General features: G+C 41.0%; 55 protein-coding genes, 4 pseudogenes and 2 riboswitches (1 of these 61 running past the window's edge). Of the genes and pseudogenes, 42 read left to right on the top strand and 17 right to left on the bottom strand.

What is annotated here, in order from left to right:
• From BO48_RS08655 to BO48_RS08640, 4 genes are all read left to right on the top strand, one after another.
• Window positions 1-1,713, top strand: the 3' portion of a protein-coding gene (locus BO48_RS08655) for an efflux RND transporter permease subunit (protein ID WP_496367043.1). It extends 1,524 nt beyond the left edge of the window; 1,713 of the gene's 3,237 nt are visible here — the last part of the coding sequence; the start codon falls outside the window, past its left edge; it ends in the stop codon at window positions 1,711-1,713.
• Between the two features lie 210 nt (window positions 1,714-1,923).
• Window positions 1,924-2,658, top strand: a complete 735-nt coding sequence (locus BO48_RS08650; protein WP_496367042.1) for an MBL fold metallo-hydrolase — start codon at window positions 1,924-1,926, stop codon at window positions 2,656-2,658.
• 123 nt (window positions 2,659-2,781) lie between these two features.
• The gene (locus BO48_RS08645; RefSeq protein ID WP_496367041.1) at window positions 2,782-3,921 is read left to right on the top strand and encodes a trans-sulfuration enzyme family protein; all 1,140 of its coding nucleotides are present in this window, start codon (window positions 2,782-2,784) and stop codon (window positions 3,919-3,921) included.
• 44 nt (window positions 3,922-3,965) lie between these two features.
• On the top strand, window positions 3,966-5,045 hold the full coding sequence (locus tag BO48_RS08640; protein ID WP_496367040.1) for an aldo/keto reductase: 1,080 nt from the start codon (window positions 3,966-3,968) through the stop codon (window positions 5,043-5,045).
• A 68-nt stretch (window positions 5,046-5,113) separates the two neighbouring features.
• Here BO48_RS08640 and BO48_RS08635 read toward each other — a convergent pair whose 3' ends face one another.
• Together BO48_RS08635 and BO48_RS08630 are read right to left on the bottom strand one after the other, a co-directional pair.
• On the bottom strand, window positions 5,114-5,707 hold the full coding sequence (locus tag BO48_RS08635) for a class I SAM-dependent methyltransferase (protein ID WP_496367039.1): 594 nt from the start codon (window positions 5,705-5,707) through the stop codon (window positions 5,114-5,116).
• Between the two features lie 63 nt (window positions 5,708-5,770).
• Window positions 5,771-6,682 (bottom strand): cation diffusion facilitator family transporter, encoded by a 912-nt coding sequence (locus BO48_RS08630; protein WP_496367038.1) that lies wholly within the window; start codon window positions 6,680-6,682, stop codon window positions 5,771-5,773.
• A 233-nt stretch (window positions 6,683-6,915) separates the two neighbouring features.
• Between BO48_RS08630 and BO48_RS08625 the strand changes: the two genes are divergently transcribed.
• From BO48_RS08625 to BO48_RS08610, 4 genes are all read left to right on the top strand, one after another.
• Entirely contained in the window at window positions 6,916-7,611 is a 696-nt protein-coding gene (locus BO48_RS08625; RefSeq protein WP_496367037.1) for a cyclase family protein, read from the top strand.
• Window positions 7,612-7,763: 152 nt separating this feature from the next.
• Window positions 7,764-8,774, top strand: coding sequence for a TAXI family TRAP transporter solute-binding subunit (locus tag BO48_RS08620; RefSeq protein ID WP_496367036.1), 1,011 nt, complete (start codon window positions 7,764-7,766; stop codon window positions 8,772-8,774).
• On the top strand, window positions 8,764-9,243 hold the full coding sequence (locus BO48_RS08615) for a DUF1850 domain-containing protein (protein WP_496367035.1): 480 nt from the start codon (window positions 8,764-8,766) through the stop codon (window positions 9,241-9,243). Before BO48_RS08620 ends, BO48_RS08615 begins: the two co-directional genes overlap by 11 nt.
• Entirely contained in the window at window positions 9,240-11,225 is a 1,986-nt protein-coding gene (locus tag BO48_RS08610; protein WP_496367034.1) for a TRAP transporter permease, read from the top strand. The genes BO48_RS08615 and BO48_RS08610 overlap by 4 nt, the downstream gene beginning before the upstream one ends.
• Before the next feature lie 154 nt (window positions 11,226-11,379).
• Here the strand turns inward: BO48_RS08610 and BO48_RS08605 are convergent, their stop codons facing one another.
• The 3 genes from BO48_RS08605 to BO48_RS08595 form a co-directional block, all read right to left on the bottom strand.
• The gene (locus tag BO48_RS08605; protein ID WP_496367032.1) at window positions 11,380-13,443 is read right to left on the bottom strand and encodes a TRAP transporter permease; all 2,064 of its coding nucleotides are present in this window, start codon (window positions 13,441-13,443) and stop codon (window positions 11,380-11,382) included.
• Window positions 13,436-13,960: a DUF1850 domain-containing protein gene (locus tag BO48_RS08600; RefSeq protein ID WP_496367031.1), complete on the bottom strand. Its 525-nt coding sequence runs from the start codon at window positions 13,958-13,960 to the stop codon at window positions 13,436-13,438. The genes BO48_RS08605 and BO48_RS08600 overlap by 8 nt, the downstream gene beginning before the upstream one ends.
• A gap of 117 nt (window positions 13,961-14,077) precedes the next feature.
• Window positions 14,078-15,121, bottom strand: coding sequence for a TAXI family TRAP transporter solute-binding subunit (locus BO48_RS08595; protein ID WP_496367030.1), 1,044 nt, complete (start codon window positions 15,119-15,121; stop codon window positions 14,078-14,080).
• A gap of 534 nt (window positions 15,122-15,655) precedes the next feature.
• Here BO48_RS08595 and BO48_RS08590 point away from each other — a divergent pair.
• The 4 genes from BO48_RS08590 to BO48_RS08575 all read left to right on the top strand — a co-directional run bounded on the left by BO48_RS08590 (window position 15,656) and on the right by BO48_RS08575 (window position 19,384).
• Window positions 15,656-15,874 carry an SUMF1/EgtB/PvdO family nonheme iron enzyme gene (locus BO48_RS08590; RefSeq protein WP_496367133.1) on the top strand — a complete coding sequence of 73 codons (219 nt, stop codon included), beginning with the start codon at window positions 15,656-15,658 and terminating at the stop codon, window positions 15,872-15,874.
• A 125-nt stretch (window positions 15,875-15,999) separates the two neighbouring features.
• Window positions 16,000-16,335 (top strand): hypothetical protein, encoded by a 336-nt coding sequence (locus tag BO48_RS08585; protein ID WP_496367028.1) that lies wholly within the window; start codon window positions 16,000-16,002, stop codon window positions 16,333-16,335.
• 299 nt (window positions 16,336-16,634) lie between these two features.
• Window positions 16,635-18,245: a BCCT family transporter gene (locus BO48_RS08580; protein WP_496367027.1), complete on the top strand. Its 1,611-nt coding sequence runs from the start codon at window positions 16,635-16,637 to the stop codon at window positions 18,243-18,245.
• Window positions 18,246-18,628: 383 nt separating this feature from the next.
• On the top strand, window positions 18,629-19,384 hold the full coding sequence (locus BO48_RS08575) for an aggregation-promoting factor C-terminal-like domain-containing protein (RefSeq protein ID WP_496367026.1): 756 nt from the start codon (window positions 18,629-18,631) through the stop codon (window positions 19,382-19,384).
• 60 nt (window positions 19,385-19,444) lie between these two features.
• On the opposite strand, the pseudogene BO48_RS08570 reads toward BO48_RS08575, so the two are convergent.
• Together BO48_RS08570 and BO48_RS08565 are read right to left on the bottom strand one after the other, a co-directional pair.
• Window positions 19,445-19,913, bottom strand: a pseudogene (locus BO48_RS08570) (NAD(P)-dependent oxidoreductase).
• A 56-nt stretch (window positions 19,914-19,969) separates the two neighbouring features.
• Window positions 19,970-20,512: a recombinase family protein gene (locus tag BO48_RS08565; protein WP_496367025.1), complete on the bottom strand. Its 543-nt coding sequence runs from the start codon at window positions 20,510-20,512 to the stop codon at window positions 19,970-19,972.
• Between the two features lie 129 nt (window positions 20,513-20,641).
• Here BO48_RS08565 and BO48_RS08560 point away from each other — a divergent pair, with 129 nt between their 5' ends.
• The 3 genes from BO48_RS08560 to BO48_RS08550 all read left to right on the top strand — a co-directional run bounded on the left by BO48_RS08560 (window position 20,642) and on the right by BO48_RS08550 (window position 23,300).
• Window positions 20,642-22,093 (top strand): SulP family inorganic anion transporter, encoded by a 1,452-nt coding sequence (locus BO48_RS08560; RefSeq protein ID WP_496367024.1) that lies wholly within the window; start codon window positions 20,642-20,644, stop codon window positions 22,091-22,093.
• Window positions 22,094-22,109: 16 nt separating this feature from the next.
• On the top strand, window positions 22,110-22,523 hold the full coding sequence (locus BO48_RS08555; protein WP_496367023.1) for a universal stress protein: 414 nt from the start codon (window positions 22,110-22,112) through the stop codon (window positions 22,521-22,523).
• Window positions 22,524-22,592: 69 nt separating this feature from the next.
• Window positions 22,593-23,300 (top strand): DsbA family oxidoreductase, encoded by a 708-nt coding sequence (locus BO48_RS08550; RefSeq protein ID WP_496367022.1) that lies wholly within the window; start codon window positions 22,593-22,595, stop codon window positions 23,298-23,300.
• A 58-nt stretch (window positions 23,301-23,358) separates the two neighbouring features.
• Here BO48_RS08550 and BO48_RS08545 read toward each other — a convergent pair whose 3' ends face one another.
• On the bottom strand, window positions 23,359-24,753 hold the full coding sequence (locus BO48_RS08545) for an MDR family MFS transporter (protein ID WP_496367021.1): 1,395 nt from the start codon (window positions 24,751-24,753) through the stop codon (window positions 23,359-23,361).
• 268 nt (window positions 24,754-25,021) lie between these two features.
• Between BO48_RS08545 and BO48_RS08540 the strand changes: the two genes are divergently transcribed.
• Window positions 25,022-25,978, top strand: coding sequence for a 2-hydroxyacid dehydrogenase (locus BO48_RS08540; RefSeq protein ID WP_496367020.1), 957 nt, complete (start codon window positions 25,022-25,024; stop codon window positions 25,976-25,978).
• Window positions 25,979-26,030: 52 nt separating this feature from the next.
• On the opposite strand, the gene BO48_RS08535 is transcribed toward BO48_RS08540, so the two are convergent.
• Window positions 26,031-26,795: a pirin family protein gene (locus BO48_RS08535; RefSeq protein ID WP_496367019.1), complete on the bottom strand. Its 765-nt coding sequence runs from the start codon at window positions 26,793-26,795 to the stop codon at window positions 26,031-26,033.
• Between the two features lie 16 nt (window positions 26,796-26,811).
• Window positions 26,812-28,515: an ABC-ATPase domain-containing protein gene (locus BO48_RS08530; RefSeq protein ID WP_496367018.1), complete on the bottom strand. Its 1,704-nt coding sequence runs from the start codon at window positions 28,513-28,515 to the stop codon at window positions 26,812-26,814.
• A 312-nt stretch (window positions 28,516-28,827) separates the two neighbouring features.
• Between BO48_RS08530 and BO48_RS08525 the strand changes: the two genes are divergently transcribed.
• The 5 genes from BO48_RS08525 to BO48_RS08505 all read left to right on the top strand — a co-directional run bounded on the left by BO48_RS08525 (window position 28,828) and on the right by BO48_RS08505 (window position 33,242).
• Window positions 28,828-29,271 (top strand): LytTR family DNA-binding domain-containing protein, encoded by a 444-nt coding sequence (locus tag BO48_RS08525; RefSeq protein WP_496367017.1) that lies wholly within the window; start codon window positions 28,828-28,830, stop codon window positions 29,269-29,271.
• Window positions 29,271-29,657 (top strand): DUF3021 family protein, encoded by a 387-nt coding sequence (locus BO48_RS08520; protein ID WP_496367016.1) that lies wholly within the window; start codon window positions 29,271-29,273, stop codon window positions 29,655-29,657. Before BO48_RS08525 ends, BO48_RS08520 begins: the two co-directional genes overlap by 1 nt.
• 167 nt (window positions 29,658-29,824) lie before the next feature.
• Window positions 29,825-30,193: an ArsR/SmtB family transcription factor gene (locus BO48_RS08515; protein ID WP_496367015.1), complete on the top strand. Its 369-nt coding sequence runs from the start codon at window positions 29,825-29,827 to the stop codon at window positions 30,191-30,193.
• Entirely contained in the window at window positions 30,186-32,588 is a 2,403-nt protein-coding gene (locus tag BO48_RS08510) for a heavy metal translocating P-type ATPase (protein WP_496367014.1), read from the top strand. Before BO48_RS08515 ends, BO48_RS08510 begins: the two co-directional genes overlap by 8 nt.
• A gap of 285 nt (window positions 32,589-32,873) precedes the next feature.
• Window positions 32,874-33,242: a hypothetical protein gene (locus BO48_RS08505; protein WP_496367013.1), complete on the top strand. Its 369-nt coding sequence runs from the start codon at window positions 32,874-32,876 to the stop codon at window positions 33,240-33,242.
• 109 nt (window positions 33,243-33,351) lie between these two features.
• Here the strand turns inward: BO48_RS08505 and BO48_RS08500 are convergent, their stop codons facing one another.
• Window positions 33,352-34,191, bottom strand: a complete 840-nt coding sequence (locus BO48_RS08500; RefSeq protein ID WP_496367012.1) for a MurR/RpiR family transcriptional regulator — start codon at window positions 34,189-34,191, stop codon at window positions 33,352-33,354.
• Window positions 34,192-34,365: 174 nt separating this feature from the next.
• Here BO48_RS08500 and BO48_RS08495 point away from each other — a divergent pair, with 174 nt between their 5' ends.
• The 7 genes from BO48_RS08495 to nagB all read left to right on the top strand — a co-directional run bounded on the left by BO48_RS08495 (window position 34,366) and on the right by nagB (window position 40,821).
• Window positions 34,366-35,235, top strand: coding sequence for an N-acetylneuraminate lyase (locus BO48_RS08495; protein ID WP_496367011.1), 870 nt, complete (start codon window positions 34,366-34,368; stop codon window positions 35,233-35,235).
• A gap of 39 nt (window positions 35,236-35,274) precedes the next feature.
• A complete protein-coding gene (locus BO48_RS08490) occupies window positions 35,275-35,937 on the top strand; it encodes an N-acetylmannosamine-6-phosphate 2-epimerase (RefSeq protein ID WP_496367010.1) in 663 nt (220 codons plus the stop codon).
• Between the two features lie 17 nt (window positions 35,938-35,954).
• On the top strand, window positions 35,955-37,016 hold the full coding sequence (locus tag BO48_RS08485) for a DctP family TRAP transporter solute-binding subunit (RefSeq protein WP_496367009.1): 1,062 nt from the start codon (window positions 35,955-35,957) through the stop codon (window positions 37,014-37,016).
• An 18-nt stretch (window positions 37,017-37,034) separates the two neighbouring features.
• On the top strand, window positions 37,035-37,511 hold the full coding sequence (locus BO48_RS08480; protein ID WP_496367008.1) for a TRAP transporter small permease: 477 nt from the start codon (window positions 37,035-37,037) through the stop codon (window positions 37,509-37,511).
• Window positions 37,512-38,789, top strand: a complete 1,278-nt coding sequence (locus BO48_RS08475) for a TRAP transporter large permease (RefSeq protein ID WP_496367007.1) — start codon at window positions 37,512-37,514, stop codon at window positions 38,787-38,789. It abuts the gene before it with no gap.
• A gap of 28 nt (window positions 38,790-38,817) precedes the next feature.
• Complete coding sequence (locus tag BO48_RS08470; protein ID WP_496367006.1) at window positions 38,818-39,720, top strand: ROK family protein; 903 nt, start codon at window positions 38,818-38,820, stop codon at window positions 39,718-39,720.
• Between the two features lie 366 nt (window positions 39,721-40,086).
• Window positions 40,087-40,821: a glucosamine-6-phosphate deaminase gene (gene nagB / locus BO48_RS08465; protein ID WP_496367005.1), complete on the top strand. Its 735-nt coding sequence runs from the start codon at window positions 40,087-40,089 to the stop codon at window positions 40,819-40,821.
• Between the two features lie 208 nt (window positions 40,822-41,029).
• Here nagB and BO48_RS08460 read toward each other — a convergent pair whose 3' ends face one another.
• Window positions 41,030-41,650, bottom strand: coding sequence for an NAD(P)-dependent oxidoreductase (locus BO48_RS08460; RefSeq protein ID WP_496367004.1), 621 nt, complete (start codon window positions 41,648-41,650; stop codon window positions 41,030-41,032).
• 81 nt (window positions 41,651-41,731) lie between these two features.
• Entirely contained in the window at window positions 41,732-42,460 is a 729-nt protein-coding gene (locus BO48_RS08455; protein WP_496367003.1) for a hypothetical protein, read from the bottom strand.
• A 404-nt stretch (window positions 42,461-42,864) separates the two neighbouring features.
• Between BO48_RS08455 and BO48_RS08450 the strand changes: the two genes are divergently transcribed.
• Entirely contained in the window at window positions 42,865-43,683 is an 819-nt protein-coding gene (locus BO48_RS08450; RefSeq protein ID WP_496367002.1) for a FixH family protein, read from the top strand.
• Between the two features lie 203 nt (window positions 43,684-43,886).
• The gene (locus BO48_RS08445; protein ID WP_496367001.1) at window positions 43,887-44,936 is read left to right on the top strand and encodes a homocysteine S-methyltransferase family protein; all 1,050 of its coding nucleotides are present in this window, start codon (window positions 43,887-43,889) and stop codon (window positions 44,934-44,936) included.
• A 281-nt stretch (window positions 44,937-45,217) separates the two neighbouring features.
• Here the strand turns inward: BO48_RS08445 and BO48_RS08440 are convergent, their stop codons facing one another.
• Entirely contained in the window at window positions 45,218-45,361 is a 144-nt protein-coding gene (locus BO48_RS08440) for a hypothetical protein (protein WP_496367000.1), read from the bottom strand.
• Between the two features lies 1 nt (window position 45,362).
• Here BO48_RS08440 and BO48_RS08435 point away from each other — a divergent pair, with 1 nt between their 5' ends.
• The 5 genes and pseudogenes from BO48_RS08435 to BO48_RS08415 form a co-directional block, all read left to right on the top strand.
• A complete protein-coding gene (locus BO48_RS08435) occupies window positions 45,363-45,953 on the top strand; it encodes an FAD-dependent oxidoreductase (protein ID WP_496366999.1) in 591 nt (196 codons plus the stop codon).
• A gap of 129 nt (window positions 45,954-46,082) precedes the next feature.
• On the top strand, window positions 46,083-46,235 hold the full coding sequence (locus BO48_RS08430; protein WP_496366998.1) for a hypothetical protein: 153 nt from the start codon (window positions 46,083-46,085) through the stop codon (window positions 46,233-46,235).
• A gap of 231 nt (window positions 46,236-46,466) precedes the next feature.
• Window positions 46,467-47,072 (top strand): LysE/ArgO family amino acid transporter, encoded by a 606-nt coding sequence (locus BO48_RS08425; RefSeq protein ID WP_496366997.1) that lies wholly within the window; start codon window positions 46,467-46,469, stop codon window positions 47,070-47,072.
• Window positions 47,073-47,466: 394 nt separating this feature from the next.
• Window positions 47,467-48,144 carry a TVP38/TMEM64 family protein gene (locus tag BO48_RS08420; protein ID WP_496366996.1) on the top strand — a complete coding sequence of 226 codons (678 nt, stop codon included), beginning with the start codon at window positions 47,467-47,469 and terminating at the stop codon, window positions 48,142-48,144.
• 623 nt (window positions 48,145-48,767) lie between these two features.
• Window positions 48,768-48,926 (top strand): annotated as a pseudogene (locus BO48_RS08415) (IS30 family transposase); the annotation flags it as partial.
• A 57-nt stretch (window positions 48,927-48,983) separates the two neighbouring features.
• Here the strand turns inward: BO48_RS08415 and BO48_RS08410 are convergent.
• Both BO48_RS08410 and BO48_RS08405 read right to left on the bottom strand, forming a co-directional pair.
• Window positions 48,984-49,091 (bottom strand): annotated as a pseudogene (locus BO48_RS08410) (universal stress protein); the annotation flags it as partial.
• An 8-nt stretch (window positions 49,092-49,099) separates the two neighbouring features.
• Complete coding sequence (locus tag BO48_RS08405; protein ID WP_496366995.1) at window positions 49,100-49,672, bottom strand: TetR/AcrR family transcriptional regulator; 573 nt, start codon at window positions 49,670-49,672, stop codon at window positions 49,100-49,102.
• 161 nt (window positions 49,673-49,833) lie between these two features.
• On the opposite strand from BO48_RS08405, the gene BO48_RS08400 reads away from it, so the two are divergent.
• The 4 genes from BO48_RS08400 to BO48_RS08385 all read left to right on the top strand — a co-directional run bounded on the left by BO48_RS08400 (window position 49,834) and on the right by BO48_RS08385 (window position 54,545).
• Window positions 49,834-51,486, top strand: coding sequence for a YhgE/Pip domain-containing protein (locus tag BO48_RS08400; protein ID WP_496366994.1), 1,653 nt, complete (start codon window positions 49,834-49,836; stop codon window positions 51,484-51,486).
• 79 nt (window positions 51,487-51,565) lie between these two features.
• A complete protein-coding gene (locus BO48_RS08395; RefSeq protein ID WP_496366993.1) occupies window positions 51,566-51,904 on the top strand; it encodes a hypothetical protein in 339 nt (112 codons plus the stop codon).
• Window positions 51,905-51,923: 19 nt separating this feature from the next.
• Window positions 51,924-52,033: riboswitch (TPP riboswitch) on the bottom strand.
• Window positions 52,034-52,267: 234 nt separating this feature from the next.
• Window positions 52,268-52,370, top strand: a riboswitch (TPP riboswitch).
• Between the two features lie 105 nt (window positions 52,371-52,475).
• Window positions 52,476-53,225 (top strand): 3-oxoacyl-ACP reductase, encoded by a 750-nt coding sequence (locus BO48_RS08390; protein ID WP_092986403.1) that lies wholly within the window; start codon window positions 52,476-52,478, stop codon window positions 53,223-53,225.
• Between the two features lie 12 nt (window positions 53,226-53,237).
• Window positions 53,238-54,545: an NtaA/DmoA family FMN-dependent monooxygenase gene (locus BO48_RS08385; RefSeq protein ID WP_496366992.1), complete on the top strand. Its 1,308-nt coding sequence runs from the start codon at window positions 53,238-53,240 to the stop codon at window positions 54,543-54,545.
• Window positions 54,546-54,738: 193 nt separating this feature from the next.
• Here BO48_RS08385 and BO48_RS08380 read toward each other — a convergent pair whose 3' ends face one another.
• Window positions 54,739-54,975, bottom strand: a complete 237-nt coding sequence (locus tag BO48_RS08380; RefSeq protein WP_496367132.1) for an NAD(P)-dependent oxidoreductase — start codon at window positions 54,973-54,975, stop codon at window positions 54,739-54,741.
• 175 nt (window positions 54,976-55,150) lie between these two features.
• Between BO48_RS08380 and BO48_RS08375 the strand changes: the two genes are divergently transcribed.
• From BO48_RS08375 to BO48_RS08365, 3 genes and pseudogenes are all read left to right on the top strand, one after another.
• Window positions 55,151-56,956, top strand: a complete 1,806-nt coding sequence (locus BO48_RS08375) for a M3 family oligoendopeptidase (protein WP_496366991.1) — start codon at window positions 55,151-55,153, stop codon at window positions 56,954-56,956.
• 52 nt (window positions 56,957-57,008) lie between these two features.
• Window positions 57,009-57,146, top strand: a pseudogene (locus BO48_RS08370) (type I restriction enzyme endonuclease domain-containing protein); the annotation flags it as partial.
• 315 nt (window positions 57,147-57,461) lie between these two features.
• Window positions 57,462-57,671, top strand: a 210-nt coding sequence (locus BO48_RS08365; protein ID WP_496366990.1) for a helix-turn-helix domain-containing protein, incomplete at its 3' end; no start/stop codon positions are given.

Here is a 57,671-nt window from a genome sequence, read left to right as displayed (position 1 = left end):
ATCATCACTGCACTGTTAATGTTTGCCGGTATATTCGGCATATATGTACAAGGGCTGACATTGATGCCTGAAAGTGACGAAGGTGCATTCACAATTGAAATTGAAAAAGAAGAAGGCACAATTTATCAGGACACTTTAGAAACTGTTGAAAGTATCGAAGCAGAACTGGAAGATCATTCTGAAGTGGATATTTATTTAAGTAATATCGGGTCCACTCAACCCATGATGATGTCCGAAACAAATAACCAGGCTAACGTTACAGCAACTCTCGTCAGTCCGGATGAACGCAGTGTCACAACAAACGATTTCATCAGCAGTATTGAAGATGATATAGAAGCTCTTGATGAATCCGCGGATATTAATGTGATACCGATGTCCCAGTCAGGTATGAGTGCTGAACCGAATACGATGACCTTCAATATTTCTGATGACAATTCGGAGAGACTGAAAGAATCAGAGGCAATCATCATCGATGAATTAGAAGCAGACAGTGACATCGAAGATGTAACCTCCACACGTGAAGATATGGTCGAAGAGCTGCAGGTCGTTGTCGACAGAGAAGCTGCAAGAGAAAACGGTCTTCAGCCGGCACAGATCGGTTCTGCGCTTTACGAAGCGTCAAACGGCATCCAGGCGACAACGGTCGAAAGCGAAGAGGACTTCCTTTCCATCTCTGTCAAATACCCTTCTGAGTATCTGGACAGCATTGAAAACTTCGAAAGCATTGAAATTCCAAATGCTGAAGGTGAATATATCGCAATCAGCGAAGTCGCAGATCTCGAAGAAGCTGAGATGCTCCCGTTAATTACAAGAGACGACATGGAAGAGACCAGTGAAATTACTGTCACTTACAATTCAAACATGTCTTTAAATCAGGCAGGGGCACACGTTGAGGATATTATTTCCGGTGCGGACTATAGTGATGAAACTTCCTATACAATAGGCGGAGATCTGGAAATGCTGTCGGATGCACTGCCGCAGATGGTACTCGCTCTAATTTTAGGAATAGTATTCATATACCTTGTAATGGTGGCGCAGTTCGAATCATTTAAACATCCATTCATCGTCATTATTGCGATGCCGCTCAGTATCATAGGTGTCATGGCTGCATTACTTCTTACGAATAGTCCACTGAGCGTCGTTTCATTCGTGGGTATTATTATGCTGCTCGGTATCGTCGTCAATAACTCCATACTCATTGTGGATTATACCAATCAGCAAAAAGCAAAAGGCATTCCGACACTGGAAGCATTGGAAATCAGTGTACAGCACCGTTTCCGACCAATTCTCATTACTGCCCTCACTACGGCCCTCGGTATGCTGCCACTTGCCATGGGTATCGGGGAAGGCGGAGATATGATCGCACCGATGGGTACGGTAGTCATCGGCGGGCTTACAAGCAGTACCATCTTCACACTGTTCGTCATACCGATTTTCTACAGCTATATAGATAAAGAAACACGCAATATGCATAAAAAATATATGACACCTGAGGGTCAGGTCATTACGCAAAAAGAAATTGATGCGAACCAACGTGAAAAAGCACAGGAAATGACTCAATCGGATGATGATCAGAATTACGATTATCACCACCCTGATGAAGAAAAAGCACCTGAAATTGAAGAGTACGGCAATACCGAATCAAAAGAAGACTACATCAATGAAATGCAGAGATTGATAGACAAAATGAAAAATGACAAATCTGATCAATAAAATATATTATCCAAATTCAGCTCCTGAGAAATTATTTCTCAGGAGTTTTTTATGGATTCATTTTAATCCCCTTGCGATTAACGTAAGGGCAACAACTATACTAAAAATTAAACAGCAGAGATTTTGAAATTTAGATATACAGGTGAATTTTTTGCTTGGTCATGGGGCACAACGGGTATATATAATAAAACGGGACTGGGAGATGAGGCCATGAAAATTACTATTGTCGGGCTGTGGAACAGTTTCCCTAAAACTAATGAAGCCACTTCAGGTTACCTTTTGGAGAAGGACGGGGTTACAATACTCATTGACGCGGGAAGCGGCATTGCGGCACACGTACAGGATTACATCAACATTCATGATATCCATCACATTATACTGACGCACTATCACCATGACCATGCTGCAGATTTGGAAGCATTCATGCTGGCACGGAGACTCGCCGGAAGATTTAATCACCGTAACCAGCATCTGAACCTGTATGGTCCGGAAAGCGGTGGACCGGTCAGACTGATGAAACGGGCAAAGTACAGCAAGTTTCATATGATTAAAAAGAACAGTAAATTTGAGATCGGCCCGTTCAAATTTGATTTCCACCGCAATACGCATCCAGGAGAAACTTATGCAGTCAGGGCAGTGGATGATTCTGGTTCAACACTCGTATACACCTCGGACTCAAGTTACAATACCGGGCTGATCCGGTTTGCTTTTGGGGCCGATCTGCTGCTTGCCGACTGCAGTTTTTATGAAGGCTTTGATGCACGGTCAGAAGGTCATATGAATGCAGGGGAAGCAGGTTTACTTGCTGCGAAAGCCGATGCCGGGCTGACGATTTTAACAAACCTGCCTCACCGGGGTGCACTGGATGTATTACTCGATAGTGCAAAACACCATGGAAATGAAAATATACAACTCGCTGAAGCCGGAATGGTAATCAATATTTAGGGAAAACATAGTATTTCCGTTAAATAAAAAGGCCTTCTTCAGGCTTTTTTATTTTGAATTTAGTGATTAGTCTGTCAATAACCTATATAATGTTGATATATTATGAAAAAAAGAGGGATATATATGCGTTTTGAAACAAAAGCTGTCCATGCCGGACGCGAAATCGATCCGACGACAGGAGCTGTAACTACACCGATTCACCTTTCAACTACATATGAGCGCTCGGCTGATGGTTCTTATACAGATGGATTCATGTACAGCAGAGGAGATAATCCAAACCGTCGTTCGCTTGAAGAATGTCTGACCTCGCTTGAGAATGGCTGTGACTGTGTGACTTATGCCTCTGGTATGGCGGCAATATCATCGGTCATCGAGGCGCTGCCTGAGGAAAAACCTAAAAGAATCGTCATGGCGGACGATATGTACTTTGGTGTCCGCACTATGCTGATGGAGACGGATATCGGCAGAAGATACGATATCGTCACAGTGGACATGACAGACCTTGATATGGTGAAAAGCACTATTGAAAGTGCGCCGACAGGATTGGTCTGGATGGAGACACCTTCAAATCCTCAAATTAAAATCATTGATATTAAAGCTGTTGCCGACATGGCAAAGCAGGCCGGGGCATATTCAGTGATCGACAATACTGCTGCAACACCGGTGCTTCAGCAGCCGCTCTCACTCGGTGTCGATTTCTCACTGCATTCGGTGACAAAATATATCGGCGGCCACAGTGACCTTCTGCTCGGCGCTGTAATTGCCGGAGAAGATAATGACATGCTGAAAAATCTAAGAACTTGGCAGCATGCCAAAGGTGCTGTGCCGTCTTCCTTTGACAGCTGGCTTGCACTTCGCGGTGTCCAGTCACTGTCAGCCAGAGTGATGATGCAGTGCACCAGCGCCAAAATCATTGCTGACTTCCTGGAAGCTCACGAGAAGGTTGAAGCTGTTTATTATCCCGGTCTGAAAAGCCACGCCGGACATGAAATTGCAAAAAAACAGATGAACGATTTCGGCGGCCTGCTGTCCTTTAAAGTCAAAGGCAGCGAGAAGGATGCACTGAAAATCGCCAACACGGTCAAAATCATTACACAGGCAACGAGTCTCGGGGGCACACATACTTACATCGAACACCGCGCTTCCGTTGAAAAAGAACTGACGATGGCGCCGGATAATCTGCTGCGCCTGTCCATCGGCCTTGAAAGTTCTGAAGATTTAAAAGAAGACCTTGCACAGGCGCTCTCCACTATTCCGGTTTAATCATTTATTTCCCGGGGAATTTATAAGTAATGGAGGGATTTATGATGAACTACACATTACTTGGCAGCTCAGGATTGAACATTTCCAAATATGCGCTCGGAACCATTCCGTTCAGCAGCACTAAAGGATTTGAACCTGCAGCTGATATGGATCAGGACACGGCAGATCATATGGTGGATTATGCACTGGATAATGGCATCAACCATTTTGATACCGCGAATCTTTATGCAAAAGGCGATGCAGAAAAAGTGCTGGGCGGAGCAATCAGAAGCAAGCGCACAGAGATGACGATTGCGAGCAAAACAGGTTTCAGGATGTCTGATAATCCGAATGATGTCGGAGCGACCCGAATCAATATCGAAGCTTCCGTCGATGAATCATTACAGAGACTCGGGACGGACTACCTTGATTTATATTATGTGCATACATGGGACGGCCAAGTATCTGTTGAAGAAACCGTCCATGCAATGAACGATCTCATCAAGAGGGGTAAAATCCGCTACTGGGGTGTGTCGAATTACAGCGGGTGGCAGCTGGCAAAAACTCATACGTATGCTGTGGAGAATAATCTCGCACCGCCGGTTGCTCACCAGATTTATTACACCCCGGAATCACGTGAAGCAGAGTACGAACTGCTGCCGGCAGGGCAGGAGCTCGGCATCGGCAATACGATCTGGTCCCCGCTTGGTGAAGGGCTGCTTACAGGAAAAATTTCCAGAAACAAAAAAGCCGAACCCGGCACCCGCCAGGGTGAAGGCTGGCCGGAACCCTATATCAAAGATAAAGAAATGTTTTATGATCTCGTTGACATGCTGAAAGATATCGCATCGAAGCATAACGCCACCGTCACGCAGATCGTTCTTGCATGGGTACGGGACAGGCCGAACGTTGATTCAGTCATTATCGGTGCACGCAATAATGAACAATGGTATGAAGATGTCGCATCTTATAACCTTCAGCTCACCGATCAGGATATTGCACAGATCAATGACCTCACTGCCCCGGAGGCACTATACCCATTCTGGCACCGGGCGATGAATTCAAGGGAAAGAGCGTCCGATGCGGAAAAAGTGTATTTGGAATCTTATAATAAACTGATGGAATCAAAAGATCAGGAAATATAATAAAAAACCACTTCCATAATCTGAAAGAATGTTTGTGGAAGTGATTTTTTATTACATATTTACTTTTTTTAAATTTTACCCTGAATAACGGCACTTTTACCATTGTGCATCTTTCCTTCACGCCTTTCCGTGATGACTTCTCCCAATTTGATAATATCGACTGAAAAGTTTTCAAGATAACTTTCAATTTCATCAATACTGAAAAGCATGTCGATGCTTGGCGGTCCGCCGGTTTTGAATTCCAACTGCTGTTTTGAATACAGTTCAAAAACAATCATACCGCCAGACTTTACACTGTTGATCATATTGGAAAACATCGTTTCTTTGCCTTCTTTTGGCACATGCCCAAAAACACAGACAGCAGCATCGTAAAAATTGGACGGGAGGGCTTCTTTAACGGTAATATCCTGCAGATTGGCAGTCACATCAACGCCTTTTGAAGCAGCGAGCCGCTTCGTTTTTTCGATGCCTTCTTTGGAATAATCATAAGTGGTAATTTCATGCCCGAGATCTGCCAGATATACAGCATTTCTGCCTTCACCTTCAGCAAGCAGTGCAATATCCAGGTTTCCCTTTTCATTAAAAACAGAGCGGATCCATTCATTGGGCTCGATACCATAAATGTAATCTTCACTCTTAAATTTTTCATCCCAGTGATTCATTTAATAGTCGTCCTCCTTTAAGGCCGATGATAATAGACCTCAATGAAGCGGGTTTCTTTTCTGTTAAATTTCGCTCTTATTCTCAAGATTATACGGGTTGACGTGCACATTGACATCTCTTACTATATCGTGCTCTTTGATGAGTTTCTGTTTCACATCCCGTGCGATTCTGTGACCTTCTTCCACTGTGATGTTCGCATCTACCGAAATTTTAATATCCACGATGACATACGAACCGTGTGAACGGGCACTGAGGCTGTCTATCTTTACAACTTTTTCCACAGCTTTTACTGTCATCATCATGTCCCTTGTCTCATCTTCGTTCAACACGACTTCAAGTGTCATACTCACAGCTTCCCTGGCCAATTGAAAACCCATGTACATGATGATGATTGCAATGACGGCACCCGCAATTGGATCGAAGTAAATGAGGTAGGGGATATCAAAACGGGAACCTATTATAGTCAGACCGACACCGAACAGTGCAACCGCAGATGATATTGCATCCGTACGATGATGCCAGGCATCGGCGATCAATGCAGGACTGCTGATTTTCCTGCCGAGACGATACTTATACTGGAATAGCACTTCTTTGATGACAAGCGAGAAAATAATGATGTAAAGCACCATCATGGATGTCACTTCATTGGCCGTTTCAGTCCAGATTGAAGAGATTGAGTTATACATGATTTCAAAACCGACAACGACCAGCAGAATCGCCACTATTAGTGTAGCAACATTCTCAGATTTCCCGTGACCGTATGGATGCTCCCTGTCAGGCGGCTTTTGTGCAGCTCTGATACCGATAAAGACAGCCACCGAACTGATGACATCCGAGGCCGAATGAACAGCATCCGCAATAAGTGCACGGCTGTTTCCCATTATTCCGCCAATTCCTTTTATAATCGCCAGGATAATGTTGACGACTATGCCTATGATTGTGGCCCTTTGTGCCTGCCTGTATCTGTTAGTCATTTATATAACTTCCTTTACGGATAGTATTATCTATTCATATCCCAGTATACATTCTCTTCTGCCGAAATAAAATTTAATTTTTACTGTTGGAACGGCTTTCATTACATATGTTATCATATTGTAACATCACAATTTTCAGAAAATAAACTGACTCATCGCTGCTTTATCTTCAACAATCCACGTATACAGTCATCAGTGTTTTAATACTATTAAAAGAAACGAGGGAATCAATGATGACAGAAAAGTATGTTGACCTGGGCTATCCGATTTATGAGGGCAGTCCGGTTTTTCCGGGTCTCCCCGAAGTAAAAGTCGAATTGAGAGAAAATAAGGAAGAAGGCGACCATTGGAACGGCAGTGTACTGACAACATATTTACATGCCGGTACGCATGTAGATGCGCCTTTTCATCACTTCAGTGATGAAAGTGTCGGCATTGACAGTATACCTGCAGAAAATTTCGTATATGACAATCCTTTAATTATTGATGTGCCCGCTCAAAAAGAAAACGAACTGATCACAATAGAACAGTTGAAAGAATACGGTGAACACCTCCACGAAGCGGATATACTGATATTTAACACACATGCTTATAAGAAAAGAAACAGTGACTTTGAAAGTTATTCCAACGGCTTTTCTACAGTCAGCCCCGAAGCTGCTGAATATATCAGAGAGCACCTGCCAAAGGTGAAAGCCGTAGCCATCGATACACTGAGCATCGAAAATATCCCCATTGGAAAGACCAATAACTTCAGAACTCATAAAGCATTTTTGGACCCTGCAGGGCCGAATCAAACGATACTGATTTATGAAGATGTAAACCTCGAACCGGTCGTTAATAAAACAATCAAAAAAATTTACTGTACACCGCTAAGAATCGTCGGAAGAGACGCGAGCATATGTAACCCGGTTGCGATTATAGAAGAATAGCTTTTATCCATAAACCATATTTCGTAATAAAATTATGGAGTATGGTTTTTATTTCAAATATGATAATAGTTTGTCAATTCTGACAGATAGCGTTTTCATTTGGTGAAGGCTCTGCTATAATTTTACTTAATAAGATAAAGGGGGATAAATTTATGAAATTTAGCAAGTACTTAAGTGTCATTCTCGCTGCAAGTCTTTTCTTATCTGCCTGCGGGGATGATGGCGGAGATTCCGAAACGGCAGAGGAAGGCACTGAAGAAACAGACGGATCCACAGAAAACGGAGACAATGGTTCAGCAGAACTTGAAACTAACATTGTCACAATTGCGACAGGCGGTTCCTCAGGACCGTACAATATCATTGCCACTACTTTAGCGGACGGTTACAGTAATGAATTTGGAGTGAACTCCAGGACAGAGACAACAGGTGCGTCTGCTGAAAACCTGAATCTTATGAATCAGGAAAGTGTTGAAATGTCATTTGTTATGAGTGATGCGCTTGTTCAGGCTATCAATGGTGAAGAATCATTCGACGAGCCGATTGAGAATGTGCAGCAGGTTGCTGCACTTTACCCGAACTTCGTACAACTTATCACTTCTGAAAGCGCTGGAATTGACAGTGTGGAAGACCTTGCAGGAAAAAGAGTTGCGGTCGGTGACCAAAATTCAGGTGTAGAGATTGCGACAAGATCTGTACTTGATGCACATGATATGTCATATGACGACCTGGATGTCGATTATTTGGGTTACGCTGAGGCAGCTGAAGCCATCAGAGGCGGCCAGCTGGATGCCGCATTTCTGACAAGTGGTCTGCCAAACGCTTCTGTTATGGAACTGGAAAACTCTATTGATTTAAAAGTGGTTTCCATCGATCCTGAAGTAGTAGAAGGGATGGAGGAAGATTACTTCGAATCCATGGAGATTCCGGCAGATACTTATGGTAATGAAGAGGCTGTACCTACAGTAGCCATTATGAATGCTTTAGTAGTAAGGGAAGACATCAGTGAAGACGACGTCTATAACTTGACCAAATATTTATTCGAAAATCTGGACTCACTCGAGAATTCACATCAGGCAGCTGCTGATATCAGTATTGAAAACTCAGTGGAGAGCATGGTAATAGATGTACATCCAGGCGCACAACGATTCTACGATGAGCAGTAAAATAAGATGGATTTTATCCGGGAGCATTGTTATAGTGCTCCTCTTATTTTTAATTTGGCCGAAGTCTTCACTTGTTATTGAAGCTGAAGGCTATGAGCCTGTTTATTTGGAAGCTGAAACATTTGAATTGCACTGGATTCACTCGATTGAACATGAAGAATGGTATGAGGTATATGAAGTTCGTGATAATAATCTGCTTCTGACAGAAACCTATTTTAAAACTTTTGGTGCCGGCGTTCCTTCATACTCTGAAGAACCACCTGAAATCACAGATGACGGCTACGTTAAATTCACGGTTAACGACACCTATCCCAATCTTTATATGAATGTTTCAGAAAATGTAAAGACTAAAATCATTCAGAATGATCAAGAGCATTTACTTTATGAGATGTTTGATTCAAACATCTCCGTTAAAGTCAGTATCGAAAACCGGCCTTTATTTTTGCAATTAACAGGGGGGTTAATATGACAAAAGAACCAACAGTCGCACCGGATACACAAGAAGTCCTCGAGAAATATGATAAGGATTCAACTACCAGACAGTTTGACAGTAAAACTATTTTTTGGATTGTCACTCTTGTCGCTGTACTGTACTCATTATTCCATTTATATATGGTGTTCAATCCCATGCCGGCGCTTCAGCAGCGTTCAATTCACGTTGCAGTCGGTCTCACACTTGTTTACATGCTCTTTCCCATGTTTAAAAAGCAGAACCGGACAAAGTTGCCTATCCTGGACTGGATATTAGCTGCACTGAGTCTTTACACTGCAATCTATATTTTTACAGAGTATCAGGCAATTATGACAGAACGCGGCGGTATTCCTAATAATATGGATATTGCAATGGCCATACTGACTGTAGTGTTGATACTTGAAGCGGCGAGAAGAGTGACCGGTCTCATCCTGCCAATCCTTGCTCTTGTATTTTTAGCTTATCCTTTTATCAGTCATATGGAGTTCCTTCCAAATATGATGCTGACAAGACCCTACAGTACAGGGGACATATTCGGCCAATTATATTTGAGTACTGAAGGACTATATTCCACGGCGATTGCCGCTTCAGTAAACTTCATATTCCTGTTCATACTTTTTGGGGCTTTTCTTCAAAAGTCAGGAATGGGACAGTTTTTCAATGATCTCGCGATGGCACTTGCAGGCGCAAATAAAGGCGGCCCGGCAAAAGTTGCGGTTGTATCCAGCGGTTTTATGGGGAGTATCAATGGTGCGGCAGTGGCGAACGTTGTAAGTACCGGTGCGTTTACAATCCCTCTAATGAAAAAAGTTGGCTATAATAAAAATTTTGCAGGAGCAGTCGAGGCCAGCGCCTCGGTCGGCGGGCAGATTTTACCTCCGATTATGGGTGCCAGTGCTTTTATCATGGCCGAGACCACTGGAATTAACTATGGGGTTATCGCACTCGCAGCAGTCTTACCTGCAATATTGTATTACTTCGCAGTAATTCTGCAAGTCCATTATCGTGCTGGAAAGCGTGATCTGAAGGGGATACCTAAAGCTGATTTGCCAAGAGTCAAGGAAGTATTGCTTGAAAGGGGTCATTTGCTCATCCCTATCATCGGTCTGATTGTCATGTTATTCATGAATATGCCAATACCAAGAGCCGCGATCTTCACAATATTCCTTACAATAATTGTAGCAACGCTTCGAAAAACAACCCGTATGTCTTTCAGAGATATCTTTGATGCTATGGCAGACGGTGCACAGCAGGCATTATCCGTAATGATCGCTTGTGCTGTGGTTGGTGTTATCATAGGTGTCGTTTCACTTACAGGATTTGGTGCAGTACTGACATCTGCAATTGCAAGTATCGGTGCAGGCTCACTCTTCCTGACACTATTCTTTACGATGATCGCTTCAATGGTGCTAGGGATGGGCCTGCCTTCGATTCCTGCGTATATCATTACAGCCACTATGGCAGCACCTGCTTTGGCAGAATTTGGAGTGCCGGTACTGCTTGCGCATATGTTCGTCTTTTACTTTGGCATCTTTGCAAACGTCACACCTCCTGTTGCACTTGCAGCCTTTGCCGGCGCAGGGGTCTCAGGTGGCGATCCGATGAGAACCGGGTTCCAGGCATTGAAATTGTCCATAGCCGGTTTCCTTATCCCATTCATATTCATATATGAACCGGCACTTCTTATGGTCGATATTGAAGGGTTGGCAGCAAACGCACGTGAATATCCGCTCGCAAGCGTGTTCGATATCATCATAGTCGTAATAACCACTGTCATAGGATTGACGGCGTTATCTGCAGGACTTGAAGGGTTCTTTAAAACCCATCTGGGAGTAATCTCCAGGTTCGTCCTTATCGCTGCAGCGGTACTTTCCGTAGCACCGGAAACCTTTACAGATATCTCCGGAATTATAATTATAGCAGTCGTTTTGGGATTTAATTATTTCAAATGGAAAAATAAAGAACTGCCCGCAACATAATAAATTATAGCCAGCATACCTCATAGTGTATGCTGGCTTTAATTTTACATCGATTTTAAATGTCATCCGTCCCTGCCTAAGGAGACTGTTTCCTGTAAAAATTAATTGGCAATATAAAATGCATCCTCATATGAGGATGCATTTCTTTAATAGTTTAACCTGCACTCTGTGCTTCTTTATTTTTACCGGTGCCGCCCTTTATTACAAACTGTAAGATAATCAACAGTGCAAAGGCCGGGATACCGATAATATCTGACATCGTACCAGGGTACATTAGAAGCAGTCCTGTCAGGAACGCGATTATTCTGACATACCACGGGATCTTCCTATACCAGTAACCAACCATACTGGCCCCGATGGCGTTCATACCCATCAATGCAGTAATGACGATAAAAGTGACTTCCCAAACGTTTGTATCTATCATTAATATCTCCGGCTGAAGGACGAACATATAAGGAATAATAAATGCGGCTATCGCCAGTTTGACTGCGTTTCCGCCTGTCCGCATCGGCTCTCCTCCGGATATCCCCGTTGCCGCAAAAGCGGCAAGAGCAACTGGTGGCGTAATATCTGCCACTATACCAAAGTAAAAGACGAACATATGCGCCGCAAGTACAGGCACTGCAACGTCCAACTGATCATTGAGGGCAAGAATTGCCGGCAGTGCTATCGTCGAGGTAATGATATAGTTTGCTGTAGTTGGTGATCCCATACCTAAAATAATGGAAGCAATCATTGTAAATACCAGCGTGAGTATTAGTTGCATATCCACATTAAATGCAAGAGTTCCAGCAATATCAACGAGCATGTTACCGAATTTTAATCCCAGGCCGGTTCTTGTCACAACACCAACAATGATACCCGCACAAGCTGTAGCCGCTGCCACCCCCAACGCTGTCCTGGCTCCTGAGGTCAGAGCGACGATAAACTTACTCGGAGTGATTCTTGTATCTTTACGGAACAGACTGACAATAATAGTGATTGCTATACCATAAAGTGCAGTTCTTTCAATACTGAACCCCTGAAACAGAAGCCATACGATTGCTACAATTGGAAGTAATAAATGTATTTTCTTTAAAACTTCCAATTTATTCGGCAGTTGATCCGACGGAAGCCCAAGCAGACCAATTCGTTTTGCTTCGAAATGGGTGACTATCCATATTCCTGTGAAGTATAAAAGTGCAGGTATGGTCGCTGCTTTTGCGATATCCCAGTAACTTTCCCCTGCAAATTCAATCATCAGAAAAGCTGCCGCACCCATAATCGGCGGCATCAGCTGACCACCGGTGGAGGAGGCGGCTTCAACCGCCCCGGCAAAGTTTTTACGATAACCCAATTTTTTCATCATGGGTATGGTATAAGAACCTGTTGTTACCGTATTGGCCACTGAGCTCCCCGAAATCGTACCATTAAGGGCGCTCGAGAAGATTGCCACTTTTGCCGGCCCGCCGACACGTTTTCCGGCTATGGCCAAAGCAAGGTCATTAAAATACGTTCCCACTCCAGTTTGTACGAGGAAAGCCCCGAATAACAGAAACAGGAAAATATATGTTGAGGAAACTGCTAATGGTGTACCCAAAATACCTTCAGTTGTGAAGAACATAGAGTTGACCAGCTGGTTCAGACTAAGTCCCCGGTGGGCTAGTCCTCCAGGCATTTGTGGTCCAAAATATGCATAGACAAGAAAAGCGCCGGCCACGATTACAATCGGTAAACCTACGGCTCTTCTTGAAGCTTCCAGAACAAGTAAAATAGCCAAAGCACCTATGACCAACTGAGCTTCGGTGACACCGCCAAGCTGCTGGACTATCGTGTCATAATATACCGGCCAGTATCCGGCTACGATAATGGATAAAACTGCGAGTATATAGTCATACCAGGCAACCTTTCTTTTTGGACCGCCTCTTCTTGCAGGAAACAGCAGAAAGATCAGTACAAGCGCAAAGCCCAGGTGGACCGTACGCTGTACATAAGCCGTGTATTGCCCAAACATACCTGTGTAAATCTGGAATAATGAAAATGCTATAAGTATCAGGAAAACGATGGTGCCAACGATACCGGTAAGATTCCTGGTGTTTGATTCAGTATCATATTTTTCTATCAGTCTATCTTGTTCTTCCCGGGATAATTCTTCTCCTGCTGCCTGTTTCTCTTCTATTCTCTTATCTTGCTGTTCCTGTGCATTTTGCTCCTCACTCTGTTTTTTTGAATCACTCATGGACCCTCACCCCTTGTATCATTTGCCATAGAGACAATTTATCAATTTTTATGGTAAACCAGGCACCCGGTTCAAAATAATTATTAAACTCTGTAATGTATTCATGATCTGAACCCCATACAAGCCTGTGTTCTGACACTGCCTTACCATTTCTCAATTTAATTTCAGGAAAAATATTTTCCATATTCTTTATGTGATATTTACCGTCCTCATAAACGAATTCTTCATTCCCCTGTGCATTGGAAGGCATTCCGATTCCAAACTCCTCATAAACTATCTCATACTGTTGTATATCTTGATTTTCCAAAACAATATACTTTTCCACTACATCAGTTAAGTGAATAGAGTGGGTGAAAATAATCTGGAAAGTATCCCCATCTTCTAACGGTAAGTATGCTTCGATATCACTTGTATTTTCTTCATAAAATGTGAGCGATTGTTTAAAGGGAATAAATAAAATTATTAATACTGTAAAGAGAAGGATGACAGGTAATAATATCATTAAGAATTTTTTCATGTATCATCCATCCAAAATAAGATTTTCACTCTAAAAGCACTCTTAAAATAAGTATTGACCGGGGCCATCACATGAATCCGTGATTGACCGCCGGTCATATCATTCATTAATTATATTTTACTCTGCACTTACGCCCTGCTCATCGAAGTATTTTTGTGCACCCGGGTGCATATCTATACCGATACCGTCCAGAGCACTGTCGATTGTAATATCTTCAGCTCTCGCATGTGCCATTGAGTCTGTGTTTTCGTAAATAGCTGCTGTGACATCATATACAGCATCCTCGGACAAGCTGTCTGATACTGCAATCATTGCAAGTACTGCCACTGTCGTTACATCTTCTTCAATACCGTATGTGCCTGACTCTACAGTGTCTTCAGCATAGAATGGGTACTGTTCAACCAGTTCGTCAATCTTATCCTGTTCAATTGGAAGAATTTTCACATCAACTGTAGCTGTCAATTCTTCTACAGCACCAGTTGGCGTACCACCTGTGATAATCGCTGCATCAATGTTTCCATCTTGAATGCCACCTGTAGATTCACCGAAATCAAGATTTTGAGCTTCAATATCGTCCTCTACACTCAAACCGTGAATCTCAAGAATCTGTTCAGCATTATAGAATGTACCGGAACCCGGTGCACCAACTGAAACTGATTTACCTTCAAGGTCTTCAACAGATTCTATACCGGAATCAGCCGTCGTTACAATCTGAACTGTCTCAGGATAAAGTGATCCCAATGCCAACACATTTTCAACAGCTTCACCTTCAAATGCGCCGGTACCTTCTACAGCCTGAGCGACTGTGTCAGTTTGAACCATTGCAAGATCTGCTTCTCCTGCCTGCAAATCAACTATGTTATCTGCAGAGGCGTTTGACGAAAGTGCATCTGTTTGAATGCCCGTCTCATCAGTGATGTTTGAAGCCATTTCACCACCAAGCGGATAGTACGTACCACTTGTACCACCTGTCAGCAATGTCAGGAAGTCAGGCGTTTCTCCTTCGGCTTCAGCACCATCTCCGGAATCTTCGCCACCGGATTCTTCTGTACCTTCTGACTCTGCACCATCTTCACCTGAGTCATCGCCGTTACCACATGCTGCAAGCACCAACATAAACACTAACATTGTAGCCAGTAACCAAAACTTGTTTAATTTCATTTGACATCCCCCTTGTATATTTATTCTTACTATAAAACTTTATCTCTGTTTCAAAAAATTGTCAATACTCAGTAAATTGTTTCTTAATAATAATTATGCATCTTTCCCAATATTATTAAACACTCCAGAAAACGTAATAAATATCTCTCCTGGTATAAAGTAAAAACTCAGGCCAGTTATCAATCTACCTATTAAGTACACTAGAAATTCTATTAAATCAGTATATTCAATCCATAAACATTGTTGCTTTATTTGAGTATCGTTATTCTATATTATTATAACATTATTTTGTTAGCGCTTACAATTGAATTTTCAGAAAGAGAGGAGCGGTTCAAATAGAACCCCATCAACATAGGAATTGTTGCAGTGCGAGGAGAGAGTCCGTCACAGATCAAAAAAAGAAAAAGACAGTAGTAAAAGACATCACGTCTGCTCCTGCTGGAACAGTGACTAATAATCAGGTTTTCATACCCGGAGGCAGTTTTTTATGGGAACCAATGATAAAGACGGCCATCCTGAGGATGGAGAAAGACCATCAAAAAAATTAAAATCAATTCATTTTTTATGGATACCCAGACATTGACAAACAATGATTTTAAGAAGTTTGTTGATGACACGGGTTATATCACTGAAGCGGAACGGTACGGTTGGTCTTTTGTCTTTTATCAGTTTGTAAGTCGTCCAATTAAAAGTAAGGTCAAAAGAATGCTGCAACAGACACCTTGGTGGCTTGTCATCCAGGGAGCCTCATGAAAAAAATCCGAGGGTACAGATTCCAATATTCAAAGCAGGATGGATCACCTTGTAGTGCATATCTCATAGAAGGGTGCACGGAGCTATGCACGCTGGCTAGGTAAAAGGCTGCCGACGGAAACAGAATGGGATATGCCGCCAGAGGCGATCAGAGATTTACTATCACTTCTGAGGCCGAACTCGAACATGGATCTCATGACATCAAATTTGAATTTGAAAATACAGGTGAGAACCAGGGGACAGCAAAGTTATTCATCAATGATGAGACCACTGGTGAAACTGATATAAAAACATTACCTTTTAAAACTTCATTTGAAGGTTTGGACATGGGTCAGGATAAGCTTTATTCTGTGAGCCCTGAATATGAGGAAGAAGGAGATTTTACCTTTACCGGTGAAATTGAATTTGTAAGCTTTGAGTTTGAAGAAGCGAAATATATATTGTCTGACGAAGTAGAGTAGTAAAGTTAAAGACAGACCTTTTGGAATCATAATCCTTAGACGGTCTGTTTTTTTTGAAATAGTCCTGTACTATATATATTTTATAACGCCGTCCGATACTTCATAAACCCTTATAAATCAACGCATTTTTTGAGCAATAATTTAAAAATAACGCTGAGCATTACATATAGCCTGCTGATTATTAAAACCTGCGTTGCCCTTTAAGTTTGAATTTGTTATTATCAATAGGTTATTCATTTAGATAAAAGTAATAATATTGAATATAATTCAATGTTTATAAAATTTTAAGGAGCAGATTAATGAAGGATTCTTCAAATCCCAGCAAAAAATTATCGAATGTCTTTATATATTCTGTAATTATCGTCACCTCACTGGTAATTATCGGTGTGATAAATCCAGAACAGTTCGGAGCAGCTTCAGGCACCATATCAAATTGGGTGAGCAACTATTTCGGATGGTATTATATGATCATTACATCTGGCATGTTATTCTTTTGTATATTTCTTGTTTTCAGTCCGATTGGTAAATTAAAGTTAGGTAAACCGCATCACGAACCAGAGTTCAGTACACGTTCATGGCTGACTATGTTGTTCAGTGCAGGTATGGGTATCGGTATGGTATTTTACAGCACCTCCGAACCTATCGCACACTATTTCATGCCTGCAACAGCCGAACCCGAAACGGAAGAGGCAATGCTGGAAGCTGTCCGGGCCACTGTCTTCCACTGGGGAGCACATGCTTGGGGCATGTATGGTGCAGTCGCACTTGCTCTTGCCTATTTCCAATTTAGAAAAGGAGAGTCAGGTTTACTCTCTAAAACACTGCGCCCGATATTGGGTGACAGAGTTGACGGTCCTGTCGGTGTAGTCATTGATGTTCTGACAGTATTTGCAACAGTAGTCGGTGTCGCTGTTTCACTGGGTGTAGGTACGACTCAGATTAACGGTGGACTCAATTATTTATTTGGTGTACCCATCAACTTGACGATGCAGGGCGTCATCATTGGTGTCGTTACTGTACTTTTCCTTGCAAGTGCATGGAGTGGATTAAGCAAAGGCATCAAATATTTAAGTAACTTAAATATGATAATGGCAGCAATATTGCTTTTAGCTATTTTAATATTAGGCCCTACGATGCTGATATTGAATATGCTCCCTACAGCTGCCGGAGAATACATTAATACATTTGTCGCAAGAACATTGGATGCCGCACCTATGAATGATCAGAAAAATGATTGGTTGCAGACCTGGACAATCTATTACTGGGCATGGTGGTTAAGCTGGAGTCCATTTGTAGGTATTTTCATCGCGAGAGTTTCAAAAGGCCGGACTGTACGTGAATTTGTTATGGCACTTCTTTTAGTGCCGACTTCAATCGGTATCATCTGGTATACGGTATTTGGCGTCACAGGTATCGAAGTCGCCAGCAAAGTACCGGAAATACTTGATTTCGGACCGGAAACACAGCTCTTCGCGATATTCAATGAAATGCCGATAAGCATACCATTATCAATCATTGCAATAATATTAATATCTTCATTCTTTATCACATCAGCAGATTCTGCTACCTTCGTACTTGGTATGCAGACTTCTCACGGATCATTGCGACCAGCAGCAAAAATTAAAATTGTCTGGGGTATCGCATTGTCATCCATCGCATATGTACTGCTTCTTTCAGGAGGAGAAACAGGCCTTGAAGCCTTGCAGTCTGCAGCGATTATCGCAGCACTGCCATTCAGTTTTGTAATTATTATGATGATTTTATCATTCTATAAGGATGCGAACGAAGAACGAAAATATCTCGGACTTACGCTCACTCCGAACAAACACCGAATGAAAGAATACCTTTCAAAAGAAGAAGCAGAGTATCAAAAACAAATAGATGCAGGTATTGATGAAAAAGATTTATAGAAATCCGTCACTTCATTTATATGCTTGATGCTAATAAATAGATCTGAAAAGCTCCAAATACCAAGTTCCTATTTGGCATTTGGAGCTTTTTGATTTCCCAGACTGTCTTTACATCAAAATGACATGAGACTGTGATTCCACTGATTTGAACAACAAATTATGTCCTCTCCATGGCAGTATTCAGAAATAATACAGTGATATTTCAATGTTACATTCAAAACTATAATTGTAATTTCATTATTATTGGACTGTAACCTGCTGAGAAAAATTCTGTGTTACATTAGGTCTTGCCTTGAAATTTAAGGCTCATAGTGAAATTTAATCTTTAAGGATTAATGATGAATCACTAATTAAAACGTACCTTTTTTGGAGGAATTAAATTTATGAAGAAAACAATATTAACTACAACTCTCGCTCTTGGACTGGGTGTCGGCGGCTTGGCAATAACTGATGATGCAGAAGCTTCAGAGCAGAATATCGATAAACAAAACCTTGCTGAAATGGCTCAGGCTGAATCAGAAGAATTAAACAATGCGCCACTTCATGAAGGCGAGTACCACTATAACTTCGACCTGAATCAAGTAAATTATGATTTTCAGTCAGATGGTGTAAACTACACATGGGCTTATAATGGTTATAATAACCAGTCAGTTGAAAATACAGAAGCGCCAGTACAGACTTCTGAAGAAGCTGCACCACAAGTAACTGAAGAGTATGTTCAGGAAGAACAGCCAGTTTCACAGGAAAGTGCAGAACAAACACAACCTGCAGTTCAGGAAACTGAAGAAACTCAGGAAGCACAGCCGGTAGAGGAACAACCTGCAGCACCAGAGCAGAACGTTGAACAGCCGAAACAAAATACTCAACAGCAAGAATCAACAGCTAACGGTTCTACTAAAGAGCAGTTCCTTGCTTCCGGCGGCAGTGAAGCGATGTGGAACTCAATCGTAATGCCTGAATCCAGCGGTGACCCAAATGCAGTCAACCCACTTGGCTACCAAGGCCTTGGCCAGACTAAAGAGCATTGGGGTACAGGATCAGTTGCAACACAGACTGAAGGCATGATCGACTATGCAAATGAACGTTATGGTTCAGTTGAAGAAGCAATTGAATTCCGTGAAGCAAATAACTGGTGGTAAAATTTCACCCCCAATATTAAAACCTGCGATGTCTGGAAAATTTCAGACATCGCAGTTTTTTTATTTATACATATATTGAGTTGCAATTCCGACCGCAGTATTTTCATAATTGGAATTCCTCAGAGCTTTTATAATAAAATGCGCGACATCGGTGCGCACTATTGAGCTTGATTTGCCCGGCACACCCGTTTCGGCTTCCTTGTACTTTTCGGTGAATTCTTTATCAGACAGTCCCATCGGACGTGCGATTGTGTAATTTAAACCGGCTGCTTCAATATGGTGAACCGCTGCACGGTGATCTGCCAAAATGTTTTTCAGCAGCACCATAACCAATTTGCCGCTCATTCCGGTCAATTCTTTATGTACACCTGCTGAAAGCATCTCCCTGTATGACTTTTAAATTTTCATGTGCAACTTCAAGCTTTGCCGGCATGCGTACAAATGCCGTTACATCAAAACCGGCTTCAAGCCCTTGTTTCACCACACATTGGCCGACACCGCCTGTCGCTCCATAAATTATGGTTTTCATGATAAGCCATCTGTTCATTTTAATTGAATGAATTATAAAACTTTAAATAAAGATCATTACCTTTCCAAGTGTCTGTATAATGTCGCTCTGCTGATATTCGTCTCTTCTTTAATTTCATCAAGCGTATATTCTTTGGTCATATACATTTCAACCGCTCTTTTAATATTGTCATCACTTCTCTTCGGCCGGCCCATCTTCTTTCCATCTTTGATTGCCTTATTAAGACCGAGCTGCGTTCGGAATTTGACAACATCACTTTGGAAAGTGGAGATTTCATCCAATACCTGTTCAAAGGTATACTCCGACTCAGGAGAAATTGAGAGCACAGGATTAAGAACTTTTATATGTACCGACTTGCTGCTGCACACATCTATAATATCTGCGAGATGCTTTGTAGAATCGGCTAATATACATAAATCAGTGACAATCAGTTCATCATTTGCCTGCAAAATTTTATCAAGAAGTGTATCCAGCTGATTTCTTCGTTTATTTTCTGGATGATCTTCTATATAAATTTCTTTTGTATGTGTGTTTAACTTTTTCTTTTGGATTGAAACTGCATCATATAATTCAATTGGCCGGATATAACCATATTTCATTTGATTCCTCTCCTATCTTTACAATATTATAACATTATTTTTTCTGTTTAAGTTCTCAAAACTGGTAGACTTATGAAACTATTCTGTTATACTTGCTTTAGCTATTTTAAAAGATTAGGAAGTGTATTTATGGTTGAAAAATTTAAAAGAGAATGGTTGACAGCACCGGGCACTAATATTTTGGCAGGCATTGTTGTTGCTCTGGCATTAATACCGGAAGCCATCGCATTCTCAATCATTGCCGGGGTCGATCCGATGGTTGGATTATACGCCTCATTTCTTATTGCCGTCATAATATCCTTCGTCGGCGGACGACCTGCAATGATATCAGCTGCCACTGGAGCTATCGCACTGCTGGTTACCCCTCTGGTCAGCGAGTACGGTGTGGATTATCTGCTTGCAGCGACGATACTGATGGGTGTCATTCAAATTATATTAGGTATTCTCAAAGTCGGCAAACTGATGAAATTCATCCCTAATTCGGTGATGATCGGCTTCGTCAACGCTCTTGCGATCATGATTTTCATGTCGCAGTTGGAGCATATTTTCGGAATATCAATAGATACATATATTTATGTCATCATTACGTTATTTATCGTATATGTCGTACCAAGATTTTTCAAAAAAATACCGGCACCGTTGATCGCACTTGTCGTTTTGACAAGTATTTACCTTATTTTCGGTTCAAATGTCAGAACGGTGGGTGATTTGGGGGACATCGATCGTTCTCTGCCAAGCTTCTTCCTTCCGGATGTGCCGTTTACTATGGAAACATTGATGATCATCCTGCCATACTCAGTATCGATGGCGCTTGTCGGTCTTGTGGAGAGTCTGCTGACAGCAAGAATCGTCGATAATGCAACAGACACATACAGCAGTAAGAACAGGGAATCACGCGGCCAGGGCATCGCAAACTTCGTCACCGGTTTCTTCGGCGGCATGGGTGGCTGTGCAATGATCGGCCAGTCTGTCATCAACGTCAGGTCCGGTGCAACAACACGGTTATCCACTTTCACAGCGGGTGTTTTCCTGATGTTCCTGATCATCGTGCTAGGTGACTGGGTCGTACAGATTCCGATGCCGATATTAGCAGGTATCATGGTGATGGTATCCATCGGCACATTCGACTGGGGCTCTTTCAGATTCCTTCAAAAGGCACCGCGTACTGACGCATTTGTTATGCTGATTACAGTCATCATTGTTTTAATGACTGACAATCTGGCAATCGGTGTCATCGTCGGTGTCATCTTCAGCGCACTGTTCTTTGCGACCAAGATTTCAAAAGTGGACGTCCATTTGGAAGAAATGGCCAATACCATCACTTTACGTTTTGAAGGCCAAATATTCTTTGCTTCGATAGATACGACAATTGAGCAGATTGAATTTAAGAAGTATGATAAACCGGTACAGTTGGATTTTTCCAGGGCACATTTATGGGATGATTCCGCCGTGGATGCAGTGGATACGATTGTCAGAAAGTTTGAAGAGAAAGGTAATACCGTCTACGTTCATCAGCTGAACGCAGACAGCCGAAAAATCGTTAAAGAGTTGAGCCAGATAAACGAACAGCATTTAACTTAAGGAAAGGAGAACATATATGTATAAAACAATCCTGCTTGCGGCAGATGGTTCCGACAACAGTTTCCGTGCCGCAGAAGAAACTTTGAATTTCATCAATGAAGGGACGGAAGTCACCATACTCAATGTCATTGACGCAGAAGGTTCCAAAAATGATGTCCTTCACAGCAGTCCTTCAGAAAGTATCATCCATAAGCGGAAGGAAAAGCTCTCAAAGATCGTGGGTTTATATGAGAATAATAATGTTTCCCACAAGATTCTCTTCGAACACGGTACGCCAAATGAAACCGTAGTGGCCTGCGCAAATAATGGCATTTATCAGTTGGTCGTCCTCGGAAGCAGAGGACTGAACACCTTGCAGGAAATGGTCATGGGCAGTGTCAGCCATAAAGTTGCCAAAAGATCCAATATTCCTGTAGTCATAGTCAAATAATTAGAACAATGCTTACACACTCCCTATAATGGAATGAACTATGGTAATTCTTATAAGGAGAATCGTTTAATGAAAATTGAATTTGTCCATGATGTCATTTGCAGCTTCTGTTTCCCGATGTCATACCGCATGCGTAAAATTAGTGAGAAATATCCAAAGGTGGAAGTCACACACCGTTCTTTCGCACTCGGATGGGAAAAAGAACAGTTCGAGAATATGTTCGGATCTCACGAAGCAGTGAAACCTGAAGTGATGGGGCACTGGGAACAGGCCAATGAAAATGATGACTTGAAACGTTTCAATATTGACGGCATGAAGGCAGAGGACTTCTTATTCCCAACTTCTAAAAATGCACTGATTGCAGCGAAAGCAGCCGGAATTATGGCCGGTGAACAAGCTTACTGGGAAGTGTTTGACGCCCTTCAGCATGCACTGTTCACTGAAAATCAGGACATATCAGATGTCGCTGTGATTGAGTCAGTCATTGAAAATACATCACTTGATTTCACGGCGTGGAAAGGTCAATTTGAAAATAAAGAGACCGAGCAGGCAGTGTTAAGGGACCTGGATTTTGTCAGACAGAATGGCATCAACAGTGTACCGGCGCTGATTATAGAGGATAAATACCTGATCAGCGGTGCACAGCCCCAGTCAGTCATTGAAAATACGATCGAAGAAATCGCACAGAAAGAAAATATCCAGCTCACCGGCCTGCAGCAGATGGGCAGTGACGCTGATGCATGCCGGATGGTCGATGGCCGGTGGATATGTGACTGAACAAAAAATCAGCACGTCAGATTTGACGGACTGATTTTTTAATGGGTTTTTATTTTAATCAATCTCCGGGTTTTACTTCTTCTTTCAATCTGAAAGAAAGTATAAATCCGAGGAAGGATGCGACACCTGCAACGACAAAGGATATATTGACACCATGAATGGAACCTTCCATACCTTCCGATGGAATCGCGGCGGTGCTCATCACCGTTACAAGAATCGCAGTACCGATTGCCCCTGACACCTGGCGGAATGTGTTGTTTACAGCCGTACCATGCGGTATCAGATCATTCGGCAGCTGGTTGAGCGCCAGTGTCGTCATCGGCATCATGACCATGGATATGGACATCATACGCAGTGCATGCATGGTCGCCAAATAAGTGAAGCTGGTTTCTGTACTCAAGTCTGTGAATCCAAATGTGGTCACGGCAAGTATAAACATCCCAATTCTCGCAAGCCACTTACCACCGAACCTGTCGAACAGATATCCGGTAATCGGGCTTGAAAAGCCCATAATAATCGCACCCGGCAACAGAACGAGCCCGGATTCCAGGGCAGAAAAGCCGACCATATTCTGCATGTAGAGCGGAAGAATGACATTCGTACCGATCATCGCGGCAAAGACGACCATGCCGAGCGCAGTCGCCAGACTGAATGTATTATTCTGAAACACTCTGAACTCGAGCAGCGGTTCTTTTAATCTCAACTGTCTTGTTATAAAGGAGTAAAGTATTAATCCGCCGCCGATTACAGGCAGCAATACCTGCCAGCTGAGCCAGCCCATATCGCCGGCAACACTGAAGCCGTATAAAATACCCCCAAATCCGAGTGTAGAAAGAATGATGGACACAACATCCACTTTCGGATTTTTAAGTTCCGTAACATTTCTGAGCAGAAAATATGCTGCGATTATGTCTATGACAGCTATAGGGAGCACAACGATGAATACGCTGCGCCAAGGGAACTGGTCGACCAGAAATCCAGACAGGCTCGGTCCGATTGCCGGGGCAAATGCAATGATCAGACCGAACAGCCCCATCGCGGTCCCTCTTCTGTTAATAGGGAAAGACAGGAATAGAATGGTCTGCATCAGAGGCATCATGATACCCGCACCGGATGCCTGCAGTACACGGCCGGCCATAAGTATAGAAAAATTCGGTGCAATGGCACATAATAATGTACCAAGTGTAAATAATCCCATCGCAGTCAAAAACAGTCTGCGTGTCGTAAATTTATCAATTAAAAAAGCCGTAACAGGAATCATAATCCCGTTAACCAGCATGAATATCGACTGCAGCCACTGAGCAGTACTCCCGCTTAAATTAAGATCATTCATTATCGGCGGAAGGGCAGTGCCAAGAAGCGTCTGGTTCAAAATTGTGACGAAAGCACCTGACAGCAGAACGATTAAGAGCGGCAGGTTCTTTTTAAAATCGAATGAATCTGAGTTTGACATATTATCCAGCTTTCTTATTAATATTTATAAAATACATCAATGAAACATATTAACATAATAAATTAATATATTATACTAAACAGCACAAACCCAAAATATTCTTTCAATTAAACATAGTACACAATACGGATGGTCGAAATGAAAGTTAAACGTTATGATTTTATTGATATAATATCAATTATGAATCTTTAAATACTTTGTAATGTCATTTAAAAGTTTAAATGGTTTTATTTAGGCTAAATCAATTAAAAAGAAAGCAGGTTGAATTATGGCAAAGATCTATAGCGCGGTAAAACTGCCTGAATCGGCAGTGAAAATCATTAAAGATCAAAATATCGAATTGAATATGCACGATGAATTGACCACTCCGGCCCAGAAGCAGATTATTGAAAACGTTAAAGATGTGGACGGGCTGATTACAGGGGTCAATGTCCAGGCGCCGGCTGAAGTCATCCATGCGAACCCGGCCATGAAAGTGATCGCAAACGTAGGTGCCGGCTTCAACAATATCGATATTGAAGAAGCGAAGAAGCATAATATCGCGGTGACGAATACCCCGGTCCACAAGTCTGTCGCTTCAACGGCAGAACTTGCGATTACACTGATGCTCGCATTGTCACGCCGTGTGCTGCCGGGCCAGGAAATGGCTGAAAAAAATGAATTTGAAGGCTGGCAGGTCATGGGGTACTTGGGCGGCAACCAGGTCATCGATAAAACACTTGCCATCGTCGGATTCGGACAGATCGGCCAGTATATCGGCAAACTTGCCCAGGCGTTTGATATGAAAATTTTGTATGTAGACCATGAAGAGAAAGAGACAGATATCAATGCTGAAAAAGTATCTCTTGAAGAGGCTTTGAAAGAAGCAGACTATGTTATTACACAAGTGAACTACAATGAAACATCCCACCATCTGTTCGGCAAAAAACAGTTTGAACAGATGAAAGATAGTGCTTATTTCATCAATACTGCACGCGGCGGTGTGGTGGATGAAGAAGCGTTATACGAAGCTCTGGAAAATAAAGAGATACAGGCTGCAGCACTCGATGTGCATGAAAAAGAACCGCATATCAATGAAAAGCTCGCCAAACTTGATAACGTCATTTTGACACCGCATATCGGGAACGATACTTATGAAGCGAGAGATCAGATGGCAGAAACGGCGGCTGATCAGGCTGTCAAGGCTCTGACAGGCCAGACGCTTGACCATCAGGTGAATCAATAAATACGATAATATAATGAAAAGCATCCATTTCTCAATGGATGCTTTTTTGCTTCTATTTCTGATATCTTTCCATATTGTTACGTTTGTGACCGCTGAAATTCCCTTTGAGTGTCATCGGTGCGTTCAGATTGACGAGAAACAGCACGAGTGTCGAAGCTTCTTTCAGCTTGATAATCTTTAAGCTGTCGGGGCCGTCCGTAACAGCATCTCCTTTATGAAGCGTCTCTCCCTGTACTTCAATACTCCCGTCCATAACATAGAGCCACGGTGTCATACCTTCCCTGGCAGGTATTTTAAGTTCATCACCGGCACTGCCATGCACATCCATTACTGCGACATCGTTCCGAACAGTCATCGGCGGTGCCATTGATGCAGGCCCCGCAATCAGATTCCACTCGGAATCAAACTTGATTTCCCGGTCCCAAAACTGGACCCCGGGTGACACATCCGCTTTTTCTGGACGGATTAATATTTGCAGCATCTCATTACCTTCGTCCGGGGTCGATTCTTCATGATAAAATTCATGTCCTGCATTCATGACCATTAACTTATTCGGAGTTAGAAGCTCTTTATTGTCATCTGTATCACGATGGAGCATCTCTCCTTTGTAAAGATAGCTCAATATTTCATCATTGTGGTGCAGATGCATCTTAATGCAGTAGTCTTCTGCCAGGTTCACATGGTCGAACCGGCTGAGTGGACCGAAGGCGTAGTCTTCCCGGTCAAAATCCTGATAAATCAATCCCGGCCGTCGCGTACGCACTTGAAATCTGTCATCGCCGTAGCGGAAATACTGGTCATTTCTGAGTATATTCATAATATCCTCCTTAACATTATTTCACTTTCATACTGCGGTAACGGTTAAGTGCCCCGATGAATTCCTGCTTTCTGGGCAACGCCAAATTGCCCGGATGGCCGGAATATGGGGAGATGGCATCCAGTCCGTTCTTTTCGATATGATCGTATATCCGGTCAGCTGCCTGGGACAATGTCAGTCTGTCATCGAGGATCTGATTTCTGAAATACTCGATCATTACTGAAATGCAGTTGGTCTGGCTGTCATCGACCAGCTGTTCCAGACCGGAAATTTCAATCGGTTCTCTGCCATACAAAATCGTTGTCCTGCCTTTAGTTTTCAGTCTGGATTCCTTGCCGGATTTCGGGAAGCCGGCTTTTAACGGTACTCTGTCGGTAATTTCACCGAATACACGGTCTGATAGATCGTCTCTCCTGTATCCTTCCATACCCGTAATTTCCTTGGCTGCTTCCGTCACATCTTTCAATCCGTATTCATCCATCATCAGCACCCGGTCTGCGACATCGAAATAGTCGCCGGACCCGCCGACAATGAGTATCGTTGAAACATTTTTATCCTCATAGAGCGGTTTTACTTTGCTGGAAAACGGTGTAATCGGTTCTTTATCCTGAGCGATCAGTTTCTGCATACGTGCATCCCGGATCATGAAATTCGTTGCCGAAGTATCTTCATCAATCAACAGCAGCCCGGTATCCGCTTCGAGTGCCTCCATGACATTGGCCGCCTGTGAAGTACTGCCGCTCGCATTTTCTGTTGAAAAGGTATGGGTATCTTTCTTTGCCGGCAGATTATTGATGAATGTACTGATGTTGACCTTTTCAATATTACGGCCGTCTTCCGCACGTATTTTCGAAGCATTATTTCTCGTAATGACCAGTTCCCGGCCGTCTCCTGGAATATGGTTATAGACACCGCGTTCCAATGCCTGAAGGAGGGTCGACTTGCCGTGGTACCCTCCGCCGACAATGAGTGTAATACCCTCTGTGATACCCATGCCGGTAGCTTTCCGGCCGCTTGGAAGCGCAATTTCAACTTTTAGATTTTCCGGACTTAAAAACGGTACAGCATCCTTCAAAGGCTTGTCCGATACACCGCTGTGTCGGGGCAGTATGGCTTCATCAGCGACGAACGCGACAAGATTTCTATCATCCAGTTCTTTTCTGATATGAACCTGATCCATCATCAGCGCCACATGTTCCCGAAGTGATTCTCCGTCAATATTTTGATACTTCAGCGCATCTTCGGCGATTGAAGGCAGAAGCCCGGTAATGATGCGGGCTGCAGCTTTTCCAAGTATCTTCCTGCCCGCAGCCGGCAGACCGACTTCGAAGCGCACTTCCAGTTCCTGCCCGTTTATGACGACTGAGGTCCGCTCCAATATTTCCTGCCCGGGACGGTCGATCATAATTTTGATATTTTTACTATTTCTATCAGCTGCCTTTATTTGTTTTCTGATGCTTTCTTCAAATATTCGTGTCAAAAAATCTGATACTGCGATTTTTTTATTTTTCGAATCCAGCAGATCAGATGGGAAACCCGCTGTCTCCCGGTTCACAATCATCCGCATTTTGGATGGCGGGGCAAACGGATCGACCTGCACATGGTCGATTGCCAGCCTGAAGTCGTTGAACCTGTAAATACCTATCAGTTGTTTATAGGCACCGTACTTCTGGCCATCGAGATTGTTCAGCTTGGATTCAAGTTGCTTTGCATCTTTCATACATACGCTCCTTCTGATAAAAGTATCTTCACAATACATATACCAGTTTAACAGTGATGAAAAACACGGAAAATTGAAATACACCGGTTTATAACCACTCGTCTTTTACCGGTCAGGGAAGATTTTCGACCGCTTGCGGAAAAATCGCCCGCCAGCCCAGTTTACCGTTATATACTGGGGGCAACAAAACAAAGGAGATGCATGATATGGAGTCAATTATAAAGATACGCTCATCGCAGTCATCTTATTAAAACCCCTTGCAAAATCAACGGGATTATATGCAGAATAAGTTAACTGTTAAGGGGGATTTCCATGAAGACTGAACTGATTATAGACAAACAATTAAATGATGATGAAATCAAGATTCATACGAAGAACACGACAGTCGGCGCACGCATTCTATCATTCATAGATCACTTCACGACTGACAGGGAAAATCTGGCCATCCGTTCAGATGAAGAATTTTTGATGGTTCAGAAGTCCGATATCATCTGCGCCGAAGTGCAGGATAAAACGCTGACGCTCTATACGACAGAAGATGAAATTGTTACAACGAAAACTTTAAGCGCCCTTATGGAAGAAATAAAATCCGAAACATTTATGAAAGTATCCAAGTCCGGAATGCTGAACATCCAGATGATCAAACGTGTTGAACCGTCATTTTCAGGCAACCTGACTGCACGTATGATAAACGGTACTAAAGTGAATATTTCAAGACGTTACGTACCATCATTAAAAGAAAGGCTGGGGATTTGATGTTTACTAATTTACTCAGAAGTATCGCAATATCCATAGGTCTCGGGAGTTTCATCTACTTATTGAATGGTGTGACCGGCGCATTTACAACAGTTACTCCTGAAGAAATAATTTCTGTCTGGATCGCAGCAGCATTCATAGGTGTCGCATCGTCACTGTACTATACAACAATGGCAAGCGCTCTTGTTACTGTCGTCCAGTTTGGAACAGGCATCATCGCGTTTACCACCATCGCGGTTTTCAATGGATGGATAGCCCTCAATCCATCAAGTATCATTTTCTATGCCGGGGCAACATTTGTTATCATGCTCATCATCTTTCTCGTGTTCTATATCATTTCTGTTCTCGACAGCCGAAGAATCAATGAGAAATTAAATAAAAAATAAAATATTGAAATTTATGAGTCCTCAATTTCGAACAATCCAATTTCAGGGTTGTTCGTTTTTTATTATAAATAAGTATAGAACCCATTCATTCAAGCAGGGACTTGAATTAAAATGATATTGCTTTTATAATATATTCAAACGAACATTTGAATGAAGGATTGATTTTCATGAATAAACAGGATACTTGTGAAATCTTCTGCTATGACGAAGAGAAGATCAACAAAATACAGGGTGGTATGGAAAAGGTGGATATCAACGGGATCTCACAGCTTCTGAAGGCGATTGCCGATGAGACGAGGGCTAAGATTACATATGCCCTGTGCCAGGAAGAGGAGCTCTGTGTATGTGATATCGCCAATATAATAGATGCTTCAATTGCGAATACTTCACACCACCTGCGTACTCTTGATAAGCAGGGCATCGTCAAGTTCAGAAAAGAGGGCAAACTCGCTTTTTACTCGCTGGATGATGATCATATCAGACAGATTATGATGATCGCGTTGACCCATAGAGAAGAAGTGACAGCCAATGTCTGAACAGCTGTTAAAAGATTTTGAAGAAGAAACTAACACATACCGTGTTGAAGGCTTTTCATGTGCCAACTGTGCCGGAAAGTTTGAAAACAACGTCAAAAAATTACCTGATGTTCAGGATGCAAAGGTCAATTTCGGGGCGTCAAAAATATCTGTGCAGGGTGAAGCTTCGATTGAAGAACTGGAAAAGGCAGGTGCTTTTGAAAACCTTAAAGTACTGCCGGAGAAACCGAGAAGACGGGGACCGGAAATCATTAAAAGTAAGAATGTATATCACGTGAACGGCTTTTCATGCGCAAATTGTGCTGGAAAGTTTGAAAACAATGTTAAAAAAATCTCCAATGTTCATGATGCCAAAGTCAATTTCGGCGCGTCGAAAATTTCAGTGTATGGTGAAGCGAACATTGAAGAGCTCGAGCAGGCAGGCGCTTTTGAAAACCTGGAAGTGGTCCCTGAAACACCGGTGCGCACATCTGTCACTGAATATGAACCGAAAGAAGATAAGGTTCCATTTTACAAAAAACATAGTACATTAATTTATTCCGCGGTGTTTATGACCCTAGGTTTTCTTTCCATGGCAGTCAACGGCAATGACAACATAGTAACGGCTGTCCTGTTCATTACATCCATGATTGTCGGCGGCACTTCACTGATGAAAACCGGCTTTCAAAACCTCGTCCGTCTCGAATTTGATATGCGCACACTGATGACCATTGCCGTCATCGGCGGTGTACTTATTGGTGAATGGGCAGAGGTCGCGGTAGTCGTGATTCTCTTTGCCCTCAGTGAATCACTTGAACGCTTCTCCATGGACCGTGCAAGAGAATCCATCACTTCATTGATGGATATTGCTCCCAACGAAGCATTGATCAGACGACATAATGAGGAAATGTCTGTGCATGTGAACGACATCGACATAGGTGATATCATGCTCGTCAAACCCGGCCAGAAGATTGCGATGGATGGTGTGATTGTAGATGGCTCCTCATCCATCAACCAGGCTGCAATTACCGGAGAGTCGGTACCGGTTGAAAAGCACAAAGAAGATGAAGTTTTTGCCGGCACGCTTAATGAAGAGGGTTTTCTTGAAATAAAGATCACCAAACTTGTTGAAGATACGACGATCGCGAAAATCATCCATCTTGTTGAGGAAGCACAGGGTGAACGGGCGCCTGCACAGGCATTCGTCGATAAATTCGCGAAGTACTACACACCGGCCATCATGGCATTGGCAGCACTTGTCGTTGTCGTACCGCCGCTGTTCTTCGGGGCTGCATGGGGGCCTTGGATCTATCAGGGACTTGCTGTACTCGTTGTCGGCTGTCCGTGTGCACTTGTCATCTCGACACCGATATCGATTGTATCCGCAATCGGTAACGCCGCAAAGAAAGGGGTACTCGTCAAAGGCGGTATCTACCTTGAAGAAATCGGGGCTATCGATGCAATCGCATTTGATAAGACCGGCACACTGACTAAAGGTGTACCTGTGGTGACTGATTTTGAAATGATTAACAGGCAGACCGATGAAAACAGAATGCTGTCCATCATTACAGCACTTGAATACCGTTCCCAGCACCCGTTGGCATCTGCAATTATGAATAAGGCAAACGGTGAAAACATGTCTTATTCGGATGTGACTGTAGAAGATTTTTCTTCGATAATGGGCCGGGGAATCAGCGGTAAAATAGATGGCACTTACTATTATGTCGGCAACGCCAGACTGTTTTCAGAGTTATCCGGAATGCGCTTCTCTGATGAAATTAAAAATACTATCTCTTTACTCCAGGAGCAGGGTAAAACTGTCATGCTGGCAGGAACAAAAAACAGCATTGAAACAATCATTGCTGTTGCAGATGAAGTCCGTGAAACGAGCCGGGACACTCTGCGCAGGCTGCATGATGCAGGTATTAAAGAAACTGTCATGCTGACAGGAGACAACCAGAGCACCGCGAATGCGATTGGGGAACAGGTCGGAGTCACAAATGTAAAATCTGAACTTCTGCCTCAGGATAAGCTTGAAGTCATCAAACAGTTAAAATCAAAACACAAACGGGTAGCCATGGTCGGTGACGGTGTCAATGACGCCCCCGCGCTCGCCGCATCAACAGTCGGTATTGCAATGGGCAGCGCCGGTACGGACGCTGCACTTGAAACAGCAGATGTCGCACTGATGGGAGATGATCTGAATAAACTTCCATTCACAATCAGACTGAGCCGCAAAACATTGAACATCATTAAAGCGAACATCGCTTTCGCAATCGGTATCAAAGTCCTTGCATTGCTTCTCGTTATACCAGGGTGGCTGACACTTTGGATTGCGATACTTTCAGATATGGGCGCGACAGTGCTCGTGGCATTGAACAGTATGAGATTGATGCGCGTTAAAGAAGATGAATGATTTTATTTTTTTAAAGCTTGAGTTTGAGCTATCCGGTTTTCTCCGGGTAGTTCAATTTTCTTTGATTTGAAAAAATTGTTCACAATTCGTCAATTGCATCCCAAGCCACTAAATGATAAATTACAAAACGTAGGGATTACGATTTTTGCTTGAGTTTTAATTGCCGAAACCCAGATTTAACAGCCCCTCAAAATGATTACATATAAAATACCACCATCAACATAAGCATGAAACTTGGAGTACATGCCTCACGATATATTCAGAAACCACATAGGAGAGACAAAAATGTTAGCTTTATTATTATTTATCATTACAGCTGCAGCACTCTATTTTTTAATAATGGGCGCTGTAAGTTCAATCAGACAGGAAGATCCATTTTTCCCATTTCTGTATAGTACGATACTCTTCATCGCAGCAATCGGCATCCCTATCTTTTTTACTTTTTATGACTTTTCATTTCTAAATACAAACTTGGAAAGTGTCACGTTTCAACTTACAATAATCTGGTTGATCAGCAGCATCGTTCCTCTGGTGTTTTTAATCAGGAATGCCGCATTGAAGAGACCACTTACTAAATCCATTCTGGTTTCAAGCGTATCCTTCTCGATGTTTTTCATTGTACTGACATTATATTTATCAATTTTGCTGCTTTAATTATCACTTGTCGCATCTCTTCGGGATGCGGCTTTTTTGTTATCAATAAACGATTTCCAATCGTTCTATGGCAGTAGTGCCATCTTTTGCATAAACTCCACATTAATGCTTAATATAATTTATATGATATCGTCTGCGCAATCTGTTCTTTTGTCTGTTTGGCTTTTTCATAATTCTTCATCGTTATTCCTGTACATAGAAGGTCAATCACAAACAACTGAGACACTTTGGATACCAGTGAGCCGCTATCCAATGGATTTTCTTTTGCTGATGTCAATAAAACTATATCTGCATCACTTGTTAAAGGAGACTCCGTATAATTCGTAATTGCGATGACTGTAGCCCCATTATTTTTCCCTATTTTGACGGCCTCTATGACATCTTTGGTGCTTCCTGTAAGACTGATTGCAATGATGACTGTATCGCTCGTCACCGAATTGGAACGGATGACCTGGTTGTGAGAATCAGTGATGGTTTCAATGTTCATCCCAATTCTCATCAGTCTGTTCTGCATATCCAGACCTGCTATTCCTGATGAAGACACACCAAAAACGACCACTGTTTTGGCTTCGTATATACTGTCTATTGCCTCTTGCAATCTCTTATCGTCGACTAATTCATACGTATCATCCACTGCCCGCATCATATTTTTCCTCACCTTATCCATATATGTGTCATCATGGCCGTTTTTTTCATGAGTGGAAAGCTCCTGTGCCAGAAAAAGCTTGAATTCCTGATATCCTTTGTAACCGAGTTTCCGGCAAAAGCGCAGCACTGTGGCCTCACCGACATGACAGGCAATAGCTATTTCAGTCAGTGACTGATAAACGATCTGTTCAAAATTTTCAGTAATGTAATGGTAAAGTTTCAGTTCAGATTTTGTGAATTTATTTTTGTACTGTTCCATCAACATAGTTAAATTTAAATTTTTATCATTAAAATGATTCATCTTTTATCACCTCGACTATTTATTTTCATCTTACCGTTTATTTTTCAATTATCCATTTTGGAGAGAAGCTCCAATTTTTAAAATATATTGACAATAACCATTCATATTGTTATAGTACACCTAATTCATCATAATTGAAACCGCTTTCTTTGAAGGCAGAAATGGAGGAATAACATGAAAGGTATCATCACAGCTTTGCTGACACCATTTGAATCAGATGGCACGATTAATGAAAAAGGATTACAGGAGGTCGTTCGACATAATATTAATGAAATGAAAGTCAATGGGTTATATGTAGGCGGTTCCACTGGAGAAAGTTTCCTGATGGACGAAAGCAGCAGGAAAGATTTGTTGAAAATAGTCAAAGAGGAAGCAGGAAATGAGGTCCCGTTAATCGGTCAGATCGGCTCTTTGAATATTGAGGAAGCAATAAGACTGGGGAAAGAAGCAAAAGAACTTGGATATGAAGCATTATCCGCAATTACTCCTTATTACTATAAATTCAGCTTCCAGGAAATCAAAGCATATTACGAGCGTCTGACAGAAGAAACAGACCATCCAATGATTATTTATTCAAACCCTGCTTTTACCGGCACACAATTTTCCATTGAAGACTACGGCGAATTATTGGCCATCCCAAATGTAATCGGCGTCAAATACACAGATACGGATCTTTCAAAGCTCGCCAAATTAAAAGAGTTACATCAGGATAAAGTGTTCTACAGCGGGGCAGATGACATGGTCCTTCAGTTTGCTGTTTCTGGTGCAGATGGAGCAATAGGAAGCACATATAACATAATAGGCAGAGAAGCGAATGCAGTATATGAAGCGGTCGGCAATGCTGATCTTGAGACAGCACGTGACCACCAAAAGCAAATGAATAACGTGATTATGCAATTGGAAGATATCGGTGTCTATCAAACGATAAAACATGTATTAAAACAATACGGAATTGACGCAGGTGCTATGAGATTCCCATTCAAAGAATTAAATGAAGATGAAAAGAAACAGGCAGAAAAAATCGCAGTCAATATTAAACCATAGGGGATTAAATTATATTAAATATTTATAGGAGTTAAGCAGATGAGCGAAAAATTAATTGTATCCTGTCAGGCTTTAGAAGATGAGCCGCTGCACAGTTCATATATTATGTCCAAGATGGCACTGGCGGCCTATCAAGGGGGAGCAAACGGTATCCGGGCTAATTCAGTCTCTGATATCCAAGCTATTAAAAAAGAAGTCAGTCTGCCCATCATAGGAATCATTAAACAGGACTATGCCGACAGTGAAGTCAGAATCACCCCAACACTAAAAGAGGTTCAAGAGTTGTATGAAGAAGGCGTCGATGTCATTGCTTTCGATGCCACAGACAGAGTCCGGCCTCATAATGAACAGCTCACGACGTTTATTAGTGAAATAAAAGAAAAATTTCCCGAGCAAAAATTAATGGCCGATGTGTCGACAGTAGAGGAAGCTGTTAAGGCAGAAGAGTGTGGAGTCGATATAGTCGCAACGACGCTGGTCGGTTATACGGAGGCTACAAATGGCCACTTCCCTCTCGAAACTCTGGAGCAGATTCTCCAATCAGTAGACATTCCAGTGATTGCTGAGGGAAATATGGACACACCGGAAAAAGCAGGCCGGGCACTTGAACTGGGCGCTTCGTCTGTAGTGGTAGGGAGCGCCATTACCCGGCCGCAGGAAATAACCAAAAAGTTTTCTATGAGAATGACTGAAACAAAATAACAAAGGAGGAATATAAAATGAAGAGAAATTTGATTTTCGTATTGAGTTTAGTAATGGTGTTGGTGCTGGCCGCATGTGGAGGTAACGAGGAAGACACAGAAGCAAGTAACGAAAACGGTGAAAATGAAAGCAGTGAGAATGAAAATGCTGATTCCGGTGAAACTTATGAGCTGCAGTTTGGAATGCAGCCAAACACCCAGTCGAATGAATATGAAGCAGCTGAAGTTCTTGCAGATTATGTAGAAGAAGAGAGTGATGGTCAACTGACCGTTACATTATATCCGGATGCTCAACTAGGAGATGACCTTTCCATGCTGGGGCAAGTACAGGATGGATCACTTGATATCACGTTAGCTGAAGTTGGCCGCCTTGGTCAGTGGGTACCACGTGCCGAACTTCTGATGGTCCCTTATGTAGTCGAGGACTTTGAGCATATTGAACGCGTGATTTATGATACGGAGTTTGGTGAAGAATTAAGAAACGAATTAACAGAAGAACATGGCTTACGTGTAATGGACACTGCTTATAATGGGACACGAGTAACGACTTCTGACTTTGAAATTAATGAAATGGCGGATATGGAAGGTATGAGCCTTCGTACACCTGAAGCGGAAACTCTGCTTGATTACGCAGAATATGTAGGAGCAAACCCGACACCTATGAACTTTGGTGAAGTGTATCTTGCTCTGCAGACCGGCCAGGTGGACGGTCAGGAGAACCCATTATCTGCGATTGAAGCGCAAAGCTTCCACGAAGTACAGGATTATATTGCTCTGACCAATCATGTTGTGAATGATAATACTTATGTTGTAAGCGATCAGACATGGGAGGAACTTCCTGAAGAACTTAACCAGATTTTAAGTGACGGTATTGAAGAAGCGACTAGCCACCATACAGAGTTGTTCCAAACGGAAGAAGAAGAATTAATTGAGTTCTTTGAAGGTGAAGGTGTAACGATTACAGAACCGGATTTAGACGAATTCAGAACAGCATTGGAAGAAGCTTATCCTAAATACTACGATAAAATCGGTGATGGTGCAGAAGAATACATGGAAACCATTGACGAAGCGCGACAGTAGCGATGAAGGTGATTGTTCATGTTAAAAAAATTCCATGATAATTTTGAAGAAATTATAGGCAGCACCATGTTTGTAGCTATGCTGATTGTTTTGGTTGCCCAAACTTTGGCGCGTCAGGGGCTTGGAGTGCCCCTGATGTGGTCAGAGGAATTAAGTAAGCTTATTTTCATATATGCCGGTTATTTGGGAATCGTTGCCTGTATTAAAGATGACAGTCATGTTGCGATTGATATTTTCTTAAAAAAACTTCCGGCTAAAGCACAGAAATGGGTGTATTTGTTTAATCAGACCTTAATTCTTTGCGCACTGATTACTGTTTTTATTATCAGCATCCCAATCATGCAGAACCAGTCGCATCTGAATATTGTCACACTGCAAATTTCTTCAACCTATATGTATGCAGCACTGCCTATTCTTACGCTGCTTATGATTTATAGATTGATTGAACGAATGGTTAAAGAATCGCGTAAAAACAGAACCGCGGAGGTGGAATAAATGGAAATAGCTCTTATTTTCATAGCATGGATCATTTTGCTTTTCCTGGGCATTCCAGTTGGATTCACCTTACTTATTGCGGGGCTGTTATATTTCATACTTGGAGATTGGAACCTGATTTATGCATCGGGGGAACAATTGATAAGCGGGATTGATAATTTTACGCTTTTAGCGATTCCATTTTTCATATTAACTGGCTCGCTGATGAACTCTTCTGGAATTACAGACCGTATTTTTAGATTCGCCATGTCATTGGTGGGGCATGTCCCCGGTGGTGTAGGTCATGTGAACATAACAGCCAGTTTAATGTTTTCAGGCATGTCTGGTTCATCCCTTGCAGATGCGGGTGGCCTTGGGCAGCTGGAAATTCGAACAATGAGAAAGGCAGGATATCATGATGACTTTAATGGTGGATTGACTGCGGCCTCCTCCATTCTCAGTGGCATCATCCCACCCAGCCTGAACATGATTATTTATGCGTCACTTGCGAATGTTTCTGTAGCATCAATGTTCATTGCAGGTTTAGTCCCGGGGATTCTTGTAGCAATCTCTTTATTTGTGACTACATTTATTATCGCAAAGAGACGTAATTATCAAGTCTTTGATCGGGCCAACTTGAAAGTCATAGGTCAGAATTTCCTGAGTTCCTTTTGGGCATTACTGACACCCGTCATCATTATAGCAGGGATTTTCTCAGGGTATTTCACCCCGACAGAAGCTGCTGTGGTGAGTACAGTTTACGCTTTACTACTTGGTTTTTTTGTTTACCGGGAGCTTACTTTTAAAATAGTGTATGACAATATCGTCTCCTCCCTGAAATTGACCGGAGTCGTTGTATTAATGCTTGCAGCGATAGAATTTTTTGGTCAGTTTATAGCCAGAGAACAAGTGGCCATAAAAATAGCTGAGGGATTCCTGAGTATTACAGAGAACCAAATTTTGCTGCTGCTGTTAATTAGTTTATTATTGATAGTGCTTGGAACATTTGTAGAGGCATTGGCATTACTGGTACTTGTTGTTCCAATTCTCATTCCGGTAGCAACAAGTGTCGGAGTGGATCCTGTCTTTTTCGGTGCCTTTGTAATTCTGAACTTAATGATAGGAATCTTAACTCCACCGATGGGGATGGCATTATTTGTTGTCTCCCGGGTAGGGGACATCCCGATGAGTACCATGTACAGAGGGGTTGTTCCCTTTCTCATACCGCTCGTTATTGTGATGATTCTGCTTATCTTTTTCCCTTGGCTGTCTACTTTCCTTGTAGACGTTCTGGAATAAGAAGTAAAACATGAATGGAGGAAGGCAAGTGATTGCAGGTGCTTTTGATATCGGAGGAACAAACATTAAATACGGGGTCCTGAATGAAGATGGCAAGCTACTCTATAAATCGAAAACCGCGACTAAAGCGAGTGAAGGAGGCGCGGCCATTATAAGTCAGGTAAAAGAACTGACGAAACACCTGCAGAATCATTATAAACTCAATGGTATTGCCATCAGTACAGCCGGTCAAATCGATAAACAAAAAGGTAAAGTCATCCATGCTACAGAAGCTCTTCCGGGCTACACGGGCATGAATATAAAAAAAGAGTTAGGGACATCTTTCGACTTGCCGGTCGTTGTGGATAATGATGTAAACTGTGCGGCGCTTGGAGAGTATTGGCAGGGGACAGCACAAGAAGTCGATCATTTTCTCTGCATGACACTCGGAACCGGTATTGGAGGTGCCATCATTGTGAATGGCCAAGTTTATAATGGTGCTTCCTATTCTGCCGGTGAATTTGGCCATATGACACTTTATCCCGGCGGGGAAGCTTGTCTTTGCGGTGATAGTGGCTGCTATGAGCAATATGCTTCCAGCAGTGCTTTAAATCGGCGTGCGAAAATATACTTTGAAGAGAATATTTCATTGAAAGAGTTATTCAACCAGGCAAAAAAAGGAGAGAAGACAGCAGAGCTGATTATCGATCAATGGGTCGACGATGTGGCATTGGGTATCAAATCACTGGTCCATATATTTAATCCTCCCTTGATTGTTATTGGCGGAGGCATTTCTGAACAAGGAAACTATTTATTGGAAAAATTACAAATAAGTGTAGAAAAAAGGGTTATGGCCTCCTTCCGACGTTCCTTAGAACTGAGGTTTACCCAAAATGGAAATGATGCGAATCTACAGGGGGCAGTTTATCAGCTGAAAAATATTTATTGTTGATATTAATAAACTTGGCCAGCGCCATCACCGAAAGTATAAATTATTATTTTAATGGTTTCACCTTTTCTATATATGATTCCATATTTTCTAAACTGAAGTCATATTATTTATCCGGTAATCTAAAATTCTCCTGTCTGTAGTGAGAAAGGAATTGTGTAAGTTTCACCAGAAATGATGATAGTTGTCCTTTGAGACTTCTGCAGTCATTTCTTTTTTTATTTTTCAAGCTGCAATATCTTTGGATTGCTATAGGTGTTATTTAAAGAATTCATTAAACAGTTTGTTTTAATATATCACTGCCACAATTCCTCACTCACCTTATACAAAAGAACTGATTTTGATCATCAATTTTAGGAGTTGGATAATATGAAAATTATTGCAGTCAAAAATTATGAAGAAATGAGCATTATCGCATGTAATGTATTAGTAAAAAAAATAAATCAAATAGATTATCCAGTATTAGGATTCGCAACAGGCTCTACACCTGACGGTCTCTATCAGCAACTTATTGAAAAATTCAATAATAATGAGGTTTCTTTTAAGAATGTAACATCATTTAATTTAGATGAGTATGTTGGCTTAAAAAAAGAGGATTTAAATAGTTATTACTATTATATGAAGAATAGTTTTTTCAATTTAATAGACATCCCGGATAAAAGCATTAATATTCCTGATGGTTTGGCAAAAAATTTACAGAGAGAATGTGAAAAATATGAAGAAAAAATTAAACACGCAAACAATATAGATATTCAAATATTAGGTATAGGTGTTAACGGCCATATAGGATTCAATGAACCTGGCACATCTTTCACAAGTGTTACACGGGTTGTAGATTTGAGTGACACCACTATTGAATCAAATTCAAGATTTTTTAACTCAGTCGATGAAGTGCCAAATCAAGCTATTTCCATGGGAATTAAAACAATAATGAAAAGTAAAGAAGTTATATTGCTCGTTAGCGGAAAAAACAAGGCTGAGATATTATCTAAATTTTTAAAAGAAAATCCAACTGAGAATTTACCGGCTTCAATCCTAAAAATTCATAAAAATTTAACTATAATTGCAGATGAGGAAGCTCTTTTTGAGTTTAATAAAGATTAATTTAAATTAGAATCTTCGTTGTTTTTTAAATTCATCAGTTATACAACAAAAAAAGATCGTATTGTCTTTATCACTAAGATAATATGATCTTTTTTGAATATCCTAATTTTTAGTAAATGATTATCAGAAATTTGTTCTGTCTCTGCTACAAGTTTTTTCTACCAATGATAAGATATTATTTTTGATTGTTTTTTCAACATAGATAATATCAATATGCAATCCCTACACATGATTTAATATATCTGTCATCTTCTATCTGGCTATAAGCGAACTCTGCAGTGTCAGGGACTGAAATCTTTGCACCGTTTTCAGGAAGGTAGTCGCGTTCTATCCGGTATTCACCGGTATGCTCGCCGTCAGGCAGATAAGTGGGGCAGACAATTGTCCAATCAAGGTTTGAACTTTCTAGAAGCTCATACACTTTATGATGTTCTTCAGCTGCCCGTGTCGTTTTTCTTTTCGATTCATTGGATTGATAACGTAATTTTCCGGGTTCGGTTCTGCTGTTCAGAATACCACCTGTTCCAATGGTGATGATTCGTTTGATACCCTCGTTTTCCATTTCCTTCATAATCAAGACAAGACTTTCCGAGAGTGTAGTCGTGCCATCTGTTCCGAGTGCACTGAGTACTACATCCATGCCGCCAATCGCATTTCTGATGTCTGATTCGTTCAAAACATTTCCTTCTATGATTGTTAAGTTTCTGCTCTCTGTCTGCAGTTTATCTTTATCACGTACTAAAACCGTAACATGATGATTTTCATTGAGAGCCAATTCCAGTATATGGCTACCGACACGTCCGGTCGCCCCTAAAATTAAAATATTCATTCGATTGATCACCTTTTCAAGTTATTTGTGATAAGTTATTGCATTTTAGGATACTCTACAGACTTCAGCAGTGGAAAACGATTATTTCCCGCGTGCAACTGCAGCATAAAGGCACAATACCGCCAGCCCGGCTTTACCTTCATCCTTCTCCAGGTCATTCTCAATAATATACATTCTCTCCGAAAGTCTCTTGAAATGTTCTGTCGTTTCAAGCGGTACGTTGAACGAGGTGATTCGTAATATGTCGTCTACTTCCAATTCTCCGAACAGAACATCCGAATGGGTTTCATATTTGTTTTCACCAATTTCAATGACTGCATGAAATTTTAAAAGTGATTTTAATAAATTCTGATGGATAATACCCACTTCATCTCCATCCTTATCCAACACTACTGTTTTTCTATTAAAAAAACCTCGAATATCCAATGTTAAAAGATTCCCTATGTCACTCTCGATATAATGTTTGAATGGGAGTATGCCGAAATATGACTCCAAATATCTTAACCAGGAGCCACCCGGCATCAGCCGTCCGACCATGTTGCCGGATTCGTTATAAATGATCAACCGGTTAGTCGCATGGACTTCAGGGTGTATGAGAAAGCGGGTAAAAGGGGTAATATCTGTATACTCTGTCATGACTTCAGAATCATCGGAATCTTTCGTTCCGTAAGCTTTATAAAATAGAAGGACTGATACTGCCAGCAGAGCGACAGTTACAATAATCTGTAAAATGATTTCCCGTACAGCTTCTCCCTGCACCCACATAAAAACACCTATGCTTAAAAATATGAGGGAAAGTATTGCTGACAAGATTCCTCCAAGCAGAAATTGTCTTGAAATCATATTTGCATCAACTCATATAAAAAGTTCTCAACTTGAATTATATCAAAGGAAATGAAAGTGTTTCAAAACCTTCCATAATTAATCTGTAAAAACCTCAAAATCAATAGTTGGTTCATCATAAAAACTAATCATTCATATTGCCATAATCATTTGACTGGAGGAGTATTACAATCTGGAGCTTAACGAGGTAAGGCAGAAAACTCTGCCCCACATTGAACACAGGGTCAAAAATATCAGAAGTCTCGTTAAAAAGCTGAGAAAAAGGAACCTGGAAATCACAACAGAATCTTAATAAATGAAAATAAGTGATGAAGATTAACCGTGATAAGGTGGAATAAGACCACGAAAATTTATTCTACTTGGAGGAAAAGATGAAAAACTTTATGATTTTATCAATATTGATGTTGGTCTTAACAGCTTGCGGAAATGCTGAAGAGGCAGAAAGTGAAGAAAATCAAGAAGCTGTACAACCGATTGAAGCTGTAGTCACAATGCCTGAAGAAATGGATACCGGAGATCAGGTATTAGAAACAGAAGTGACCCAGGCAGGCGAAGCAGTCTCAGATGCAGACGAAGTCGTCTTTGAAGTATGGCAACATGGTGATAAAGAAAACAGTGAGATGATTGAACAAGAATCAGAAGAAAACGGCGTATACAGCGCAGAGCATTCATTTGAAGAAGATGGTATCTATCTGGTGCAGCCTCATGTTACAGCCCGTGAAATGCATACGATGCCTGTTCACACTGTCATTGTCGGTGACGTAGATCAGGATGAGATAGATGCTTTTGATGAATCTGATATTGAGGAAGGCAGTAGTTTCATGGATGAAAATGACCACAATCATGAACATGATGGTGATCACGATGAGGAACACAATGATGATCACCAACATGGTCACAGTTCTGATCTGGACATGTCCATGACACTGGACAACGACGCCGATCCATCTGTAATTACCGTTGAATTGAACATGGATGAGGAAGCATATGAAGCAGATAGAGTCAGACTGGAAGTTGTAGATGAATCTGATGAAGAAGATATCCAGTGGGTCGATGCTGAAGTTCAGGAAACCGGCGTTTATACCGCTGAACTCGATGACATTAAAGAAGGTACATATAACGTGATATTGCATGTCAATGGGCCGGATGATCTACATGAGCATACCGAAGAAGTTTTTGAAGTGAATTAAATTGTAATTTTAAGGTGCCGGAGCATTATACCCCGGCACTTTTTTTATTGCTACTTCTTTCATCAGTCAAATTCGCAGACTTATTTACCAGAAGGTTGTTTATGGCTATAGCCAAAGTTCATAACAACTTATGAATTTCCAGTATTACCCTATATGGTTTTCATTATGATAGGCTTATTTTAATTTATAAAGGAGGGATTCATATGAAACGCAGTTTGGAAGAAAGACTGAAAGACGGTACAGTGATCATAGGGGAAGGCTATTTGTTCGAACTCGAGCGCAGAGGCTATCTGCAGGCGGGATCTTTTGTCCCGGAAGTCGCATTGGAAAATCCGGAAGCACTGAAACAGACTTATCGTGACTACATGAATGCAGGTTCCGATGTGATTCTAGCCTTCACTTATAATGCCCACAGAGAAAAAATGAGGATCATCGGCAAAGAAGATTTACTCGAACCACTGAACAGGCGTGCAATCCAGTTGGCCAAAGAAGTTGCAAAGGACCATCCAGACGAAGAACCATTGGTCGCTGGCAATATTTCAAATACGAATATTTTTGATCATGAAGATACTCAGTCAAAAGAACAAGTCAGAAAAATATTCAGAGAGATGGTCGGCTGGTGTAAAGAAGAAGGCGTGGACTATATTCAGGGCGAAACGTTCTATTATCACGAGGAAGCACTGATTGCCTTGGAAGAAATACGAAAACAAGGCTTGCCAGCCGTAATCACACTTGGACTGATGGGTGAAAACATTTTAAGGGATGGTTATACGGTAGAAGAGTCCTGCAAAATACTATCGGAAAAAGGTGCACTGGTCACAGGAATGAATTGTTTCCGTGGGCCGGACAGCATGCAGCCATATCTTGAAAAGATACGTAAGGAAGTTGAAGGCCATGTCGGAGGTGTACCACTCCCGTATCGCACGACAAAAGAGCATCCGACTTTCTTCAATCTGCCGGATAGCGGATGCAGTTGCCACCTTCCTATGGAAACGACTTTCCCGACCGCTTTGGATCCACTTTACCATAATCGTTATGAGCTTGCGGAATGGGCTAAGGGGGCCCATGATATCGGCATCAACTATATAGGGTTGTGCTGCGGTGCATCACCCGCAATGATAAGGGCTGTTGCCGAAGCTGTGGGCCAGGAAACGCCCAATTCAAAATATTCGCCTGATATGGAAAAACATTTTTTGTTCGGCAAGGATGAAACATTGAAAGACCATAACACAAGCTATAGGACCAAAGCCTGATTAACAACGCCTCAGCGGAAATTTTTAGTGGCTGGTAAATTTCCCAGCCACTTTTATCTGACGTAATCCGTCCCTTAATGTAACGGGCATTCTGTACCAATGCCCGTAATCCCATGACATGGAGCCCAAATTATAAAGACATCAATCCTGAAAAATATCCATTTCAGACAGGGACTTTCTGAGATTGATGGCGTCCCACGGCATATGTTCTGCGATTCCAAGTCCGACCAGCTCTGACCGGCTGCTTATATCTTTAAACAAGCGAACCACCTGCGCCAGGGTCATGCGCCCGACGGCTGCCGGGAAATCGATGAATCAAGATAGGGCTTTGCAGGCAGATCGGAACGGAAATCTGTTGGTGAAAGCACATCCAGATCGAAATGGACCATGATATATTCAAAATTGTTTTTCTCTATCCAACCCAATATGAGCCAACTGCTGAATGAACTCAACTTGAAAAATTTTGAACAATTTTCAAGTGGTGACCACACCTTTGAAAATCCTCACGGTATGATCCGCCATTTTAAGACGGATATGACCGCATCAAGCAGGATAACAGGTGGTATGAAGTCGTTGGTTGAAGCAATGCAGAAGCAAATACCTTCTGAAAATTTTATGCTGAATATCGAGTTAAAACAACTTAACCTGTTGGACAATGATGAAATTGAAATGACAGCCGTGAATAAAGAAAATAAAGACGTTTCATTCGTCACTAAATCTGTGGTACTTGCCATGCCGCCTAATATCATCCAGAAAAACATTTCTTTTGTACCTGAACTCACACCAATTACACAGAAAAACCTTTCCATTCAAAGAACATGGATGGCATCACAGGCCAAGATAGTCGTTATTTATGACCGTCCCTTTTGGAGAGATAATAATTTAAGCGGCACAGCAAATAGTCACCGGGGGCCGTTACAGGAAATACACGATGCTTCACCAGAAAATAATCACACGGGGGCTTTGTTCGGGTTCTTCGGTCTGTCACCTGAAGAAAGAAGAGGACTCGGAGAATAAAAAATCTACGAACTGGTCATTGAACAGCTGACCCGCCTGTTTGGAAAGAAAGCTGCGGATTATAAAGATATTCTATATAAAGACTGGTCACAAGATGCTTTTACGGCAATAGAAAAAGATTCTGTTCCGATGACACAACTTCCGCCATATCAACCAATTGATAATGATGAAATATGGGGCAACCATTTATTATTTGCAAGCACAGAAACGAGTGCAATTTCAGGAGGACATGTAGAAGGGGCATTAAATGCAGCAAACGATATTCTGAATAGAATAACATGAAAATTGTCTTATGAAGCCCCACAGATCACGTATGATATCAGCTCCGTAGTGGATTACAATACGGTTTATTTGAAATGATAAATAAGAATAAGATAGGCGAGTCGAGCTTTTTTTGGATTTCCAATGTATAAAATGACTTCCTTTAAAAATGGGATGGATAAACATTCACCCGACTAACTATTCCCTTTTATCTTTATCATAGTTAAAATAATAATGAAAGGAACTTAAGAAATGGAAGCCATTATACACGGAATCATACTTGCCCTGGGGCTGATCCTGCCATTAGGCGTGCAGAATGTTTTTTTATTTACCCAGGGTGCAACACAGCCAAAACTGAGAAATGCCCTGCCGGCAACCATTACTGCAGCTTTATGTGATACTTTACTTATACTTTTAGCGATATTTGGATTGTCAGTCATTGTTCTTCAATTTGAATGGATGAGAATCGGTTTAATGACAATAGGTATATTGTTCCTGATCTATATGGGATATTCTATTTGGAAATCTGTACCTGCCACTTCTGTTAAAGGAAAAGCACTGCCGGTTAAAAAACAAATTATATTTGCAATGTCAGTTTCTTTACTTAATCCTCATGCAATATTAGATATAGTCGGCGTGATAGGGACCAGTGCATTGAATTATATCGGGCTGGATCTTATACTTTTCACTGTTTCCTGTGTGACCGTATCCTGGCTCTGGTTTATAGGATTGACTGTTGCAGGTACGACGATGAAAAGACTGGATAATCAGAAGATTTTAATGAATGTTTTCAATAAAGGCTCCGCACTCTTTATTTGGGGTACTGCCCTTTATCTTTTAATTGGATTGATAAACTAAAAGAGACTGGAATTAATATTCCAGTCTTTTTCTTACTATCCCGCTCATCTCATCTTGGTCTTAACGCGATTTTGCGAATTAATTCATTAGTAATTTTTTATTGGAGTTAATCGTCCCGATACTTTATCCAGAGCACACTCTGCTCACTCACTTTATTTACTGCTTGATTATGATATCTACACGTACAAAATCTGCTCCTATTGAAAGATTCTGAACCATAAATTTTGTAATTTCATATCCACTGGAGTCTATAAGATTTTTTTGAAGTCTTACATTGCCAAATTCAAGAAATTGAATCTATTTCCTTTTATTAATAATCCGGTTAAAGTTAAATGGAGGAGACAGTCCGATAAAATTAAAATTTTAATAAAGCATTCAGAAAAGAGGAAACATAATGAGTTCAAAAGATTCTACAGATGCTTTTTCTCTGCGTTCAATAATTTCATTATTCTCTTTAGTGATATTTATAGGTCTATTGATCTGGGTAAGTTTTAATGTAAATATTCCGGAGCCTGAAGTTCTCCAAGAGACGATTCAAAGCTACGGCTGGGCAGGGTGGCTGGTTTTTATCGGCATTACAGCCCTGATTGCCATTACGCCGATTCCTGTCACAATCCCGGCTTTAGTCGCAGGTTCTCTGTACGGTGTCATAGCCGGCAGTCTGTTTTCCTTTACAGGCATATTAATTGGCTCCTGGCTTGGATACTGGTTAGCACGGTTTACCGGTCAGAACCTGACATTCAAACTTCTCGGCCGTCATGGAGATACGGTTAAAAAGTATTTGGGTAACGCCGGTTTCTTAGCCATGTGCACAGCCAGACTGATGCCGGGTCTGCCATACTGGCCGGTCAATTACGGTGCAGGCGCTCTCGGTGTCAGCCAGCATACCTTTTTATCAGCAACTTTTGTCGCATCCATCCCGGGACAGGTGTCGCTCGTTGCCCTTGGTGCTTTTGCAGTCAATCAGTCTTTCTTTAACGGTATCATCACTATCGCTGCTTGGATTACGGTACTCGTATCCACCTTCGTTTCTTACCGTTACTGGCGAAGCACACGGAAAGGGAATCAGTAATTATTTATGGTAAGCTCGTGTCTGAACATCGAATAGATAAAACTTAGGGAGGGGTTTAAATGATTGAAGTATTTGGGAAACAATACCGGTTAGACACTTTAATATTCTGTACTCTCTTTATTTTTAGTGCAGGAATAATTTGTTTAAACATTTTTTATTCCCTAAAGTTTGGAACTGAGATAGTGAATCTAAATATGGGCGCTGGTATTGTTTTAATCATTTACTCCGGTTTATACTTATTCAACAAATGAACCTTGGAATAACTGTATCAACAATGATACAGTTATGCGTACGACCAATGAGCACAATGACGCTCACGCCCTACTTGTGATAAGCTTCAGCGTATCGTTTAATGACATAGTTTTAACTAATGTGGTTTTATCCCTATTAAAAAACTAGAGATTGAGTTGACATGTAGTTTTCTTTGATATCGCCGATTGTAAAATTAAGCTAGACACATAAAAAGGTCACGCATGATACACTCAAAATAGTTTTCCGACTAAAGAAATCATAGAAGTGATCACGCATCACCTACATCCATAATACTACGGATGAACTGGTAATCATAGAAGCCTACTTCCATCAAGAGACACCGATTTCACAGATTGCGAAACGGATTGGACGTGCCTAAAGACATGGACTTCAACACGGTCGATCAGGCTTTTGTCTCATACGTCGCTGCAAGAAGAAACCACATCCCGAGAAAATCACTAAACTACTGCACGCCACTGGAAGTCTTTTTGAGTTACATGGGGGATAGAGAACTGTCTAGCTTATTTTGACAAACGATAATAATTAAAGAATGCCTGCTTACCAGTCGAGTAAGCAGGCATTTTATGCTATTTGATAATCATCACAGGTGTATTGATGCGTTTTGCAGCCTTATGAGTTACATGACCAAGGACATGTTTAATATCCATTTTAAAACGTTTGTTGCCCATTACTACCCAGCGCATCAGATTCCCACGGTTTTCAATACACCATTTATCGTAAATGTTTCAATAAACATTGCCATCACTTCAATTGACTCTTCACAGCCGCCTTTGAGCCATTTTAAAAGTATACCAATATGGGCGTTTGTGATGTAAGTAATCAAATAATCAGTAAATATTTCAGAATCCAGTTCAACACCGAATTCTCTGCTTTTCACTTTATAAAAATCAAACATATGCTGTGAAAAATATTTTGCAAGTTCAGCGCTGCCGAGACTATTTGCAATAACGAGTACGCGTTTGCGGTTATCTTTAAGATACTGGAACACTTTCAGAATAGTATTGTTAAGATCGTTCTCATCCACATCTTTAAAACTGCTACCTGTAATATTTTTGTAAAGCAGCTGTTCAATATCCGTCATCATCGAATTTTGATAACTTTCTATCAGTTCGTATTTATCTTTATAATAAGTATAAAATGTGCCCCGGTTAATCATGGCTTCTGAACTTATATCCTGGATGGTTATGCTTTCAAACGACTTTTTCTCAAGAAGGGTAATGATAGCATTATCAATTGCATTTAGTGTTTTCTGCACTCTTAAATCTTTTTTCAAAAATAAACAACCTTTCTATACAATGTGTTGGTTATCCCACAAAAAAAGACGTATCAACCATTGAAGAATAATTTAATCGCCTTATAATGGGTTATTGTACAACGTGTACGATAACTTTAACACAAAAAATGAAGGATGATTAAATGTTACAGGATTTTAAATTTGTATTTAAAAAACCGTTGTTATTAATATCTCTTGCATTCATCTCACTGTTTCCGGTTATATATTCATTGACATTTCTCGGTGCAATGTGGGACCCATATGACCACACAGGAGATATGCAGTTCCATATAGTAAATGAAGATGCAGGCAACGAAGATATAGAGCTCGGAAAAGAAATCGAAGCTGAGCTGAAAGATAACGACCAGCTGGACTGGCAATTTTCTACTCTGGAAAAAGCAGAAGAAGCAATTAAAAGCGGAGAATCATACGGATATCTGGAAATCCCCGCAGATGCTTCTGATAATGCCATGACCTTCTTAAGCGAATCGCCGGAAAATGTAAACCTTAAACTAAAGACAAATCCGGGATTCAATTTCATCGGTTCAATTATGTCTGAACAAGTCGGTTCAGTCTTGGTCGAGACAGTTCAAAAAGAAATTACAGAAACATATACCAAAACATTGATTAGCGAACTCGGCAGTTTGTCCGACCAGAGTGATGAGGCACAAGATGCCATTGCTGAGCTGAAGAACGGTGCAGTCGAGCTTGACGATGGACTTGGCCAGCTCGAAGACAGCTCAGCGCAGTTAACAGAAGGCGCAAACAACCTTGAAAGCGGCGCTTCGCAAGTCAGCGAGGGAGCAGCAACACTGTATAATGGTGAACAGCAATTTACAGAACAGATCACTCAGCTGGCACCAATGCTTGGAAATTACGCACAGTCGGTTCAAGGTGCACAGTCAGAACTTGAAAATGGAGCAGGCCAGTTAAATGAATCCAGCACACAGCTTGCTGGCGGCGCTTCTGAATTGAATTCAGGTATTGTGCAAATGAACGGCGGTATCAGCGAGTTGAAAGCAGGCTCCAGCGAAATGGCAGAAGCACTTACAGAGGTTGATACCAGATTTAACGAGCTGCTTGCGGACATAGAAGAACAGAATATTGTTTTCAGTGATGAGGGAGCAGAAGCGATTGCAAGTCCTGTTAACCTGGATATTGAATCCATGGTGGATACACAAAACTATGCGCAGAGTTTTGCACCGTTAGTTATTGCAGTCAGCCTGTATATCGGAGCTATTACATTTAATGTTGTATACCCGATGAATAAAATATTCGAAAATAAGAAAAATGTATTCAGCCAGTGGCTCAGCCGCGGTCTGCTGTTTTTATCTCACTCGGTAATCATTACAACTCTGCTGTATGCTACAATTGTCTGGATAATGCAGATTGAGATTGCCAGCCACTGGAGATTTTACTTTGCGATGCTTGTATGGTCACTCGTTTCCATTTCCATTATAGGATTGCTGGTAATGATATTCGGCAACTTCGGCAAATTCCTCGGAATCGTACTGCTGATTGTACAGTTATCATCAAGCGGCGGAACTTTCCCGATAGAAACTGCAAACAATTTCTATCAAACGCTTTATGAATTCCTGCCGATGGCATTCGTCGTGTCTGGCTTTAAAGATGCGATTTTCGGCCAGGCATTTAACATGGAATTCAGCACAATAATGTATACCCTAATAGCAACAGCTGCTGGTGCTTACCTGCTCGTATTGTTAGTATTATGGCTGAAAGATAAATTCCCTAAGTATGAAGAAAAAGCGAATAAAATGGCCAAATTTGAAAACTAAAAGTTCAGCCCGCTGACCGAGCGGGCTTTTTTTCTGCAAAAATTCTCCAGTAATGTACACCTACTGAGGATTGTATGATATGAGACGGAAACAAATTGATGAAACTCAAGATTCCGGAGTTATTGTATGGAGGGGTTCTTCAAATAAAATAGATAAGCATTTTATTTATTCTATTTTATTGTTTATTGCAATTGTACTGATTGGTGCGACTTTAAGATCGCCAATCTCTCCTGTCAGGCCGCTTGTACCATTCTTTACCGAAGAACTGAATAGAAGCACTACTATGGTTGGTTTTATGAATATTCTGCTGCTCGTCGTTTTTGGTTTGTTCTCACCGTTCATTCCGAAAATCTCCAAAAAATACGGTATGGGATTTACACTGATGATTTCCATGATTGTGCTGACAGTAGGAATTTAGGTGTGCGGCGCAGGGACAACTATTACTTTCGCCACTTTCCTACGTCAGTATGAACTGTATCAGGTTCCCGGAATCCCAAAGTCTACACTTTAATCTCAGCCTTTTTCAAAGACACTTCCAGTGGTCTTAACTATTTAATTATTCAATCAATAAGCTCAAGTTACTCTAAAAAGTTAAATATAGCAAATAAAATTAGATTTTAATTATGCTGATAACCATCTTTTAACATTCTATCAATCATATAAAAACTAGATAGCAGTACAGTTACAGATTTGAATTTGAATTGTGTTTGTTTCAATTCACATAATTTGTGATTTACTTGACGTATCTTTGTAAAGTACTACAATGATGTTAAATAGAATAGATTCGCACTAGGGGCGTTTTTATAAACTGAGATGAGGGTAACCTCAGACCCTTTGAACCTGATCTAGTTAAAACTGGCGTAGGAAAGTGTTACATCGATACAGTTGTATATCTATGTCCTTGTGGGCATATAAATTACTCTCGATACGTAACTTTCCTATGAAGGCTGCGTATTTTTTTATTCTAAAAAATTATAGGAGTGATTTATTTGACAAGGACAGTTTTAGTAACAGGAAGCGGAAGAGGACTTGGCAGCTATATCGTAAAAGCGCTAAGTGAAAAAGGCTTTAATGTCATAATTAACTACAACAACAGTAAAGAAGAGTCGGAGAAGTTAAAAAAAGAAATTGGAGCACAAGCCATTGCGATTCAAGCGGACATTACAGACCGTGAAGCAGTTGAACAGTTAGTTAAAAAAGGAACTGAACATTTTGGCCAGATTGATGTTGTTGTAAACAATGCACTCGTTAATTTTAAATTTGATCCAACCACTCAAAAAGCATTTAAAGATTTAACTTATAAAGATTACGAGCAACAGTTAGACGGGACACTAAAAGCTGCATTCAACGTATCACAAAGTGTAATACCACAGTTTTTAGAACGTAAAGACGGTGCAATTATCAGTATTGGAACGAATCTATATCAAAATCCTGTAGTACCATATCACGAGTACACTACTGCAAAAGCTGCTTTAATTGGATTCACCAGAAACGTTGCAGCAGAACTTGGACAGTATGGTATCCGAGCAAATGTTGTTTCTGGCGGTTTACTGAAAACAACAGACGCAAGTGCAGTCACAACACCAGAAGTATTTGATTTAATCGCACAGTCCACACCATTGAGAAAAGTAACAACACCACAAGACGTTGCTAATATGGTTGTTTATCTTTGTTCTGAGGCAGCAGATGGGGTTACAGGACAAAACATCACGGTAGACGGCGGACTTACTATGAACTAGGCGGTATATATTATGAATAATTCTAAACAGTTAAATATAGGAATTTTAATGTATGGTGTGGGTCATCATCAGGCAGCATGGTTAGAAGATGATTCGAGTGTCAATGAATTCACGACAATTGATTATTATGAAAATCTGGCAAAAATTGCAGAACGCGGAAAATTTGATGCCGTATTTTTTGCAGATTCACAAGCCTTCCCCGCAGATAGTCCAACAGAATTACCAGCGAGTTATTTTGACCCAGTTGTTGCATTAACTGCTATGAGTAAAGTCACAGATAACGTTGGACTAGTTTCAACTATTTCAGGTACATTTAATAACCCATTTACCACAGCAAGACAGTTACTCACACTGCAACACATAACAAAAGGACGCATGGGATGGAATCTAGTGACATCAATGACCGACCGCGAAGCACAAAACCACAGTATACCTGAATTGCCTGAGAGAGCCGTTCGTTATAAGAAAGCGGATGAATTTGCTGAAGTCATGAATAAATTATTTGAATCGTGGTCAATTGAAAGCTACAAGCCAGATAAAGAAAATAACACAATTACTAAAAATAAAAATATTCAGCCATTCAATCACAATGGTGAGAACTTCCAAGTTAAAGGTCCGCTAACTTTACCTTTAAGAAAAGAGGGTAAGCCAGTGGCTATGCAAGCCGGGGCTTCAAAAGAAGGTGTTGCACTTGCTGCGAAATATGCTGATGCTGTCTATTCAGTTTCTTGGAACTTAAGACAAGCAAATATTTATCGTGAAAAATTAAATCAAGCCATAAAAGAAAGCCGTCGTCCACACAACTATATCAAAGTATTTCCCGGACTAGTGACTTACGTGGGTAAAACGAAAGAAGAAGCGCAAGAAAAGAAAGCAAAATTAGACAACCTACTTCCAATTGATACTGCACTTAATCAGCTCGAATTCTTTATTCAGCAAGATACAAAATCATGGAAACTCGACGAAAAAGTACCAAAATTGCCGACAGTCGAAGAATTCAAAGGACCTGTTGGACGTTATCAAACTATTTTAGAAATTATAGAAGACAGAAATCCCACAGTCAGAGAACTACTTGGTTATCTCAACGCTGGAGGTGGACATTTAACACTCATTGGCACACCTGAAGACATTGTCGATGAATTAGAAAGATGGATGAATGAAGGTGCCGCAGATGGATTTAACTTGATGCCTCCAACACTCCCAGGAAGTCTTGAAGACTTTGTCGACTTAGTCATCCCGGAAATGCAAAAACGCGGTATTTTTAGAAGAGATTATAACGGTGAAACGTTTAGAGAAATGCTGGAACTCGATAAGTATTAAGCTGAATGATTCATAGGTACACCTCAATTTTACGTTGTGTTTTTATATTGAGGTTGGAACATAAATATCTCCAGAAAAAATAATAACTTTTGAGAACTTATGTCCCCGAGCCCCAAGTGCGAAGGTTATAAGGGCTGAATTGCTTATTAATATCCCGGTAAGCGAGGATGAAGTCAAAACTCACAAAAAAACATTAACAGCTGAGACTCAGGTTTTCGCTTATATAAATTAATTTGTCTAGATTATATTTGACTAGAAATTTAAAACATTTTCCCATATACAGCGTTAAGACAACTTTCTTCATGCCAATTAAATTACTATTCATCTTTGACTCTTCATAGACATCAATCTCAGAACCTTTAATTTTCTTCTTTTTAAGCACTTCGACAAGGGTCATCTCATCTGCAATCCTAACTCTTGTTGTGTTAATTAAAATCGCATTTTCTTATTAGTTAAAATTCTACAAATATTGCTCTTATTTTTATCGTTTAGCATAGTACATGCTCGGACTATTAATGTATATCAACGTGATTAATGTTTCTCTGCATTCATTTCCTGTATGATAAAAATTAAATACAGTTTTAATATAGAGAGGAAGGTAATTGATGAACTACAAAGAAAAATGGGATATGGAGAGTATATTTCCTGGTGGAAGTGGATCTGAAGCTTTCCAAAAACGATTATCAGAAGTAAGAGATAGTATTACAGCTTTTTCACACGAACTCGATAATTGGGAGCTGGACGAACATTCAAATGATTTTACGTCACTGAAAAGAATCTTACAAAACTATGAAAAAATTTCAAACGCGCTTAGTGAGATGGGGAGTTTTGCGAATGGTTTAGTATCTGCAGATGTTACCGATCAAAAAGCAATGCAGAATTTAAATGCGGTTGCGAACTTACGTAAAGATCTCTTGTCACAGAATATTATTTTAAATAAAAAGATCAGTGCACTGACTGAAGATCAATTTAGCAAGCTGTTAGAGGAAGATTTCTTTAAACCAATGCGTTTCCCGTTAGAAGAAATACGACAAAAAGAAAAAGATTTACTGTCAACTCAAGAAGAAACAATCATCAATCATTTATCACTAGATGGCTTACAGGGCTGGAATAATATGTACAATCAACTCGTCGCTTCTATTCAAATTCCAGTAACTGAAGATGATGAAACCGTTTATTATTCAGCGGGTCAATTTGAAAACAAGATGAAGTCAGAACAAAATCCAAAACATCGTGAAAAACTTTTAAAAACTTGGGAAGAAACATGGAAGGAAAAAGCTGATTTATTCTCTACAACGCTAAATCATTTATCAGGATTCCGCTTAAACGACTATGAACTTCACGACTATAAAGATTATATGAAAGTACCACTAGACTACAACCGTATGGAGGAAGAAACTCTCGATACGATGTGGGATACTATTACAAAAAATAAAACACCTTTCAAAAAATACTTTGAACGAAAGGCACAACTCATTGGTGTTCATCGATTAGGATGGCTCGATGTTTCAGCAAGTGTTGATGTGGGAGATTATACGAGCAAGCGATATACGTATAATGAAGCAGCAAGATTTATTATCGATAACTTTAAATCATTCAGTCCAAAAATGGCAGAGATGGCACGTCGAGCTTTTGAAGAGCAGTGGATTGAAGCGGAAGATCGCCCAGGAAAACGCCCAGGTGGATACTGTTCAAATCTTCCTGAATCTAAACAGTCACGTATTTTTATGACTTTTGCCGGTAGCACAAGCAACGTGTCAACACTCGCACATGAACTCGGACACGCATTCCATAGTTATGTCTTACGTGATTTACCACTATTCAACCAACGTTACGCAATGAACGTTGCAGAGACAGCTTCTACATTTGCAGAACTTGTTGTGTCAAATGCAACAATTGAAAATGCAACGTCAGATGCAGAAAAAATCAACTTACTAGATGAAAAAATTGCTAGAAGTGCGACTTTTATGATGAATATCCATGCACGTTATATCTTTGGACGCAATTTATATGATGAACGTCAACAAGGAACTGTAGACAGCAACAGACTGCAAGAACTGATGGAAGACGCACAAAAAGAAGCCTATCAAGATGAACTACGTTCATACCATCCAATGTTCTGGGCAACAAAGCTACATTTCCATATTACAGGTGTACCTTTCTATAATTTCCCATACACATTTGGATACTTTTTCAGCTTAGGTATATACAATCGTTTCTTAGAAGACGAAACGTTACTTGAAGATGACTATATTGCACTTCTTCGTGATACTGCAAGCATGACTACAGAAGACCTTGCTGAAAAGCACTTAAATGTTGACCTAAGAAAACCAGACTTCTGGCAGGAAGCGCTGGATTCAGTGCATAAAGATATTGAAGAATTTTTAGAACTAACAGAATCATATGTTTAATTTATATACGATAACTTCTTATTCAATTAAACAAATAAGTGTTGATTAGCATAAGCGAGAAAGTACTCAAGCTAAAATGAGGGTGAAGGTGAGAAGATTAATCAAGAAGTATGGCTATTCACCGGATCTTCAGAAGATAGCAGTTGATAATATCGTTGATCAAGCAGAGCTTATGGCAAATAGTCTATAAATATTTTCTGTTCTCATAAATAGTGTACTGGAGCTAAAGCTGTAGTACACTTTTCTTTATATCTCAACTTTCAGATCATTATTATATTCCATATTTTTATCAGGCTCATCTAATTTCTTTAATATCATTCTTTATTCTGGTTTTTGTAAATGGAAGTGATATGTATTACTATTAACTGTTCTAAACTATATATTCATTTGTATCATTATAGTTTTAAAGCGCCGATTGTAAAATTAAGCTAGACACATAAAGAAAGCCACTCGTGATACACTCAAAATGTATTTCCGACCAAAGAAATCATAGGAGTGATCACGAATGACCTACACCCATCTTAGCACGGATGAACTTGTAATTATAGAATCTTATTTCCATCAGAATGCCTCTGTATCAAAGATTTCAGAACAGATTGGCCGAGCACGTCAGACCGTCCACAATGTGGTCACTTTCCTGAAAGACGGTCACACCGCATTGGATTTCTATAAGCGCTACAAGGCAAACAAGCAGCGTTGCGGTCGAAAACAGACG

The organism is Lacicoccus kunmingensis DSM 17847, assembly GCF_059568765.1.
Note: the sequence above shows the minus strand (reverse complement) of the source record. Positions and strands in the feature narration are given on the sequence as shown.

Bases quoted from the DNA above. Each gene is read 5' to 3' on its own strand.
- BO48_RS08650 (WP_496367042.1), top strand. From the start codon at position 1,924: ATGAAAATTACTATTGTCGGGCTGTGGAACAGTTTCCCTAAAACTAAT.
- BO48_RS08595 (WP_496367030.1), bottom strand. From the start codon at position 15,121: ATGAAATTAAACAAGTTTTGGTTACTGGCTACAATGTTAGTGTTTATG.
- BO48_RS08555 (WP_496367023.1), top strand. From the start codon at position 22,110: ATGTATAAAACAATCCTGCTTGCGGCAGATGGTTCCGACAACAGTTTC.
- nagB (WP_496367005.1), top strand. From the start codon at position 40,087: ATGAAAATTATTGCAGTCAAAAATTATGAAGAAATGAGCATTATCGCA.
- BO48_RS08510 (WP_496367014.1), top strand. From the start codon at position 30,186: ATGTCTGAACAGCTGTTAAAAGATTTTGAAGAAGAAACTAACACATAC.
- BO48_RS08435 (WP_496366999.1), top strand. From the start codon at position 45,363: ATGAGCCAACTGCTGAATGAACTCAACTTGAAAAATTTTGAACAATTT.
- BO48_RS08625 (WP_496367037.1), top strand. From the start codon at position 6,916: ATGACAGAAAAGTATGTTGACCTGGGCTATCCGATTTATGAGGGCAGT.
- BO48_RS08605 (WP_496367032.1), bottom strand. From the start codon at position 13,443: ATGAGTGATTCAAAAAAACAGAGTGAGGAGCAAAATGCACAGGAACAG.
- BO48_RS08430 (WP_496366998.1), top strand. From the start codon at position 46,083: ATGACACAACTTCCGCCATATCAACCAATTGATAATGATGAAATATGG.
- BO48_RS08515 (WP_496367015.1), top strand. From the start codon at position 29,825: ATGAATAAACAGGATACTTGTGAAATCTTCTGCTATGACGAAGAGAAG.
- BO48_RS08445 (WP_496367001.1), top strand. From the start codon at position 43,887: ATGAAACGCAGTTTGGAAGAAAGACTGAAAGACGGTACAGTGATCATA.
- BO48_RS08450 (WP_496367002.1), top strand. From the start codon at position 42,865: ATGAAAAACTTTATGATTTTATCAATATTGATGTTGGTCTTAACAGCT.
- BO48_RS08490 (WP_496367010.1), top strand. From the start codon at position 35,275: ATGAGCGAAAAATTAATTGTATCCTGTCAGGCTTTAGAAGATGAGCCG.
- BO48_RS08615 (WP_496367035.1), top strand. From the start codon at position 8,764: ATGAGCAGTAAAATAAGATGGATTTTATCCGGGAGCATTGTTATAGTG.
- BO48_RS08545 (WP_496367021.1), bottom strand. From the start codon at position 24,753: ATGTCAAACTCAGATTCATTCGATTTTAAAAAGAACCTGCCGCTCTTA.
- BO48_RS08580 (WP_496367027.1), top strand. From the start codon at position 16,635: ATGAAGGATTCTTCAAATCCCAGCAAAAAATTATCGAATGTCTTTATA.
- BO48_RS08620 (WP_496367036.1), top strand. From the start codon at position 7,764: ATGAAATTTAGCAAGTACTTAAGTGTCATTCTCGCTGCAAGTCTTTTC.
- BO48_RS08600 (WP_496367031.1), bottom strand. From the start codon at position 13,960: ATGAAAAAATTCTTAATGATATTATTACCTGTCATCCTTCTCTTTACA.
- BO48_RS08500 (WP_496367012.1), bottom strand. From the start codon at position 34,191: ATGAATCATTTTAATGATAAAAATTTAAATTTAACTATGTTGATGGAA.
- BO48_RS08505 (WP_496367013.1), top strand. From the start codon at position 32,874: ATGTTAGCTTTATTATTATTTATCATTACAGCTGCAGCACTCTATTTT.
- BO48_RS08520 (WP_496367016.1), top strand. From the start codon at position 29,271: ATGTTTACTAATTTACTCAGAAGTATCGCAATATCCATAGGTCTCGGG.
- BO48_RS08565 (WP_496367025.1), bottom strand. From the start codon at position 20,512: ATGAAATATGGTTATATCCGGCCAATTGAATTATATGATGCAGTTTCA.
- BO48_RS08395 (WP_496366993.1), top strand. From the start codon at position 51,566: ATGAGACGGAAACAAATTGATGAAACTCAAGATTCCGGAGTTATTGTA.
- BO48_RS08575 (WP_496367026.1), top strand. From the start codon at position 18,629: ATGAAGAAAACAATATTAACTACAACTCTCGCTCTTGGACTGGGTGTC.
- BO48_RS08630 (WP_496367038.1), bottom strand. From the start codon at position 6,682: ATGACTAACAGATACAGGCAGGCACAAAGGGCCACAATCATAGGCATA.
- BO48_RS08480 (WP_496367008.1), top strand. From the start codon at position 37,035: ATGTTAAAAAAATTCCATGATAATTTTGAAGAAATTATAGGCAGCACC.
- BO48_RS08420 (WP_496366996.1), top strand. From the start codon at position 47,467: ATGAGTTCAAAAGATTCTACAGATGCTTTTTCTCTGCGTTCAATAATT.
- BO48_RS08385 (WP_496366992.1), top strand. From the start codon at position 53,238: ATGAATAATTCTAAACAGTTAAATATAGGAATTTTAATGTATGGTGTG.
- BO48_RS08400 (WP_496366994.1), top strand. From the start codon at position 49,834: ATGTTACAGGATTTTAAATTTGTATTTAAAAAACCGTTGTTATTAATA.
- BO48_RS08550 (WP_496367022.1), top strand. From the start codon at position 22,593: ATGAAAATTGAATTTGTCCATGATGTCATTTGCAGCTTCTGTTTCCCG.
- BO48_RS08375 (WP_496366991.1), top strand. From the start codon at position 55,151: ATGAACTACAAAGAAAAATGGGATATGGAGAGTATATTTCCTGGTGGA.
- BO48_RS08535 (WP_496367019.1), bottom strand. From the start codon at position 26,795: ATGAATATACTCAGAAATGACCAGTATTTCCGCTACGGCGATGACAGA.
- BO48_RS08635 (WP_496367039.1), bottom strand. From the start codon at position 5,707: ATGAATCACTGGGATGAAAAATTTAAGAGTGAAGATTACATTTATGGT.
- BO48_RS08640 (WP_496367040.1), top strand. From the start codon at position 3,966: ATGAACTACACATTACTTGGCAGCTCAGGATTGAACATTTCCAAATAT.
- BO48_RS08610 (WP_496367034.1), top strand. From the start codon at position 9,240: ATGACAAAAGAACCAACAGTCGCACCGGATACACAAGAAGTCCTCGAG.
- BO48_RS08475 (WP_496367007.1), top strand. From the start codon at position 37,512: ATGGAAATAGCTCTTATTTTCATAGCATGGATCATTTTGCTTTTCCTG.
- BO48_RS08645 (WP_496367041.1), top strand. From the start codon at position 2,782: ATGCGTTTTGAAACAAAAGCTGTCCATGCCGGACGCGAAATCGATCCG.
- BO48_RS08530 (WP_496367018.1), bottom strand. From the start codon at position 28,515: ATGAAAGATGCAAAGCAACTTGAATCCAAGCTGAACAATCTCGATGGC.
- BO48_RS08485 (WP_496367009.1), top strand. From the start codon at position 35,955: ATGAAGAGAAATTTGATTTTCGTATTGAGTTTAGTAATGGTGTTGGTG.
- BO48_RS08495 (WP_496367011.1), top strand. From the start codon at position 34,366: ATGAAAGGTATCATCACAGCTTTGCTGACACCATTTGAATCAGATGGC.
- BO48_RS08560 (WP_496367024.1), top strand. From the start codon at position 20,642: ATGGTTGAAAAATTTAAAAGAGAATGGTTGACAGCACCGGGCACTAAT.
- BO48_RS08460 (WP_496367004.1), bottom strand. From the start codon at position 41,650: ATGAATATTTTAATTTTAGGGGCGACCGGACGTGTCGGTAGCCATATA.
- BO48_RS08525 (WP_496367017.1), top strand. From the start codon at position 28,828: ATGAAGACTGAACTGATTATAGACAAACAATTAAATGATGATGAAATC.
- BO48_RS08540 (WP_496367020.1), top strand. From the start codon at position 25,022: ATGGCAAAGATCTATAGCGCGGTAAAACTGCCTGAATCGGCAGTGAAA.
- BO48_RS08425 (WP_496366997.1), top strand. From the start codon at position 46,467: ATGGAAGCCATTATACACGGAATCATACTTGCCCTGGGGCTGATCCTG.
- BO48_RS08585 (WP_496367028.1), top strand. From the start codon at position 16,000: ATGGGATATGCCGCCAGAGGCGATCAGAGATTTACTATCACTTCTGAG.